Below are 57671 nucleotides of genomic sequence, written 5' to 3'. Positions count from 1 at the left end.
GACGTTCAAAAATTGACAAAGCCTTTCATGATGCTGAATTAGATGTCGATATTGTCATGTCAGCACTTGATGCCGATGTCATTAAAACTTATGTTGAACTTGGCATGGGCGTTGGTATTGTCAATGATGTGGCTTATGACTTAGAACGTGACCACCGTCTTAAACAAATTGATACTGATATTTTTGGTGTTAACACCACTTGGATCGCAGTACGTAAAGGGCATCTGCTACGTGGCTATGGCTATGAGTTCATATCATTATGCTCACCTGAAGCAGATATCAAAGCCCTGAAAAAAATCGCTTATCCTGAGGACTAAATCTCCTAGATTAATCAATACAACTCAAAGAGAGTGATCATCACTCTCTTTATTATTTTAAAAATCATATAATTATTAACATTGATGATTGCACATTCTACAAAAGCCCCATAAAATTATTGAATAAAAATAAAGCAATATAACTTTTTATACTTGGTTGGGGTCACAGCATGAATACTGGTTTTTTGGGAACACTCGCCTTCGGGATGTCTCCCTGTCTATGTTTTGCAGCAGGATTAGAAAATTCTGAACAATCTATCTCTGCTTTTTTAGAAAAAGATAACTATTTAGAGTTGTCTATAGCACAGATACATCCACATGTTTCTGGACAAGTTACCAACCACGACCTATTAGAAAAAGTGGGTGTGAGTGACTTCTCGACAGGACAACTGATTCAAGACTACTCCATGTTCAATGCGGCAATTAAAATACAATACCATCCCCATTGGTCATTGGGTTTTATTTATGATCAGCCTTATAAAGCTGAACTTGACTATCAGTATGCACCTTCGTCCCTACTGCCCAATAAAACCATTGAAGCAGCAAAATTTAAAGTCAAAAGTCAAAGCCTGACTCATTTATGGGGTTACCAGCCAGACTTAAACTGGAAAGTATATGCAGGCTTTACGCTGCAAGAATTGCAAAGTAAGCTGAGTTTAGAAGGTTTATCGTATTCAATTATGAGTGGTTATCAAGCTGAATTTAAAGCAGATACTGCTGTAGGATGGTTAGCTGGAGTCCATTATCAAATCCCTGAATATGCACTCAGTACCTCAATAAGCTATCACTCCAAAATTAAGCACAATCACCATGTAAATGAAACGCTCGCAGGACAAAAAATACAATTTGTACCGAATAGCAGCACCAATATTCAAACCCCACAATCGGTAAATGTGGATTTCAAAACTGCTGTCAGTAACAAGCATTTAATCTATGGTTCTTTACGTTGGGTCAATTGGCAAGACTTTAACATGCAACCTACGCAGTTTAATGCCATTTTGGATGCAGCTGTTATGCAATACCCTGAACTCATTCAAAAATTTAATTTGATTGAATATAAAAAAGATCAATGGTCTAGTCAGTTAGGATTGGCTCATCGAGTCAATGATCAATGGATTATGCTCACAGATGTATCTTGGGATTCAGGTACAGGAAATCCTGCTGGGACACTCAATCCTTCCGATGGTTTTTATGCTTTGGGTCTCGGTGCAATGTATCAACTACAACCCAATCGTTTTATTACAGCGGGTTTAAAATATTTTAAATTACAAAAAGCTCAAACCGTACAAAACGATATTTTTATTGCAGGTAATCAAAGTGCAAACTTAAATGCAATAGATGATAATTATGCAATCGCTTATGGTATAAAAATTGGTTATTCATTTTAAACAATAAATGATATGCATAAAAAAACGAGCCGAAGCTCGTCTTTTCGATCATGATAAAATCAAGTCTTACCAGTTGTAGCTGATCCCCACTTTACCCACTGGCATCCACTCATATTTGTCATCGTTTGCGATTTTGTTTGCCTCAGCATTTACAGCTTGACCTAAAGTACGACCATCATCACCAATTAACCCAGGATGGCTAGCTGTTAATTGAACAGATGGATTTCCTGTATAATAAGCACCTACTTCACCGAATACACCAATGTTTTTAGTGATTTTAGGCGCAAAACCAAAACCTAGGTATGGTGCAATATCATTGTCATACTGTTGGCTACCTTTAATTGAAACATTATCATTTAAACCTGCATTAAAGCGTGTTCCATCAACTTTAAATGATGCATTTGTGCCTACATTTCTTTTTAGGTCATAATCATTATCAACATAGCCTACACCTGCTGCAACATATAAACCTTGTGCCCAGATATTTTGGCTTGCACCCCAAGGACGAATTTCAGCATTTAAATATGCAAGGCTGTTATCCATATCCATATCATATGTTGAGCCATTTACTTTAACATCATCCGACCAAGAAATGTCACCACCATTATAACCTAGAGCCAAACCAACATATGGGTTCGCTGTCCAAAGTAAAGCACCACCGTAACCTGTTGTACCTACTTCAGCACGTACACCTGTTGGGATTAATTGGTTTTTATCAAATGCATAACCACTATGTACCACTTGGTCATCAGCCATTGCAAAACACGATGCAGATAATGCTGTTGCTACTGCTAATACTTTTAACATTTTCATAGATGTCTCCTCAAAAAGCATTTCTTCTTTAATCATTCATATATTTTTGACGTGAGCCCATCATATTCAAAAACTTTATGTTAAAAAATATACATATTGATGAAGTTTTGTTAATTTTTGATACAATTCTACGTAATTATTTGTTTTTAGTTGCTTTACATCTATACAAAATGCGTATTTTTATGCTTATCCGATAAAACCTTTTTCAATATGATATTTTTCTAGAAAATGCGGTTTTTTTATCTCATTTCATCACTTTTGGTGTAGAATCTTCGGCAAACTTTTTTTGGAAAAAAGATCATGTCTCAGCTTTCAACTCTTATTGAGCAAGCATTTGAAGACCGTGCTAATTTCACTGCTGCAACATGCCCAGCAGAAATTCGCCAAGCCGTTGAGGAAGCAATTGCGGGTTTAGATAATGGCTCACTTCGTGTAGCAGAAAAAATTGACGGTGAATGGATTGTTCACCAATGGCTTAAAAAAGCTGTTTTATTGTCTTTCAAAATTAACGACAATAAGCCAATTGAATCTTGTGATCTTCGTTTTTACGACAAAGTTGATACGAAATTTAAAGGCTGGACTGAAACACAATTCCAAGAGGCGGGTGTGCGTGTTGTTCCTCCTGCTGTTGCACGTAAAGGCTCTTTCCAAGCAAAAAATGTTGTGTTGATGCCTTCTTATGTCAACATCGGTGCTTATGTGGATGAAGGCACAATGGTTGACACATGGGCAACTGTGGGTTCATGTGCTCAAATTGGTAAAAATGTTCACCTTTCAGGTGGTGTAGGTATTGGTGGTGTATTAGAGCCACTTCAAGCGAATCCTACAATTATTGAAGACAACTGTTTTATTGGCGCACGCTCTGAAATCGTTGAAGGCGTGATCGTTGAAGAAGGCTCGGTTATTTCAATGGGTGTTTTCATTGGTCAATCTACCAAGATCTATGACCGTGAAACCGGTGAAATCCATTATGGTCGTGTACCAGCAGGCTCAGTTGTTGTATCGGGTAGCCTTCCATCAAAATGCGGTAAATACAGTTTATATGCTGCGGTTATCGTGAAAAAAGTAGATGCGAAAACACGTGCAAAAACCAGTTTGAATGACTTATTACGCGAAGACTAATCGTTCATTTTAAGGAGCTACGTGTTCCTTGGCGCTTTCTTCGTTCCTCCATCTCCACGCTCAGATGTGAGCGTGGAGATTTTTCATTTTGTAACCTGTGGTAAATCTCATGAATGCTCTGCGAACTTCGACTATTCCTGTCTCCGATCCGTCTGCGGGACTACGTATTACGGAGATTTTCTATTCTTTGCAAGGTGAAGCCAATGCAGCAGGCTTACCCACGGTATTTATTCGGTTAACAGGATGTCCTCTACGTTGTACCTATTGTGATACCACGTATTCTTTTGAAGGTGGTGAACGCCAATCTTTAGAGCAAATTATTCAAACAACGCTCGATTTTAAAACCCCTTATATTTGTGTAACAGGTGGTGAACCCTTAGCTCAGCCCAATGCCTTACCACTCATGACACGTCTTGCTGACTTAGGTTGTGATGTTTCATTAGAAACCAGTGGTGCATTGGATGTATCTAAAGTTGATCCACGTGTGTCTAAAGTTTTAGACTTAAAAACCCCAACGTCGGGTGAAATGCAACGCAATTTACTCAGTAATTTTGAACATTTAACACCACATGATCAGATCAAGTTTGTGATTTGTAATCGTGAAGACTATGATTGGGCAAAGCAACAACTCGCTGATTTTCAGTTAAATGAAAAAGTGAGTACTGTTTGGTTCTCCCCTGCCTTTGCAGTCGAAAAAGGTGCGGTACGTTTGCCACAATTGGCACGTGACCTTGCACAATGGATTTTAGATGACCATCTCCCTGTTCGTTTCCAATTACAATTGCATAAATTGTTATGGAATGATGAAACTGGTCGTTAATAGATCGCATCGTTGTATTTTTATTTTACGTTTAGAAAATATAAAGCACGATAAGTTATCGAATTTTAGTAATTTTTGGAGACTTTGATTATGCGCCCTCGCGCCGTAGTTTTATTATCTGGTGGCTTAGACTCAACAACGTGTTTGGCTTGGGCACAAGCAAATTACGACTGTATTGCGCTAAGCTTTATGTATGGTCAACGCTCAACCACAGAACTTGATGCAGCACGCGCGATTACAAAAAATGCAGGTATAGAACATCGTGTCATCAATATTGACTTAGGAAATTTGGGTGGTTCTGCACTGACTGACCATAATATTGATGTTCCTGATCATGAAACTGATGGTATTCCTGTAACTTATGTTCCAGCACGTAACACAATTTTCTTATCTTATGCGCTTGCTGCTGCTGAAGTTTTTGATGCACAAGCGATCGTGATTGGCATCAATGCTGTTGATTATTCAGGATATCCTGACTGCCGACCTGAATTTATCGAAGCTTTTGCTAATATGGCTCGCCTTGCAACCAAAGTGGGGATTGAAGGAAAACCACTTAAATTTGAAACACCTCTGTTACATTTATCCAAAGCGAATATAATACGCTTAGGCATTGAACATGGCGTAGACTATAGTCAAACAGTCTCCTGTTACCAAGCAGATGACCAAGGACGTGCTTGTGGAAAATGTGATAGCTGCCGCCTCAGAAAGCAAGGCTTCAATGATGCAGGTGTTGCTGACCCAACACGTTATATACAGCAATAACAAGGTACAGTTTATGAAAAACTTAAAATCGGGTCTTATTCTTTCAACTTTATTCTCTGCGGCGGCTTTATTTGGTACAGCAGCACAAGCAGACAATAATGCACTACAACAAGCATATAAAAGCAGCAACGTAAAGTCTGCATTGATTGGTGTATGTAAAACTGAAACAGCCAAAGGTGGCAAATTAACCTCTGCTGAAGTCAGCAAATACTGTTCTTGTGCAATTGAATCAGACGGCAAACTGACCAATGATCAAAAATGGCAAATCCAAAGTGCCATTAACCAAAAGAAAAATCCTTCTTCTTTAGCGTTTGTACAAAAACAAAACCAAGACCTTCAAGCATGTTTTGGTCCTCAGTTAACAGGTAAATTAAAAACCTTAACTGAAGCTGCAATGAAAGCGGCTCAAGCGAAAAAATAAGTTGTCATTATTTGAAAATAAGCCACATTTTTGTGGCTTATTTTTTATAGCTTGCATAATGGAATAAAATTGGAGTAACACATGTCTGAGAATATTCAATTACCCAACCAGTGCTTTGCGAGTACGCAAGGTGAAATCAATCTCACCGAAATAACAACGGATTGGCTCATTCTTTATTTTTATCCAAAAGATAATACCCCAGGTTGTACGACACAAGCCGTTGGATTTTCTTGTTTAAAAGATCAATTTGATGCTTTAAACACCACGATTATTGGTGTTTCTCGTGACTCCGTGAAAACGCATCAGAACTTTACTGAAAAACAGGCTTTAACAATTGACTTGATGAGTGACAAAGATGAAGTGCTCTGTCAGCATTTCGATGTCATTAAAGAAAAAAATATGTATGGTAAAAAAGTTATGGGCATCGAACGCTCTACTTTTATTTTCCATAAAGGCGAATTGGTTAAAGAATATCGCAAAGTCAAAGCAGCAGGACATGCTGAAATTGTTTTAGAAGATTTAAAAGCTTTACAGAAGTAGTTTTTAAAAGGGCTTAAAATAAAATTTTTAAGCCCTAATACCCTTAAATAATTATTTTGCAGGCATTTTTTCTTTAATAAATTTTACAAGTTCAGGATTCATTTTTACAATCGCTTCTGTGTGGCTTGCACCTTCTACAGGCAAGAAAGTAACATCTGTCCCTAATGCTTTTAGATTTTTTTGCAATTGATCTGTAACTGCATAAGGTACCGCCATATCCTGTGTTCCTTGGATAATCATAACAGGCGTATTAATTTTTTTGGTAGCGGGTTGGTTATCTGCTAAAAACTGTTTAACTGTAGCATTATTTTGAAAATCTTTTACTAAACTTGGATAATCAAGCACAGTTTTTGTCGGATTACTTGATAAATAAGTTTTAATATCATCTGCAAATTTATTATGTAAATCTGTCAAACATAAACCATTTTCACCAGTTGTTCCTTCTGCAAATTCTGCTACTGTACGTGAACGTTCTTGGAATAATTCACGATAATTAAACTTAGGCTCATATGCAGTAATACCTACCGTTGTATACGCTGCATATGCTAATAACTCTGCTTGGATGTCAATCGCTGTGCCTTTAGGAACTACACCTACAGCTTCACCTAGTAATACTTGTTGAATTGCTTTTGGTGCAACTTCCGAAATAATATAGCCAAGACTTGAAGCTGGTGCACCTGCAACTGCACCTTTATAATTAATATCATCAGCAGCGATTTCAGCTGTACCTAAAGAAGCATGCCCACCTTGCGACTGACCTACTGACATCCATTGACCATTAATCTGCTGATCATATTTTTCTTTATACGCTTTTACAGCATAAATAGCAGAATTTGCAGCACTTTTTAAATTTAAATATGGATGAATACCTGCCGTACCTAAACCTTCATAATCCGGTGCAACAATCACATAACCTTCTTTTAATAAGCTTTCTGCCATTGTTTTAAAACGTGGATTAAAAATATTATTACTTGGTGCACAACTGTCTCCAATACCTACTGTACCATGCTCCCAAACGACGACACGCCAACCATCTTTTGGTCGTGCTATATTGGGTAAAAGTACGAGCGCTGTTGCTTCTTTGGTTTTACCTGCGATAGTCGGCATTTTATACGACATAATCTTTACAGAAGCTGCATTTGAAATTGTATCTAAGTTATATGTCTTTTCAGAAACATATGTTTTATTACTTGACCATAAATAATCATCGTCATCATCGTCATTACACCCCGCAAAAAAGAGAACCGAAGTACAGCTCAACGCAATCAGTGATTTTTTAAGTACGTGTTGCATAAATATATCCTCATTGTTGTTTTTTTGCTCTTCATGAGCACTTCACTAATAAAGCATAAAAAAAAGTACCTTACTAGGGTACTTTTCATGAAAATACGATGTTTTCATCGTTTATCTTTAAATTTTTAATTTTTAAAATATAAAGCAATAAATATACCTACAAAGATAATCAGCCCAACCCAACGATTATGTCGGAATGCCCAAAAACAACGTTGCGGATCACGATCATTGGTCTTTGTCCATTGATAAATAAAGTCTGCAACCACCACCAACAAGGCAATTAAACCATAAGGAAATAATAGATTTTCCAAATATAAACTTGCACCAATCAAAATCACCGCTGTTGCTTGTAATAAGGAAATAATTTCAATGTCATATTTGCCAAATAAAATGGCTGTCGACTTCACACCAATTTTCAAATCATATTCACGGTCAGTGATGGCATATTGTGTATCATAAGCCACTGTCCAAGCCAAATTACCAAAATAAAGCAACCAACATGTCCAATCCAAAGGCTTACCCATCGCGGTAAAAGACATTGGAATGCCCCATGAAAATGCCATGCCTAAAACTACTTGTGGTAAATGGGTATAGCGTTTCATAAATGGGTAAATAAATGCCAAGACCAAAGCTGCCAATGCGCAATAGAAAGTCGCAATCGGTAAGAAAAACAATGTACACGCACTTGCAGCCACCAAGGCAATAAAAACCCAAATCGCTTCTTTGGCTGAAATCACCCCTGTGGCTAAGGGTCTGTTTTTGGTACGTTCTACATGCGCATCCACCTTACGATCTGCAAAATCATTAATTGCACAACCTGCTGCACGCATAAAAATCGTACCTAACACCATAGCAGTTAATGTGACAAGATCAGGAATGCCTCCTGCTGCAATCCATAACGCCCACATGGTCGGCCAAAACACCAATTCGGTACCAATTGGTTTGTCAAACCGACACAAATAATAATAAGCTTCTAAGCGATCACGCCATGTGGTCTGTTGCAGAGTTGTCATGAAAATCCAACACCTTATTTCAACGATTTACTTTCAAGGAATTGCTCAAAAGCAGGTAAAAAAGTTTCTTGCACAATAAATTTGCAGCCATGCCAAGTATAACAACTTTGACGTGTCCAACCATCGTCTAAAAGCAATACACGACGCTCACAAGCAGGATGTGTACGCTGAAATAAAAATCGACCTATAGGTTGTCGCCCAATATGCTGAAATAAACGAGCACGTTTTTGCAAGCTTAAAATCGGGAAAATACTTTTAGCTTTGACCCATGCATCTGCATCACAGCCATATAAAAGGCTTTCACGTACCCATGCTGTATGTTGATACGGCATCTGCATCCATTGACTATCAATCCATGTTAAACGTTGGAAATGTTCATGTGTCGGTTCAACTTTAAATACACCACTCGCGATGTCAGTCAGTTGTTGTGTGAGTGAACCTTCGGCATACAGCCATGTGGTTAAATGCTCAGGAGTATTGAAAACCTGTTTGCGGCAGGAAGCAATCACTGTCATTTCCTTGAAATATTAAATAAAGAAAAGCATCATTGAGAATCATCAAAAATAATGTCAATTCTTATCAAGTATATCAAGATGATGACTCGCTGTGTTGCGATTGTCGCGATCTTCATCTACAAAAATTTTCATCTACAAAATTTAGTGCTGTCCCTCAACAGCCATTGCATGATTTTCATTATTTTATCAATTAGGTTTAGCTCAGCCCTTAAAAAAGCCCCGAAATCACTTCAGGGCTTTTCACAGTATTAAAATCTGCTTTGCTAACAATAACGTTTAATCAACTTTGAAAATAACGTAAATCCAAACGACCTTCATAAACATTTGCCGTTGGACCTGTCATCCACACCACATCGCCTTCTTTCCATTCAATGTGCAATGTACCGCCTGCAAGCTCAATTTCCACTTGATTAGACAATAAACCACGACGTATGCCCGAAACTGCCGCAGCACAAGCACCTGTGCCACATGCCATGGTTTCACCTACACCACGCTCAAAGACACGTAAACGTGCATGTTTTTCATCAATGATTTGCATAAAGCCTGCATTTACACGTTGAGGGAAACGCGTATGTGACTCAACTTGACGACCAATATTTTCAACATCAGCTGTTAAAACATCTGAAACCACGGTGACTGCGTGAGGATTTCCCATGTTGACAACATCAATCGTCAACTTTTGCTCATTAGCTAAGTCGATGTCATATAAAGCATCTGCTTCTTCAGCAACAAATGGGATTTCAACAGGTAAAAACTTCGGATAGCCCATATTGACACGTACCCAACCATTTGCACCAATTTCAGGTTCTACAATTCCTGCGCAGGTTTGTACCTTAAATTTAGTTTTATTGGTTAATTGACGTTCATGTACAAAACGCGCAAAACAACGTACACCATTACCACACTGTTCGACTTCAGAACCATCCGCATTGAAAATACGATATTTAAAATCGACATTTGGAAAATCAGGAGGTTCAACGATCAGTAATTGATCAAAGCCCACACCAAAATGACGGTCAGCCAAACGACGAATTGTCGCGGTATCAAAAAAAGCACGTTGGCTGATCAGGTCAACCACCATAAAGTCATTGCCCAAGCCATGCATTTTAGTAAATTCTAATAACATCTTCATTTACTCCTTAAGGCAATAACTGTTCATTTTCCCAAAGTGATTCAATCGTTTCACGCTGACGAATCACATGTGCTTGCTCACCATCAACCATGATTTCCGCAGCACGTCCACGGCTATTATAGTTTGAGCTCATGACAAAGCCGTAAGCCCCTGCACCCATCACTGCCAAAATATCATTTTCTTGTAATGCTAAATCGCGCTCTTTTCCTAAGAAGTCACCCGTTTCACAAATCGCACCCACAAGATCCCATGTTTTTGTTTCAACATCGGCACGAGGTGTAACCGCTTGAATGTCCATCCATGCTTGATATAAAGATGGGCGAATCAAGTCATTCATTGCTGCATCAATAATTGCAAAATTACGATGATTGGTTGGTTTGAGTAAATCAACTTTGGTTAATAGTACACCCGCATTGGCAGAGATACTACGACCCGGTTCCATATAGACTTTTAAGCCAAGTTTCTCTAAAGCAGGACGCATTGCATTGGCATATTCAGTCACTGTAGGCGGTGTTTCATCTTTATAGGTCACACCTAAACCACCACCAATGTCGATGTGTTTTAGATTGATGCCAAGTGCTTTCAACTGTTCAATCATGGCAATAACACGATCAAGTGCATCAACAAAAGGTTGTGTTTCAGTCAACTGCGAACCAATATGACAGTCGATGCCCACAACATCAAGATTTGGTAAAGAAGCTGCATATTGGTACGTTTCAAAAACGACATCTGAAGGAATACCAAATTTATTTTCTTTTAACCCTGTTGAAATATACGGATGTGTTTTCGCATCCACATCTGGGTTTACACGTAAAGAAATTGGCGCTTTTTTGCCAAGTTGAGCAGCAACTTTTTGAATTCGATCAAGTTCAGCATAAGATTCAACATTAAAACAAGCAATGCCCACTTCTAAGGCTTTTTGAATATCTGCTTCTTGTTTACCTAAACCAGAGAATACAATTTTTGAAGCATCGCCACCTGCGGCTAACACACGTGCAAGCTCGCCACCTGTCACAATATCAAAACCTGAACCGAGTTTTGCCAGTACATTCAATACCGCAAGATTTGAGTTTGACTTCACCGCAAAACAAATTTGATGATCGATAAATTCAAAAGCTTTATCCATATCTAAATAATGTTTTTCAAAAGTTGCTTTAGAGTAAACATAAAGCGGTGTGCCAAATTGCTGTGCAAGCTGATCTAAAGAACATTGCTCTGCATGCAATACCCCATTAATGCGGGAAAAACTCATGAATGTATCCTTTCAATGAACGCTAAAAATTTAGTTGGTTGTCACTTGTGATGCGGCAGGTGCATCGAGAGTTGCGACTACTTTTTTGTCAGCAGAAGTGGCTTGACTGTCTGTATTTGGGTAAAGCAAATATTGCGCACGTTTGTCATAATTTGGGTCATTTGGTAATTGTAATTCACCTGATTGACCACATGCTGTTAACAATAGAAAAATTGACAGCAAAGCGATTTTATTTGAAATAGCATACATCAGTGTACCCAATACAATGTTTTATGGCAGTATAGCGTGATCACCCTGATGATAAAAGCAAAAGCCTATGATTTACTCATCGGCTTTTAACATAAGTGAAATTAATAAATTTGCTAGATTAGTCTGTATGTTCTCCAACACTGTCCAATGCTTTTTGAATCGCATTTTTAGCAATGTCATAAGATAAATGTTCGTATAAATCATGCAACGCTTGTCTACCACTTTCACCCTGCTGCAATAAGACATAGATGGCTGCATTTGCTAAATTGGTGCTATTTGCACCGATCCCGGCAATTTTACGATAACCAATCTGCACAACACGACTTAATAATACAATCACCTCTTGCTGTACAGGCAATAACAATAAAAACCACAACACGCCTTTCAACGTATTTTCATTTTTACTGTCAAATACACGCATATTTCGCGGTGAATTTTGCTCAATTAACGTCATCCATCCTGACACACGCTGTACATAAGCCTCCTGAATGGATGACTGTAAAATTTCTTCAGCTTTTTTTAACCATTTTTGACTGGGCTTTTTCGCACTCACATTGTCTACATGCTGCCAAAATATCTGCCAATCTGCTTTTTTCGGTCTATCAAAAGCTGTAAATTCTTGTTGTAAAATATCTACCCAAACCAAAGGCATCGCACTATAAAATGTCCTACTTGGCGTCACCGCAGACAACGGTAACTGATATTCGATATCTGCATATTGAGCAGAACTGAGTGTGTTTTGTTGCGTAAATGCTGTTGCCAAGTCACTGACTTTGTGTTGAATTTGTTCCAAACGGCGCATGGCTATAGATTGGGTACTGTGTTTGGTAAACTGAATCTGCACCATCGCGTCTACAATGGCATGATTGAGTTGTTGCGCTTTGGCGATTTTTTCGATTGAAAAGGCCAAATGCAGAATAAATGGTTTGGCATAAATCATTTTTTTAATAATTAGATCAAATTCTTGTACTAATTTTTCTAAAATTTCAGGTCGATTTAAACGCTTATCTTTTTGTTCCATCAAAATAAAAAACAATTTTTTACTGACCCAATAATGAAAATATTCTTCTTTTTTAAGCGCAAATAAAAATAAATTTAAAATATCTTCAGGATATTGTTGCACAATCTCTAACTGTAAATCTTGAATTAAAGGTTCACGCTCATCATAATTCAACCCCTGATAAGGGTCTAACAACGCAATATAGCGGTCTAACAGCGGTAGTAATCCTGCTGAAAATTTAAACTCTCCATTGTGATACAGTTGCTGTAAATCCCACAATGCCTGTGTCCGCTCTAAAATTTCTTTAAGCTCAAACATGCCTTTAGCCACATAATCTTTAAACAGACGTGGTTGTGCAAAATAAGCCTCACCTAATAGCAACAACTCATTCAACACAGTTAGAATACGTGTGCGTTGCTCCACATGATCTCGATAAAAATTGGCAATGTTTTGCGCATGTTCTACATAGTGAATTTTTGTTTCAGAAATGGGTAAAGCGGACTGTAAACTTTCAACATAAACCATGCATAATGCTAATAATTGACAAGGTTCTTGTTGATATTTGTCTTGAATCAGCTGTTGCCATGCGGCATGACCATTTCTGATCTCATGATTATGTGAAAGTCCATGCACCCGAAATATTTCTTGTAAATGTCGTTGTAAATACTGTTCGTCATGCCCCATCCCTGTCCCCATTTTTATAATAAAAATAATATCTTAATACAGCCTAAATTTTGCTTCTAGCATTTTTTATGATCAAATCAACTATAACGTCAAACTTTGTCGCATAAAAAAACTGCCTCATGTTTCCATCAGACAGTTTTTAAAAGAACATTCAATAGGATTATTTTTTCTTATAAAATACAAAATAACCAATTGCTAAAATGATTAACCAAATTGGACTTACTTTTAAAGCCTCTAATGTCGTTTCATCTAAAGCAAGGAAATACACGGTTGCTAAGAAAAATAAAATCACAACCACGCATGTAAACACACCACCAGGCAGCTTAAATGTAGATTGTGCATGTAGTTCAGGTTTATTTCTGCGGTAGTTAATATAACTCCACATGATTATAATCCATACACAGATGAATAGGATCGTTGATAAAGTTGTCGCTAAGGTAAACGCCGTAACTTCATCATTAGTTCCTGTTTGAACCTTATACACATATTGAACAAATGCACCTAAAAAGATACAGATCGATGAAAAAATCAATGCTTTTGCAGGCACAGAAGATTTCGACAATTTACCAAATAATTTTGGTGCTTGTTGATCTGTCGATAAACCAAATAGCATACGACTGGTTGAGAATACGCCACTGTTCATGGATGACATCACCGATGACAATACTACCAAGTTCATGATAATCGCAGCAGATGCAATACCCGCTTGTGAGAAAATATTTACAAATGGACTCACTTTCGGATTAATTTGATCCCAAGGTGTTACACACATCACGACAAACAAAGCTAAAACATAGAAAATGATGATACGGATTGGAATCGAATTAATTGCTTTAGGTAAATTACGTTTAGGATCTTGTGTTTCAGCAGCCGTTGTACCGACCAATTCGACACCTACAAAGGCAAAAATTGCGATTTGAAAACCTGCCAAAAATCCATCTAAACCTTTCGGGAAAATCCCCCCATGTGACCAAAGATTGGAGATACTTGCCACGGCACCTGATTCGCTCGTAAACCCAGTAAAGACCATCCATAAACCGACAGCAATCAACACAATGATGGCTGTAATTTTAACCATGGCAAACCAAAACTCCATTTCACCAAACAGTCGTACAGTGAGCAAGTTCAGACCAAGTACAAACAGTATGGCAACCGTACTAATTAAAAGCCCTCCTAATGGCGTAAAGGATGCCCCATTATTAAAAAACTCTAAATAGTAAATAATGGCAGATAAATCTGCGATTCCAATCGTGACCCAACATAGCCAATAGGTCCATCCAACAAAATAGCCTGCCCAAGGACCAATTAAATCGGTGGATAAATCAATAAATGACTTATATTTTAAGTTTGACAATAATAATTCACCAAGCGCACGCATGACGAAGAACACCATCAAACCAATCAACATATAAATAATTAATATCGAGGGTCCAGCTTTACTAATCGTAGAGCCTGACCCCATGAACAGTCCTGTTCCAATCGCACCACCAATCGCAATTAACTGTAGATGTCGATTCGATAAACTTCTTGCCAATTCTCCTGAATCTACAGAAGACTTTTGATTTTCATTAGACATTTTTAATTCAACATTCGTGTTAATTTGCACAAATTAGCTTAATTTTGCTAAAAAATAAAAAAAAATTATCAAGTTTGTTCATTCATTGCGCAGCAGCTTTTTATTTCAAAGATCAATAGTTACACACTAATAATCACATGATTTTATTTAATTTTATTAATATTTATAAAAATCAATAATTAAAATCAACTATTTTTATTGATTGTTAAACATAGAAAATGACTTGTAAGTTAAATAAATCTATGTCAAAAAAGAAATCATTGGAAAAAACAATATGGATTTGTTTACCCATTTTGATAATTAGACCAATTTTCAATTGAATTAATAAACAATCCAAAAACACATAAATACAGGGATGGCATAGCATTTGCTTAATTGCTATGTAAATAACAGATCAGGAAAAAGAAGAAGCGAATATGCAAAACTTACAATCAGCGATGGAAACACTTAGCGGTTGGGTCTGGGGACCCTACATGCTTGTTTTGTTGGTCGGTACGGGGATTTTTCTCACTCTGCGCTTAATGTTTTTACAATTTAGACTCCTTCCGTTCGCCTTCAAACAAGTGTTTGGACGACATGATAAAGCCAAAAGTAGCGATGGCGATATTTCCCAGTTTGGTGCTTTAATGACAGCTCTTTCTGCCACTATTGGCACAGGAAATATCGCTGGAGTCGCCACAGCATGTGTGCTCGGTGGACCAGGTGCCGTCTTTTGGATGTGGATGACTGCCTTAGTAGGAATGGCTACCAAATATGGTGAAGGTGTCTTGGCAGTTAAATATCGAGTCACCAACGAGAATGGGCAAAAATCAGGTGGCCCAATGTACTATATTGAACGTGGACTAAAATGGAAATGGCTTGCTGTTTTATTTGCTTTATTTGGTACAATCGCATCCTTTGGTATTGGTAGTTCAGTACAGTCAAACACCGTTGCACTTGCAGTCGAAAATAGCATGGGAGTTCAAACCTGGGTTACAGGAATTATCATTACTGTCTTTTCAGCCTTGGTGATTTTAGGCGGAATTAAGTCGATTGCTAAAGCAGCATCCTTTATTGTCCCAATTATGGCAATTGGTTACGTACTCGGTGGCTTAGCAATTATCTTCAGTAATCTAGATTTAGTCACACCTGCTTTAAAATTAATTTTCACAGATGCATTTACAGGTGAAGCAGTTGCAGGTGGCGCCATTGGTGCTGTGATCCGTTATGGTGTAGCACGTGGTGTATTCTCCAATGAAGCAGGTATGGGTTCTGCACCAATTGCAGCTGCCGCAGCGAAAACGGATCACCCTGTTCGTCAAGGCCTAGTATCCATGACGGGTACATTTATCGACACTATTATTGTATGTAGTATCACAGGTATTGTTTTAGTCATGGGTTATCTGGTTGCTGGAAATACTTTTGGTACAGAAACAGGTGCAGTGTTAACTACACATATTTTTGATCGTTTACTACCAGGGGTTGGCGGTTGGGTGGTAACGTTCGGGATTATTTTCTTTGCCTACTCTACCATTTTAGGCTGGTGTTATTATGGTGAAAAGTGTGCGACCTATTTATTAGGTGAAAAATTTGTCCTCATTTACCGTTTAATATATATCGCAACAGTCTTTATTGGAACGGTAGCAACGCTTGACTTAGTCTGGCTCTTTGCAGATACCTTTAACGGTCTAATGGCAATTCCAAACTTAATTGCCTTATTATTACTTTCAAGCGTAATTGTGAAAGAAACTAAGGATTTCCTTGATAAACGTAAATCAGGTGAATTGTATTAACATAAATGAAGATCTATGGATTTAATTCAAATTTGAGATCAGAGCGACTTAAACAGTCGCTCTTTTTAATATCTATCTGCTGATATGAACAAATTTATTGTATAGTCCAAACAAAATTGAAATTATATAAACAATTATGGCAAAAGCAAAAACACTCTATCGTTGCGAACAATGTGGCACAGATCATCCTAAATGGTCAGGACAATGTTCTGACTGTGGTGAATGGAATAGCTTGACTGAAGTGCGTATAGAACCTGTGGTATCACACCGTGCCAAACCTATGGGGGGTGGCTATGCAGGTCAAGCAGCGAATGTGACGACCTTAAATAAAGTTGCAGTGTCGACTGAAACTCGTCTCGCAACAGGAATTGGTGAATTTGATCGTGTCCTTGGCGGTGGCTTGGTGACAGGCTCTGTGGTCTTGATTGGCGGCGATCCTGGCATTGGTAAATCCACTATTTTGCTACAAACTGCAACCTATATGGCAGCAGCCAACAGCTCAGCACTGTATGTCACAGGTGAAGAATCTTTGTCACAAGTGGCATTACGTGCCAACCGTTTAGATCTACCTACTGATAAACTGCAAGTCATGGCGGAAACCTGTGTAGAGCGTATTTGTGAAACCTTGGCGCAACTGCGTCCATCCGTTGCAATTTTAGACTCGATCCAAACCTTATATACTGAAACTTTACAATCTGCACCTGGCGGCGTTTCCCAGATCCGTGAGTCGGCTGCGCTTTTAACCCGTTTTGCCAAAAACAGTGGTACTGCATTATTTATTGTCGGTCATGTCACCAAAGAAGGTTCGCTTGCAGGGCCTCGTGTTTTAGAACACATGGTCGACTGTGTTTTGTATTTTGAAGGACAATCTGACTCACGCTACCGTATGATTCGTGCCGTAAAAAACCGTTTTGGTGCGGTCAATGAACTGGGCGTATTTGGCATGACGGATAAAGGCTTAAAAGAAGTGGCTAATCCCTCAGCCATTTTTTTGAGCCGTTATGATGAAGCTATTCCCGGTTCAGTGGTGATGATCAGCCGTGAAGGTACACGTCCTCTTTTGGTTGAGGTACAAGCTTTGGTCGATGATGCACATGGACAACCTCGCCGTGTTGCTTTAGGTTTGGAACAAAACCGTTTAAATATGTTGTTGGCCGTGATGCATCGTCATGGTGGGGTACAAACATCAGGACAAGATGTTTATGTCAATGTGGTCGGCGGCTTAAAGATTACGGAAACAGGGTCAGATTTAGCCGTGCTTTTAGCCTGTGCGTCGAGTTTACGCTCTAAAGCACTCCCCCAACAGCTTGCTGTCTTTGGTGAGGTCGGGTTATCGGGTGAGATACGTCCTGTACCCAATGGTCAGGAACGCTTAAAAGAAGCCATTAAACATGGTTTTAAATACATCATTGTGCCACGTGGCAATGCACCACAAAAACCGATCGCTGGGGTACAAATCATTGCTGTTGCTCGCTTACATGAAGCTTTAAGTGAAGCCATTCAACTGTGTGATGAGCATAATTAAAGAAATCGTTGTCTTTATGTGAATGACTGTGCAAAAAAATGGCAATCATTCTTGAAATTTCACTGAAAAAGCTGCATATATAGAAGTTCAATCAACATATTATTTCTAGTAGGAAAATTCAATGGAAGTTCGACAGCGTGGTTTAATGGCGGGTGTACTGATGGCAGCATTGGTGGTTGCACCTTTAGCGGAAGCTAAACGTGCAGGCGGTGGTAAAAGTCATGGTATGAGCCGCTCTGCTACTCCAAGTCAGTCTTACTCACAACCTCGACAAGCTACGCCTGTACAACAACCAATGCCTGCTCAAAATACCCAACAGAAATCTGGTTCTGGTGTAGGTAAAATGGTTGCTGCTGGTGTAGCAGGTGCTGCGATTGGAGCTGTTGCTGCAAACGCAATGGCAGACGACAACAATGCCAATACTCAAGCACAGACCAATGACGCAGAATTAGCGAAACAGCAAGCAGCGGCTCAGCAAGAAGAGGAAAAAGGCGGCATCCCAAGTTGGATCTGGCTCATCCTGATTGCGGGTGGTGCTTTCTTCTTGTTCCGTAAATTTGGTGCAAAAAAAAAATTAGCAGCCTCTAATCCTTATGCACCTAATAATGCAGGCCCAAGTTCAACTCCTTTTGGTCGCTCATCTACAGCACAAAATGGTGATAACACCAATATCTTTGGTCAATCTGTAGGTGGTTCTACTGCAACACAAGCGCCTTTTGGTGCAGCATCAACACAAAGCGGCAACCAACTTCCAGATGGCACTGAACCTGCTGCCTTTTTACGTATTGCACGTCAACGTTTTAACCATATTCAGTCGATGAATACTGCAAGCAATATTAACGAAATTCAGCGTTATTTAACGCCTGATCTTTATCAGTCTATGTATAGCGATATCATGGCAAACCAAGATCAAGATGTTGCTGAGTTTTCTAATTTAAATGCAATGGTCACTGATTCAGCGACAGAAAATGGTCAATATGTCGTGAGTGTACGCTTTACAGGTACAGTAAGCGAAGATTTGAACAGTCAACCTGTTCCATTCACAGAAATCTGGCATTTTGTAAAACCTGCGGGTTCTACACAAGATTGGCTCGTTGCGGGTATTCAACAAGCATAATTTCATTCAATAACATGAATGTATCAAAACCAGTGATTCGTCACTGGTTTTTTATTTTCGATCAATTTTGAATCTAGGAATTAAAAGATTACAATGACAAAGCAAAATCAACCAAAGCATTGACATGGATTTGTGTGGTGTCAAATACAGGAATGTTTAGATCTTGCTGTTGAATCAATAAACCAATTTCAGTACAGCCTAAAATCACACCTTCTATACCTTGTTCGATCATGGCTTGAATAATATTTAAATATTGTTGTTTAGAAGATTCAAGGACATGACCACGGCATAATTCATGATAAATCACGTCATGAATGATGATTTGATCATGAGCACTTGGCGTCTGCACATCAATGCCTTGTGCCAACAATCGACCTTTATAAAAATCTTGTTGCATGGTAAATGCTGTACCTAGCAAGCCAACCCGTTGTATTTTCTGTTGCTGAATCGCTTGAATGGTGGCATCCGCAATATGCAAAAACGGGCGATATATTGCACTTTCTATCTCGGCTGCAACTTTATGCATGGTGTTGGTACATAAGGCGATGATATCAGCACCTGCAGCTTCTAACTGCACAGCAATTTTTGCCAAATATTGCCCTGCTTCATCCCAACGATTTTCTCGTTGCAAAACTTCAATATCATGAAAATTAACACTATTTAAAATCACTTGAGCAGAATGCAAACCACCATAACGTTGCTGTATCTGACGATTCAATTGTTGATAATAAAGCGCTGAAGATTCCCAACTCATGCCTCCAATAAGACCGATCGTTTTCATTTTAATGTCATCATATATTTATGTTTAGAGCTCTTATTGTTCACACATCAGCTTAAAAATGCAAAAATATCATCGTTGATTTCGATATGATAAAAAGCATTGATATCAATTTAATAAACACATTCTATTCTTTTGAACTTTACTTAATATCAATAAAAAAATGCCCATATTCATGAGCATTTATAATGTAATTGCGTCTAGTCTGTTAAGGTTTGAAAACCTTGCTGACGCCATGCTTCATATAAAATTACCGCAGTCGCATTGGATAAATTCAAACTGCGCGAATTTGGTGCCATCGGTAAACGAATCCAATGCGCTTTGGGAAACATCATACGAACGTCTTCAGGCAAACCACGCGTTTCTGGTCCCATCAGTAAAGCCACTGGACGGTTTAAATCAGAAGTATGTGGCGTTTCAAAACCTTTCGTGGTTAATGGGTAAATGGCATCACGCTCAATACCTTGTTCAGCCAAATGCGCAAGACATTGCTCAAAATTTTCCCATACTTTCATATGTGCCCATTCATGATAATCCAATCCCGCACGGCGCAATTTTTTATCATCTAATTGAAATCCCAGAGGCTTAACCAAATGTAATTGTGCACCTGTATTGGCACATAAACGGATAATATTCCCAGTATTTGCAGGAATTTCAGGTTCGTATAAAACAACATGTATCACGGGAGATTGACCTATTTTGAATAAAAGTTACAGTGTTATCGCCACTGCAACTGTTCACGTAAACTCACCACTTCACCAATAATGGTTAAGGTTGGTGCTTGAATTTGATATTCTTCTACTTTGAACGCAATGTCTGCTAAAGTTCCAATCACGACTTTTTGCTCAGGGGTAGTCCCTTTAGAAATTAAAGCCACAGGCATATCAGCACGCTGACCATGTGCGATGAGTTTTTCACAAATTTTCTCTAAACCGACCAAGCCCATATACAAGACTAAGGTTTGATTTTCATAAACCAACTCTTGCCATGGCAACTCAGGTGAGCCCTCTTTGAGATGTCCTGTTAGAAAACGAACACTTTGTGCATAGTCACGATGGGTCAATGGAATACCTGCATAAGCCGAACAGCCCGATGCTGCGGTAATGCCTGGCACAACTTGGAAAGCGATGCCCGCCGCAAATAGTTCTTGAATTTCTTCACCACCACGTCCAAAAATAAATGGGTCACCGCCTTTTAAACGACAAACACGTTTACCTTGTGAAGCATACGCGACCAACAAAGCATTGATCCCATCTTGGGGTACAGAATGATTTGAACGAGCTTTACCGACATAGATTTTTTCTGCATCACGGCGACACAGTTCCATAATGGCAGGTGAAACCAAGCGATCATAAATCACCACATCAGCTTGTTGCATTAAACGCAATGCTTTTAAAGTCAATAATTCGGGATCACCTGGTCCAGCACCCACGAGATACACTTCACCTTTTGGTTTTTGCCATTCAGTTAATGCTTGCTCAATTAAATGATCCGCCTCATTCAGATTGTCATTAAAAACTTGCTCTTTCAGAGGACTTGCATATAAATCTTCCCAAAAAATACGACGTTCATCAGGATTGGTAATTTTTTCTTTCACTGCTTTACGCCATTTTCCTGAAAAATCAGCAAGTTTTCCCATACCATGTGGAATTAAAGTTTCTAGTTTGGTACGAATCTGACGGGATAACACAGGCGAAGCACCATTGGTCGCAATCGACACCACCAACGGTGAACGATCGATCATTGCAGGCACCATAAAACGGCAATGCGGTGGATCATCCACACTATTGACCAAAACATTAAGGTCTTCACATGCCTCAAACACCGCTTTATTGACTGCTTTATCGTTGGTTGCAGCAATCACCAAACGATAAGTGCTTAGACTCACCTGCGCATTAAACTTTTCCGCATGATATTGCCCCTGAGTTGCATGCACAATTTGCAATAAATCTTGCTCAATTTCAGGTGCGATCACATGGATGATTGCCCCAGATTTTGCCAAAAGTACTGCTTTTCGATAGGCAATATGACCACCGCCCACCAACAAACAGGGCTGTTGCTGTAATTTTAATGAAATTGGAAAAATATCCACACTATGCACCTTTACAATTCGGTTTCAATTTTAGCACCATCTTTACGACCAATAACATCAAAAAAAGCCAATGTACGATTTCGATTAAACTGATTGATCTGTTTTAACTTATCTTGCCAATGCTGATTATTTGCCAGTTCAGGTACTTCGGGTTCATCCATATAAAAATCAACCCGTTGCACATTCATACTCTGATAAATCGGCTGCCACTCCCCATTGACTTTGATGACCAATTCAGGATTCAGCAAATATTGCCCACGTCCCGTTCGTATAAATAAGTGCTTGTTATATTTGTCACTGCCTGTTGTTTCATTTTTAGACAAAAGTGAACTGATATAACTTCGCTTTAATTTCTTTTTAGCAAATAACGTACCAGATATTTTTTCTAGATTTTCCAACAATACAGCACTATCAAAACCTTTTTCATCATGTGCATAACGCTGATAACCCTGAATCATACTCATAACGTACATCAGTTGAAAAATCATATATTCAGCATCATGCGATTCTAGTTTAAATAAGCGTTGGCTGATTTGTAAAACAATGCTGTCTTGCGGTAAATATGCTGCAATGTCAGTCAAGTTGGCTGCATACTTAGGCTGAATAGTGACACGTTGTAGTGCAATTTGTAAGACATTTAACCCATGTCCATCTAATAATCCAACATCAGCACCATCTTGTAAAAGCTGCTGATAAAATGCACCGTTACCAACCCAAACAGCAGCCATTAATGGCGTTTGATTAAATTCATTGCGATGATTAATGCCAAATTTTTCAATCTTTTTCAGCAATGCTGTCGGATGTTTCACCTGATAATTCATATAATATTTAGACAAAATACCCTGCTCAGCTTTATGTGCCACCACTTCATGACGCATATTAAAGACACTGATTGCAGGCTTAAATCCAATTTTTGCCAATTGAATTAAATACGCCTGATGCTGATAAACCACGGCATATTCAAATAAAGCCAATTGAGATTTTTTATCTTTGTCTTGCAATGCCCGATGTTCTAAATGTCGCAGTTCACTGTCTTTTAATACTACCCAATTCGGTGATTCTTCTTTTAAAATCTCACGTCGAATCCGCTCTGCCTGTTCTTTTTTACCTTGCAGTTCGAGCTTCTGCGCTTCTTTTTGCCACTCTTTTAAGCTTGACTGTTGATCTTGTAAATCAAGTACTTCCGCAGCCTGATCCATACCCAGCAAATGAAAAATCTGATGTTGATCTTGCTGTTCCACCCAATAAATATTGGACATTGCACGTGTTAATCCAACATATAGAGCATTGATATAAAATTTATAGATTTCAAGTGATTTATCCGCTTTGTCTTTATTACGTGCATAGACAAAATCACTTTGCAGATCCTGCAATGAAATCTCACCGCATATTTCATTAAAATGTGCGGCAGACTGACTGACAAAATTATATAAAATAATGTTTTGGTACTCTAAGCCTTTGGCTTCCTGAATCGAAAAGACCAAGGGCGTTTTAAAAACCCGCTGTGCGGTTTTCTTTTGTTCTTCATGCATCACGATGACCGCAAACTGTGTGGATACCGCAGTTTTTTGATCTAGCTCATGTAAAATTTCAGGTCGATTTTTTAAAAAATAAACACCGCCCTGTATATCTGCATTACTTCGCACTAAATAATGACTTTCTTTATCAATCGAGCCAAATCGAGCATTTTTTAACAATAATACCCGATTGGAAATTTCGGTAATTCGCTGCGCATTACGATAATTGTGTTGCAATATATGGGTGATTTCCATGCCATGATGCAGTTCTTCATGACGATGAAACAAACTTTTTACCTTTGCCCAAGAGAAAAAATTTGGATGCACAATTTGATTGGCATCTCCACACATTAAAAATAATCCTTTATCACTCAGACTATTTAAAATCAAATAGAGTTGGATCGCAGTAATATCCTGTACTTCGTCAATCACCACATAATCATAAGCGGGTTTGACTTTTTGCAGATATTCAAAGCTTAAAATATTAATATCAGATAAATTATTTTTCTTAAGTTCAGTTAAATAGTGCTGAAAAATTCGATAAACTTCAGTTCTTTCCTCGACACTGAATATCGATTGCTTAATGCCTAGATTTAAATAATCCTGTTCAGACAAATAAGCCTGATCTGTCATTGCACCTGTCAATACACCTTTAAATTCTTCATAAATACTGTGTGCATTGAAGCTATTTTTATAATGTTTTTTATACCATGTTCTAAAAAATTCAATATCAGCAAAAGCATGTTCAGGAATTGCTATACTTTCAATAAAATCCTGATAGGAGTAAAAATCGACCAATTGTCGATCATTATAATATTGGTCAGAATAATATAACTCACGTGAGTTTTTCACCAAAAATGAAGATAAAGTGACATATAAAATCTGCCCTTCCAACTGCTTCATTTTTTCCAATAAAATCGCGGTTTTACCGCTACCTGCTGAACCAATAATCACCAAAGGCGGATATTGTTTATAAATATGCTGCTGCACATCATCAAATGAAATAAATTTGTTTAAATAGACAAAATTGGGGTTATTGGCATTGATATACACCAATTGTTCCTGTGCTTCCATTTCATCGATAGATTCAACATCAGGAATTTCAGCTTCATTGATTTGAACATCTTCATTTAAAAACCGCGAGCCTTGATAATCATGATTTTTTAAATATTCTAAGATTAAAATATAATTTTTTTGTTGATATTGATAAACAGAAAATAAAATACGATCGCTACGGTTCAGTTTGGCACGATATAAATTTGGTTGAATTTTTTTAACTTCTGCGGATTTAAAATTATCATCTTGCAAGTAGGCAATAAGTTTATCCAAACCCATAATTTTTTGATTTGCTAATTCATTATAAATTAAGACATCCATCTCAAATTCAAACTCAACTGATTTCAATATTTATACTAATGATAAAAAATAAGCCAAATATCAAATTTGGCTTATTTCATTTCAAACATGCTTGCTTACATGATCATTAATCAATAAAGCTAACCCCGCCCATATATGGACGTAAGACTTCAGGAATTTCGATTGAACCATCTGCACGTTGATAATTTTCCATCACTGCAAGTAAAGTACGACCTACAGCCAAACCAGAACCATTTAACGTATGCACAAATTCTGTTTTCTTTTGGTCTGTACGATAACGCGCTTTCATACGACGCGCTTGGAAGTCCCACATATTTGAACATGAAGAAATTTCACGATAAGTATTTTGGCTAGGTACCCAAACTTCTAAGTCATAAGTTTTACATGCGCCAAAGCCCATGTCACCACCACATAGTACGATTTTACGATACGGTAAACCTAAAGCTTGTAAAATGCCTTCTGCATGACCAGTTAAATCTTCTAAAGCCTGCATAGAATCTTCAGGTTTAACGATCTGAACCATTTCAACTTTATCGAATTGGTGCTGACGAATCAAACCACGGGTATCACGACCATAAGAACCCGCTTCACTACGGAAACATGGCGTATGCGCAGCATATTTTAAAGGTAAACGTTCAGGATCAATGATTTCATCACGCACAAAGTTAGTCACTGGTACTTCTGCTGTTGGGATCAGGTAGTATTCCTTTTCACCTTGTAATTTGAATAAATCTTCTTCAAATTTAGGCAGTTGACCTGTGCCACGTAAAGAATCAGCATTCACCAAATAAGGTACATAAGCTTCGGTATAGCCATTTTTCAGCGTATGCGTATCGAGCATAAATTGCGTCAATGCTCGTTGTAAACGCGCTAATGGACCTTTTAATACACTAAAACGTGTCCCTGTAAGCTTAGTTGCAGTTTCAAATTCCAAACCACCCATCATTTCACCCAGATCGGTATGGTCTTTGATCTCGAAGTCAAACTGACGCGGTGTGCCCCATTTTAAGATTTCCACATTGTCGCTTTCATCTTTACCTTCAGGCACGGATTCATGTGGCATGTTTGGAATAGACATCAATTTTGCATCAAGTTCAGCTTGTAACTCGTTCAGCTCAACTTCCGCAGCTTTGATTTCATCACCAATTGCAGACATACGTGCCATGATTTCAGAAGCATCGCCGCCCGCTTTTTTGATTTGACCAACTTGTTTTGCACCCGAATTACGCTCAGCTTGCAGATTTTCAGTTTTGGACTGAATTTCTTTACGGCGAGTTTCAAGTGATGCCCACTCCTCGACATTGAGTTGCACACCACGTTTTGCCAAGGCTAAATTTACAGCCTCAATATTATTTCTGATTAATTTCGGGTCGATCATAGTCAATCTAAATAAGAGAAAAAAACTGATTATAGTGTAAGCTCTTCACCATAAAAAATACAGTGACAGAGCAAATTCACAGGAGAGATTTTAAATATTGTGTTGAAAAATGAGCTTATTCTGCCTCAACAGGCTTTTCAGCGACAGCTTCAATCACAGGTAAACTTGGTAAATACTCAGCTTTGACCAAATCTCTTGCACTTAAATAAGGTAAAGTTAGTTCTGTCATCCCTTCTGCATAAGATGCTAATTCATATAAAGGATAAACAAAAACAATCCCTTTTGGGCCGTAATAATAGTTATCACTAAGCTGTAATTTTTCACGGGTAATGTCATGTTGCGTCAACCAGTTTGCATTGGCATCATACAATTGTTCAGCCACTTTAGCCTCGACATTCGGTTTTAAAATATCTGTTAATGCCAAACGCTTTTGGGTGGATAAATCAAAAGTGACATATTCATTATGATACATGCCATGCGCTGCACCTGCTGCATAGGTATAAGACTGGATCATAAAAGTTGCTAAATTATACTGCTGAGAAATAAAACGAACATAAATTGAACTTTGGCTTAATCCCTTTTGGCTTGCTGCCTCATTGCTTGTTGCTGTTGCCTCTTTGGTTGGTTTTTCAAAAGCACTCGGAACATCTTTTTTGATACGATTTAAAAAATAATCATCAATCCATGTGACTTGCGTTTTAACCGTTTGAAAATCATATTGAGTACAACCATCTTCATCACAAAATTGTTTTTCAGGCAGTTCTACACGCTCGATTTTTGCTTGAATCAAAGGAATTTCAATTTTTTTTGCTTGTTGTGCAGATGCTGCTTCTGCCTGTGAAGCAGGTTTTTCTTGGCAGCCTGAAACCACCAATAAAATAGATAGAAGTGCAGAAGCAACCAACGTTTTCTTTAAATGTACTTGCATGATGCGGTCTTTCAAACATGTATTGCGATATAAGTATCATAAAACCACAACATCCAAATTGAAATTGATTATTGTAATTATTGCCTACTTTGCTTTCTTAATTTCTTGTTTAAACGTTTATTTTCACGTTTGCGTGCGGCTGCTTCATCTTCATTTCGGTTTTTTAACACACCCCAAATACGTACATTAGATTTAACAATCGTGTCTCGTTTTAAATCATAAATTACATTTCCTTCCAAACCACCTAAAGTACCATTCATCCAATGATCAGGATCACTTGCAGGATAAATTGCCACAGCCATTAAAGGCTCATTGCCTAAAAATGCCATACTATAACTATGCCAACGCAAAGGTAAACCTGTTTTATTTTGATGCAAAAATGTTTGATAGCTTAAATATAAATTTTTTAACATGGTTGCAGGGATGATTAAATCAGAAAAGTGATCCGTAAAATGATAAAAATGCAAAGGCTCAGGTAAGGCTTGAAAGGACGGTTGAAAATGATCAATCTGTTTTTGATGGACAATATCATAATCAAAACGATAGGATTCTAAATAAGCACTCAGATTGGATTTTGGGGTGAATAGAGCAGTTAATACTCTTGTATTTTGATAAACTTGTAAATAAATTTCATAATAGTGTGTCAGTTCAAAGCCTGCCTGTTTTTTAGAAAAATCACGATAGAGCTGAAGCAAACAGAAGAACATCTCTGCTGAAAGATCATAAACTTGAGCCCCATCTTCATGTCTAAAGGGATTATGCATATGTCTAGTCATAAGGCTTTTCCTGTTATTTTACTTCCACCAAACATGTGTATTTATTTGATAAAAAAATTTTGAAGTTCTCATCTACCAACAAAAAAATAAATCCGCACTTAAATCAAAAGGATGTACTAACTTTTGTTCATGTAATGCATGTTTAAAATTTTTCATTATTTAATTTTTTTATCATAAAAGCACTCTATCATAACCATAAAAAAAGCAGCTCGAAAGCTGCTTTCTTGTTGCAAAGATCTATTCATCAGTTCTATTTTATTGGTCAATAATATCTGTACCTTTGGGTGGTGCAAAATTAAATGTTGATGCAGGTAATGATGGATTGAGCTTCACATTATTAAACTTCACATAAGTGGTTTGACCTAAAGAATCTTTTAAAATCATAAGACTAGGTGCTTTGTTTGCAGCAAAACTAATGGTTAAACTTTGGAATGCACCCTCTTTGTCTTTAGGGAACAACGTATAATAAGTTTTTGTACGGTCAGGTTGGGTAATACGATAAGCTTTTTGAATTTGCGCAGTATTCCCTGAAAGCAACAATGCTGGGGTATTTGCCACTTGCTCATCTAAGCTTTGACGCACAGCTTGCTGTAAGTCAGGGTCATAGATCCACACCATTTTACCCGTCGTTGCAATGGTTTGTTTTGCAGGTGACGTTGTTTCCCAATAGAACTTACCAGGACGTGCAACTTTCATTACCCCTTTAAAGGTTTGGTTCATGTGTTGTGCAGACAAACCTTTCTGTTGAGCGACTTTACTACCGCTTGTCGCTTTAGTGGTTTGCTCAAAGTTTGCTGATAAACTTTGGATACCGCTCAATTGTTTCACCAAGTTATTGGTTGCTTGTTGCTCCGTTGCGGCGGTTGCAGCAAAAACTGTTGTGCTCATCATTGCAGGTGCAAGTAGCGCTGCACTGATTGCGACTGCACTCATGGTTTTACGAAGCATATTCATATGTTCACCTTTTATATATTTGCACTATAGCAATTTGTTAGATGATTTATCATAAACCAAATTTTAGAGCTAATATTAGAGAAAATAAGAAGTTTTGTATTGTTATTAGCATAATTTGTAGAAATTCATTCATCATGATGAAGATTTTCTTTGCACTTTCACTATTTTAGAGCATAAAAAAACCCGCAATAAAGCGGGTCTTTTCTGTACAGTTAAAACTTACGCTTCAACAGATACATAGCGACGGCCAAACTGACCTTTCACTTCAAATTTGATAATGCCGTCAGCAGTAGCAAATAAAGTATGGTCACGGCCCATACCTACGTTTGTACCCGCGTGGAATTCAGTACCACGTTGACGAACAATAATGTTACCAGCAGTCACAGCTTGACCACCGTACATTTTAACACCTAACATTTTAGGGTTTGAATCACGACCATTTCGTGTCGAACCACCGGCTTTTTTAGTTGCCATGTCTACTTACTCCTAGTGATTAGCCTGCAATCGCAGTAATTTTCAACTCAGTGAACCATTGACGGTGACCTTGTTGTTTACGGTAATGTTTACGACGACGCATTTTAACAATACGGATTTTGTCGTGACGACCATGACCAACCACTTCTGCAGTTACTTTTGCGCCAGCAACAACTGGAGCACCGATTTGAATGCTTTCGCCATTCACAACCATTAATACATCGTCAAATGTAATCGTTGCGCCAGTTTCAGCTTTCAACAATTCAACTTTAAGGGTTTCACCCTCAACAACACGGTGCTGTTTACCACCGCTTTGGATTACTGCGTACATAATGTACTCCAACTTGCCCGTATCGTCGTGCCGAAAAAGGAATATTTCGATCTTATAACGAACGCTACTGGGGGTTATACAAGGGCAAAGATTTTAAGGGATAATAAAGCAAACAACAAGCCATTTCCGTTAAATATTCAAGTTGTATGTAAAATATTCAAATAAAAACTTAACTATTAAGGTTGAGGGATTGAATTTATATGGTTTATTTTCAAATTTACAAAAATTGAAATAGATTTTAAAACGAATTCCGTTAGTATGGAGCGCAAAAGAACGACTACACAAAGACTTAATCAACATCATATTTTGGACAAATTAAGAACATTTCATTAAGATTCAGTACAATGTCTGTTTTCTTAAGTAACATTGATCGTTATTAATTGTTTACACTAGTCACTTAAAAATGCATTTGTATGAGGTTTCCTTCACATGACCATCGACTTTAAGCAAGATATTCTCGCGCCTGTTGCTACTGACTTTGCAGCGATGGATACATTTATCAATGAAGGGATTACGTCAAAAGTTGCTTTGGTGATGGCGGTCAGTAAACATGTGGTTGAAGCAGGCGGTAAACGTATGCGTCCAATTATGTGTCTACTTGCTGCAAAAGCATGTGGCGTATTAGATGCTGAGATGGATCAATATCGTAAACTTGCTGCGATTATCGAAATGCTCCATACCGCAACTTTGGTACATGATGATGTTGTCGATGAATCTGGTCTAAGACGTGGTCGCCCAACGGCAAATGCAACGTGGAATAATCAAACTGCCGTTTTAGTTGGGGACTTTCTCATTTCTCGTGCGTTTGACTTATTGGTAGATTTAGACAATATGACTTTGTTGAAAGACTTTTCGACAGGTACATGTGAAATTGCTGAAGGTGAAGTATTACAACTGCAAGCACAACACCAACCAGAAACAAGCGAACAAACCTATCTTGATATTATTCATGGTAAAACTTCGCGCTTATTTGAACTAGCGACCGAAGGTGCAGCAATTTTAGCAGGCAAACCTGAGTACCGTGAACCATTACGTTTATTTGCTGGTCACTTTGGCAATGCTTTCCAAATTATTGACGATATTTTAGATTACACCTCTGACGCTGAAACATTAGGTAAAAATATTGGTGATGATTTAATGGAAGGTAAGCCCACTTTACCTTTAATCTCTGCTTTACAAAATACCACAGGTGAGCAGCATGAGATTGTGCGTAAGAGTATTGCCACGGGTGGAACAGAACATTTAACTGAAGTGATTCAAATTGTACAAAATTCTGGTGCGCTTGATTATTGTCGTCAACGCGCGACTGAAGAAACGCAAACCGCGATACGTGCTTTAGAACAGTTACCTGAGAGTGTTTATCGTCAAGCTTTATTTAATTTGGCACAATTGGCGTTGCATAGAATTCAATAAACTCAACTTACAATTTGCTTATGCATATAAAATTTAATGATATTTTCCTAAAAATGCAGGAACAGCTTGAATCCCCTCAAGCTATTCCTAGCGAATTTCTTCTGATTGAATTGATTAATCGTATTCGTCCTTCTGACAGTCACGATATCGAACAAACCCAACAAAATGTTCAAACATTGATTCAAGCTTTGCTGATTACCCCCACTGCAGCTTTGAATGTTCAAGGTTATTTACTCAAAATAATTAATCAACATAAACAAGCCAGCTTATATGCAGACAGCGGTATTTTATCGCTTGATGGTTTTTGGAATCAGCTTGCACAGCGTGTGGGTGCTTATTTTCTTCCTCTACTTCGTGATGAAACAGACTTACGAGATTTGGTGGGCAATGTTTTTCATCAGCGGACTGATCGTTATTGGCTCGAACATATTAAAGATGAGCAATGGAATCAGCTTTTTCTGATTTTAACTCAAGGACATTTTCCACAAGCAGAACTGAATGTAAAACGGGAAATGATCACAGCTATCACAGTACTGTCCTATCGGATTAGTGGTATTGGGTTATATCCTGAGTTTATTAATGCTTATCCTGAACTGAGTGAATATGAATCACCCTTTTTGGTACAAAATCGTGAAATTGTAGACTTTATTAATGCCTACAAAAAGCAATATCGTAATGCTGATGATATTGCTGTTACCCCACCACCAGATGCTGATCAAGCTTTGGTTATGATCGAACAATGTCGTGATGTGGTGTTAAAAATTCGCCGTGCCACTAAACGCATTGGGGTAAGTTTAAGCTTGACGTATTTATTGTCTTTACTTGAACAATGTCTAGATCGTGTGGAAATTTTACTCAACCTCATCGTTGAAGAAAACAAGGTACGTGCACTTTCGTGTGGCGAGTTGCTCATTGACCTCGTACATGCCAATTATAATGAAACCAGTGTACGTCATTTACTCAGAACCAACAGTGAACTGATCGCCCTACAAGTGACCGAAAATGCCAGCAAAACGGGCGAGCACTATGTAAGTACGGACAAAAAAGGCTTTTTAGCCATGTATAAAGCGGCTGCGGGTGCAGGCGTGATCATTGCCACAATGGCAACACTGAAGATTCTCAGCGCACGTTTGATCTTAGCGCCATTTTTACATGCCTTTATCTACAGTATGAATTATGCCTTAGGCTTTATGTTCATTCATGTCTTGCATTTCACAGTTGCGACCAAACAACCCGCTATGACTGCAGCAGCACTCGCATCTACCGTTCAGCATCGAAAAGGGTCAAAAACGGCGCAAATTGCCGAGCTTGCAGGATTGATTATTAATATTATCCGCACTCAGTTTATTGCCATTTTGGGGAATATCTCCATTGCTATTCCGACAGCCGCGCTAATCACATGGCTTTGGCAAGTCTCGATGCATGAACCTTTGCTCACACATGCTAAAGCTACAACGCTGTTACATAGCTTAAATCCTTTTACCTCCTTGGCAATACCTCATGCAGCCATTGCAGGAGTATGTTTATTTTTATCTGGGTTAATCGCTGGATATTTTGACAATATGGCAATTTATCGTAAGGTTGGTCCACGTTTAAAAGCACATCCAAAATTAAAAAATTGGTTAGGTCAAGCCAAACTCGATCAATTTGCAGACTATATTGAACGTAATCTCGGTGCTTTAGGTGGTAATTTTTTGTTTGGAATTATGCTCGGCAGCATGGGAACGATTGGTTTTATTTTAGGTTTACCGCTCGATATTCGTCATATTGCCTTTGCATCAGCCAATTTTATGCAAGGTTTAATGTGTATCAATGGCTCACCAGACATTGGGCTGATTATTATTTCTTTCTTGGGTGTATTACTGATCGGGATCACCAACTTATTCGTGAGTTTTAGCTTAACCATCATTGTGGCACTACGCGCACGACAAGTCCGTTTCGAACAGTGGAAACCTTTGGCAAAATTAGTCTTTACTCACTTTTTCACTCGCCCACTCGATTTCTTTTGGCCACCGAAACAACCTCTACAAGTAGAGGAGCACTCTTCTACAGGACATCAAAGTAATCATTAGTTAAATTGTTATCATTTTGTGCAAATGATTAAAACTTTAAAAAAAAGAAATTACTATAAATTACTCATTTATAGTGACTTGAAAAAAAGTGTACTGACTAGTACACTTTAGCACACTATTTAATCTCAACATGTGTGATTAATCTTAGCAAGGTCATCCAATATGCCTTATATCCTTCTATTCGTCCTTGGCTGTATTGGATATAGTATAAGTTATATTGGATTAAATATTTCTTATATACAACAACTTGATCAAAGCATACTACATTGGATAAGTTTGCATCGTACGGATTTTTTTGATCATGTTTCGATCACCTTATCTTATATAGGTGGTTTGCCTGTCATGTTATTACTATGCGGAATATGTTGCCTGCAGCAAGCATATTTAAAAAAATATGCAAATGTTACATTGATTAGTGTAAGCCTATTAGGGGCTTCGGGTATTGGTTGGATATTAAAAGCTTGTATCCATCGCCCTCGACCTGAAGCGGTTTACCAAATGGTGCAAACCTATGGTGCATCTTTTCCTAGTGCGCACAGCATCTATGCTGCTGTAATTGCTTGTTTAATTATTTTTATATTTTTTCGACACACACAAGCTAAATTATTGATGAGTTTCGCTTATTTATGGTGTCTGAGTATGGGAATTTCAAGAGTGTATGTGGGTGCTCATTTTTTAACTGATGTGCTTGCAGGTTGGAGTATCGGTTTATTATGGGTTTCTCTCATTTGGTACTTGTTTTCGAAATACATGTTGAATACGAACAAATTATTTTTAGATAAAAATCTAAACGAGGTGGAATGATGATGTCGGCAAAGCTTTGGGCTCCTGCCCTTACTGCTTGTGCTTTAGCAACAAGTCTTGCACTTGTGGGTTGTAGCAAAGATCCCAAAGATGCACAGCAAGGTGGCGCTGCTGCCCAAAAAATGCCGCCGACAGAAGTTGGTGTCATTGTTGCTCAACCACAAAGTGTAGAACAAACTGTTGAGTTATCAGGTCGTACATCTGCATACCAAGTATCAGAAGTTCGTCCGCAAACCAGTGGTGTAATTTTAAAACGCTTGTTTACTGAAGGTAGTTTTGTCCGTGAAGGTCAACCTTTGTATGAAATTGACTCGAGTAGCAACCGTGCAAATTTAGACAGTGCAAAAGCAGCTTTAGTACGTCAACAAGCCAACTTAAATGCGCTACAAGTAAAAGCCAATCGTTATCGTCAACTTGTTGGTATTAATGCCGTTTCTAAACAAGAATATGACGATTTATTAGCACAGATTAAACTCGCTGAAGCAGATATTGCTGCATCAAATGCTGCAGTAAAAAATGCACAAATTGACTTGGGTTATTCAACTGTTCGTTCACCAATCTCTGGTCAATCTGGACGCTCAAGTGTAACCGCAGGGGCTTTAGTGACTGCAAGCCAAGCCAATGCTTTGGTAACAATTCAACAACTTGACCCAATTTATGTCGACATTAATCAATCAAGTGCTGAATTATTACGTCTACGTCAACAATTGGCTCAAGGCAGTATTGATCGTAGCAATAACACCAAAGTACGTTTGAAGCTTGAAGATGGCAGCACTTATCCAATTGAAGGTAATCTTGCATTTTCTGACGCAAGTGTAAACCCTGATACAGGTTCGGTAACTTTACGTGCAGTATTCTCAAATCCAAATCATTTATTACTTCCAGGCATGTTTGCCAACGCGCAAATCGTACAAGGGGTGATTCCAAATGCGTATTTGATTCCGCAAGCAGCTATCACGCGCACACCAACAGGTCAAGCAATGGCGATGTTAGTGAATGCAAAAGGTGTTGTTGAAGCACGTCCGATCACGACTGCAGGTGTACAAGGTCAAAACTGGATCGTGACACAAGGTTTAAACACTGGTGATAAAGTCATTGTAGATGGAATAGCCAAAGTAAAAGCTGAACAACAAGTTGTTGCTAAACCTTATCAACCACAAGCTGCTGCACCTCAAGGTGCAACACCTGCGACTCAACAAAAAACAGGTGGAGCACAACCTGCTCAGCAAGATAAAGCAACTGAACACAAAGCTACTTCAAATGCATAAGGGGTAGACTGAATGGCTCAATTTTTTATTCATCGCCCAATCTTTGCATGGGTGATTGCATTAGTCATTATGCTGGCGGGGATTCTCACGCTAACCAAAATGCCTATTGCACAATATCCGACAATTGCACCTCCGACAGTTACAATTTCTGCAACTTATCCGGGTGCATCTGCTGCGACTGTTGAAAACACGGTTACACAGATTATTGAACAACAAATGAATGGTCTCGATGGCTTACGCTATATCTCCTCAAACAGTGCGGGGAATGGTCAAGCATCGATCCAATTAAACTTTGAACAAGGGATTGATCCTGATATTGCCCAAGTTCAAGTTCAAAATAAATTGCAATCAGCTACAGCTCTTTTACCTGAAGATGTTCAACGTCAAGGGGTAAAGGTTACAAAGTCTGGTGCAAGCTTCTTACAAGTATTGGCATTTTACTCGCCAGATAGCTCGCTCTCTGCAAATGACATTAAGGATTATGTTAATTCAAATATTTCTGAACCTTTAAGTCGTGTAGCTGGTGTAGGTGAAGTTCAAGTCTTTGGTGGTTCTTATGCCATGCGTATTTGGTTAGACCCTGCTAAATTGACTAGCTTCGGTATTACCCCATCTGATGTTGCAGCAGCAATTCGTACCCAAAACTCACAAGTGGCTGTAGGTCAGTTGGGTGGCGCACCATCGATTGAGGGTCAAGTGCTCAATGCAACTGTCAATGCACAGAGTATGTTGACTACCCCAGAACAATTTAAAAACATCTTCCTACGTAATACGAGTGATGGTGCTCAGGTACGTTTAGGTGATGTAGCACGGGTTGAATTGGGTGCTGATAATTATCAGTTTGACTCGAAATTCAATGGTAAACCTGCAGGTGGCGTAGCAATTAAACTCGCAACTGGTGCTAATGCTCTAGATACAGCAAAAGCTGTTGAAGCACGTATGGTTGAATTGCGTAAAAACTTTCCTGTTGGCATGAAGGATAAGTTGGCTTTTGATACAACACCATTTATTAAATTATCAATCGAAAGTGTTGTACATACTTTGATTGAAGCAGTTATCCTTGTATTCTTCGTCATGTTCTTATTCTTACAGAACTGGCGTGCAACGATCATTCCAACAATGGCTGTACCTGTGGTTGTACTCGGTACATTCGCAGTGATTAACGTCTTTGGCTTCTCAATCAATACCCTCACCATGTTTGCAATGGTACTTGCCATTGGTCTATTGGTCGATGATGCCATCGTTGTGGTTGAAAACGTCGAACGTGTTATGGTTGAGGATCATCTTGATCCTGTTGCAGCAACTGAAATTTCAATGAAACAGATTTCAGGAGCATTAATCGGGATCACCTCAGTATTAACTGCTGTATTCGTTCCAATGGCGTTCTTTGGAGGGACAACAGGGGTAATTTACCGTCAGTTCTCCATTACCCTTGTAACTGCAATGATTTTATCATTGATCGTTGCCTTAACCTTCACACCTGCATTGTGTGCGACGATTCTAAAACAGCATGATCCACATAAAAAGCCAAGCAATAATATTTTTGCTCGCTTCTTTAGATGGTTTAACGATGCCTTTGATCGTACTGCTGAAAAGTATAAAGGCGGTGTCAACTTCATGACACATCATAAATTGTTCTCAGGAATTGTTTATGCTGCTGTGATTGGGGTTTTAGTTGTATTATTTAAAATGTTGCCTTCGTCTTTCTTACCTGAAGAAGACCAAGGTGTTGTCATGACTTTAGTGCAATTACCACCAAATGCAACACTTGATCGTACTGACAAAGTCATCGACACAATGACACACTATTTCATGGAAAATGAAAAAAAATCTGTGGAATCGGTTTTTAGCGTTTCAGGTTTCTCATTTACAGGTGTCGGTCAAAATGCAGGTTTAGCATTTATTCAGCTGAAAGATTGGGCTGATCGTACAACACCTGAACAAAAAATCGGTGAAATCATCAAACGTGGTATGGCGCTAAATATGATTGCTAAAGATGCATCTTATGTGATGCCTCTACAATTACCAGCTATGCCTGAATTAGGTGTGACTGCAGGTTTTAATTTGCAGTTAAAAGCTTCTGCTGGCCAAACTCACGAACAACTACTTGCTGCACGTAATGCAATTTTAGGTATGGCAGCACAAGACAAACGCTTAATAGGCGTGCGTCCAAACGGCCAGGAAGATACTCCTCAGTACCAAATTAATATTGACCAAGCACAAGCTGGAGCAATGGGTGTAAGTATTGCAGATATTAACTCAACGATGAGTATGGCTTGGGGTGGTTCTTATATTAATGACTTCATTGACCGTGGTCGTGTGAAAAAAGTCTATGTTCAAGGTGAAGCCAATGCGCGTATGATGCCTGAGGACTTGAACAAATGGTATGTGCGCAATAATAAAGGTGAAATGATTCCATTCTCAAGTTTTGCAACTGGGGTTTGGACATATGGTTCACCACGCTTAGAACGCTACAATGGCATTTCATCAATGAATATCCAAGGTACACCTGCACCAGGTACAAGTTCTGGCGATGCGATGCAAGCCATGGAAGAGATTATTGCCAAATTACCATCAATGGGTCTACAAGGTTTTGACTATGAATGGACAGGGTTATCTTTAGAAGAACGTGAGTCTGGCGCACAAGCACCATTCTTATATGCCCTTTCATTACTCATCGTATTCTTATGTCTTGCAGCACTTTATGAAAGTTGGTCAATTCCATTCTCAGTATTACTGGTTGTACCACTCGGTGTTGTTGGTGCAATGGGCTTAACTTGGTTAGGTATGGTGCTCTCAGGTGATCCAAACCTTTCAAATAACATTTACTTCCAAGTGGCAATTATTGCAGTCATCGGTTTATCTGCAAAAAATGCGATCTTGATTGTAGAATTTGCCAAGGAATTGCAAGAAAAAGGCGAAGACCTATTTGATGCAACATTACATGCAGCAAAAATGCGTTTACGCCCAATTATCATGACGACATTGGCATTTGGTTTTGGTGTACTTCCACTTGCTTTAGCAAGCGGTGCTGGTGCAGGTAGCCAACATTCAGTCGGTTATGGTGTATTGGGGGGTGTAATTAGCTCAACCTTACTAGGGATCTTCTTTATTCCTGTATTCTTCGTCTGGATCCGTAGTATCTTTAAATACAAACCTAAGAATCAAAACCTTCAGGAGCAAAAATCGTGATGCAAAATCTATGGTCTATTTCAGGTCGTGGCATTGCGGTATCTGCACTTGCGCTTGCTTTGACTGCATGTCAAAGCATGCGTGGCCCAGAGCCCGTTGTACAAGCCAATATTCCGACCAATTATCTTGAAAGTGCATCAGGTACTTCTATTGCTGAACAAGGTTATAAAGACTTTTTTGCAGACCCACGTTTGCTGCAAGTGATTGATCTTGCTTTAACCAATAACCGCGATTTACGTACAGCGACATTGAACATTCAACGTGCACAACAACAATATCAAATCACTGAAAACAATCAGCTTCCAACGATTGGTGCCAGTGGTGGTATATTACGTCAGGACACATTGAACACTCAAAAACCAGTCACTTCATATAATGTTGGTCTGGGTGTTACTGCATATGAATTAGATTTCTGGGGACGTGTTCGTAGTTTAAAAGACAATGCTTTAGACAGTTATTTAGCGACAGCAAGTGCACGTGATGCAACGCAAATCTCTTTAATTGGTCAAGTCGCACAAGCTTGGCTGAATTATTCATTTGCCAATGCACAACTTAAACTTGCTGAACAAACCTTAAAAGCACAACTTGATTCATATAATCTCAACAAAAAACGTTTTGATGTTGGGATTGACAGTGAAGTGCCTGTACGTCAAGCACAAGTGTCGGTAGAAACTGCACGGAATGATGTTGCCAACTATAAAACACAGATTGCACAAGCACAAAACTTGCTCAATCTTTTGGTTGGTCAACAAGTACCGAGCAACTTATTGCCATCACAACGTGTAACGAAGATCACCAATAACACGGCTTTAGCTTCAGGCTTACCAAGTGACTTGCTACATAACCGCCCTGATGTTCGTGCGGCTGAATACAAACTCTCTGCGATGGGTGCAAATATTGGTGCAGCAAAAGCACGCTTATTCCCAACCATTAGTTTGACGGGTTCAGCAGGTTATGCTTCAACTGATTTAAGTGACTTATTTAAATCAGGCGCATTTGTTTGGTCTTTAGGTCCAAGCTTAGATATTCCACTTTGGGATTGGGGTACACGTAAAGCTAACATTAAAATTTCGGAAACAGATCAAGAAATTGCTTTATCTGATTACGAAAAATCAATTCAATCTGCTTTCCGTGAAGTCAATGATGCATTAGCGACTCGCCAAAATATTGGTGATCGTATTTCTGCACAGCGCCGTTTAGTCGATGCAACCAATACCACATATAAGCTTTCTAATGCACGTTTCCGTGCAGGTATTGATAGCTTCTTAACCGTATTAGATGCACAGCGTAGTTCTTATGCAGCTGAACAAGGTTTATTATTGTTAGAACAAGCAAACTTAAATAACCAAGTCGAGTTATATAAATCTCTCGGTGGTGGTGTCAAAGCCAATACATCTGATCAAATTGTTGTACAGCCTTCTACTGCTGAACTCAAGCAACAGCAAGCAACCAAATAATTTGATTGACTTACACATTTGATTCAATAAAGAAAGCTCACTACGGTGGGCTTTCTTTATAAAACTCAATCACTTTTCAACAAGCAAAATTAAAATGTCTCATCATAAAAAACAGCTTTTATCTGAAATATGCGCTTTTTTAGATCGCTTTGCTATTTCATATAAAAGCTTAGATATTGAAATCACAGAACATATTAACCAATATTTAACATCGTTTTGGCGAGGCTCGACCAGTCAAATTGATTGGGAGCTGATTCCTGTAGATATTCAAAAAGTAGACTTCCCTTATACCACTCCCATTGATGCCCAGCTCACGCACGACCTTCTACATCAAGCCAATTTTCGAGTATTACAGCATACAGATAGCATTTTATATTTTTCAGGAATGAGCCCATGCCTGTTACTCAAAAGTAATCAATTACAAAATATCATTTTCCATCTCATGGATGAATTTTGTTATTTAGAGACTTTTTTGATCTTTACTGCACAGCCGATTTTAGAGCAACAAAAAATTGCTGACTTCTTAGAAATTCAATTATTTCAATATTTCTGTGGACAAATATAAAATTTGAAAACTCAGCCTAGACTACATCACCCAAAGCAAAACGAGCGGTAAAGTAAATGCTGAACATAAGGTTTGCAAGCTGATTACCCCAGCCATCAATTGATGATCCCCACCCAAAACCTTAGTTAAAATATAAGATGCCGAGGCGGTCGGTAATGCAAAAAACAGGACTAAAACTTGGGTTTCAAGTTGGCTTAAATGTAAAAATCTACACACCATATAAGCGAGTGCTGGCATGATCAGCAATCGAGCAAAAGTATTTAAGAATAAAACCCAAAGCTCTTTTTTTAGCTCGGTAAATTGTAAAGCTGCACCGACACAGAGCAAACCCAAAGGTAAACTGCATATTGCCAACTGTCTAATTAAATCTGTAAAGCCTGCCCATAAACTCAGACCTGAAAAATTAAAGGCAATCCCCACCACACACGCCATAATTAAGGGGTTTTTCAACACAGAAAGTAAAATAGATTGAGCATCCATATTGTCCTGTCGAGTGAGCGCCAATACAGATAAGACATTTACAATCGGAATGCACATTGCCAAAGTAATGGCTAAAATGGTCATGCCCTGTTGACTAAATAATGCAGCAACAATAGCTAAACCCATATACGTATTAAAGCGTACCATGCTCTGCATATAGACACCAAAACGTGCAGCATCGGTTTTTTGCGTCGCACGAATGACATATAATACGATACAGGTAATCAGCAAAATAGAAATCAAAACCGTAAAAATGGTTTTGATCATGCCTAAATGAATCGTCGCTGTCGATAAATTAGCAAATAGCATTGCAGGAAATAGCAGATAATAATTGAGTTTTTCTGCACCACTCCAAAAACCATCCGTTAAAAATTTTGTTCTTTCTAGAATATTCCCCCCCAAAATTAAAGCCAATAAAGGAAATAATGAGAGGAAGATCTGAGTCATGCCGTATCCTAAAAATGCAATATTAAAATGCAAGAATTAGAACTTTACAGCATTGAGCAAAAAAAATTTATTTATGTTTTTATTTTTATATAGCCTTTTATTTTACACATGCCTTACACAAAAAATAATACCATATTTTTCAAAACTTAAAATAATACATATTTTTTTAAACGCACCGAAATAATGCAAAAAATCCAACTTAGTGCAGGGTTTTGCTTTATATCGAGTCTTGCAGCTTCTTCTCCATTTTTGATCAATTTTTCCCGTCTTTCCCCTCTTCACGCCCACAAATAGCTCGTTATACTTGAACCAAACTGTAACATTCAGCACCAAATCAGAGCCCTTATGCAAAATATTGATCTACTTTTCCTTCTACTCGGTGCGATCCTTGTACTTGCAATGCATGCAGGATTTGCATTTTTAGAACTTGGTACTGTACGCCACAAAAACCAAGTCAATGCACTGAGTAAAATTTTGACTGACTTTTCTATTTCAGCGATTGCTTATTTTTTTGTGGGCTATTACATCGCTTATGGTCAACACTTTTTCCATTCAGGCATACAACTTTCCGCTGAGCATGGTTACAACTTGATGCGCTGTTTCTTTTTACTGACTTTTGCAGCAGCTATTCCTGCCATTATTTCAGGGGGAATTGCTGAACGTGCCAAAATGCGTACTCAAGCGATTGCGACTTTGTTTTTAGTTGCCTTGGTTTATCCTTTTTTTGAAGGCATTGCATGGAATGGTAATTTTGGATTACAAGATTGGTTAAAAAATGCATTTGGTGCATCTTTTCATGACTTTGCAGGTTCAGTTGTTGTACATGCAATGGGCGGATGGATGGCACTTGCAGCCGTAATTTTACTAGGCGCTCGACATGGTCGTTATAAAAAAGATGGACGCATCAGTGCACATCCACCTTCATCTATTCCATTTTTAGCACTTGGTTCATGGATTTTGATTGTGGGTTGGTTTGGTTTCAATGTCATGAGCGCACAACGTTTAGATGCTATTTCAGGATTAGTCGCAATCAACTCACTGATGGCGATGGTCGGGGGAACAATTGCAGCCAATTTCTTCGGCAAAGAAGACCCTGGTTTTTTACATAATGGTCCATTGGCTGGTTTAGTTGCGATCTGTGCAGGCTCTGACATTGTTCATCCTATGAGTGCTTTATTCATCGGGATATTTGCAGGCTTCTTCTTCGTTAAGTTATTTACTTATACACAAAACCGCTTAAAAGTGGACGACGTACTCGGCGTATGGCCTTTACATGGGGTATGTGGTGCCTTTGGTGGTATTGCTGTGGGTCTATTCGGTCAAACTTGGTTGGGCGGTTTAGGCGGTGTTTCGATGTTATCGCAGATCTTCGGTACAATCTTTGCCATTATTATTGCGTTGCTTGGTGCTTTTGCAGTCTATGGTATTTTAAAAGTGACGATGGGTATTCGTTTAAGCCAAGAAGAAGAATTTCGTGGTGCTGATTTATCTATTCATAAAATTTCAGCAAATTCAGAGGATGCTATTTTTTAAGTACAAATTATGCTGCTCTTGTGTTTTGGCTCTAAATCACCACTACCTCCTGCTCTCAGGAGGTTTTTTATCTCAATCTTTAAGAGATAAATAATCTAAAACTTGCTTTAATTCATCAATCCGTTGTGGAATATGTGCAACATTTTCATGAAAGCCGTTCAGCAATAATGCATTGAGACCTGCACCTGTTGCACCTGCATAATCATTCACTGGATGATCACCAATATATAAAGCCTGTTGTGGCTGTATATGTAAACGCTGACAAGTGTCTAAAAATATTTCAGGTTTAGGCTTACTGATGCCCACCAATTCCGAACTGATAATCTGATCAAAATAATGAGCAAAGCCCAAACCCTGTAGAATTTTTAAACGGGTTGCATGTCCACCATTGGAAATCACCGCTAATTTATAATTTTCTTGCTTTAAATATTGTAATAAATCTGCTGCACCCTGCATTGCAACCGCAGCCATGCCAAATTGCTCAAACCAATATTGAGTAAGTTCATCGAGCTTGGGTAATGTATTCCAAGTCAAAGTATCTATTAAAGCCTGCCCCACTGAAGCAGCAATACTCGGATGTGTTAAACGTTCTTTTTTAGGATAACCACCATTGTCAATATAACGGATGATATGCACGGTTTTTTCTAGTTCAGATGTGGCTAAATGATGTGAAAAGTCATTTAAAAAGCGTTGTGCATACACCACCACGCTCTGATCTCGGTGGGTCAACGTATTGTCTAAATCAAAAAGTACTGCTTGAATTTTCATGGTATTTTTTCAGTTGCACAACAATAAGACCAAATTTCGATATGATGAAATTGTATAGATTAATACTCATTTAAGTTTTAATTGCTTAAATCATAAACTATATTTTCATTTCACATTTGCATTTTATCCGATATGGTTTTCTCAAATTTTCAAAAATTTATGCTGTCTTGTATGACAGTCAGTTTGATATCCGGTGTGATTCTGCTCTGTTATTTTCCTGTTGGTGGCACAATTGACCAAAATTTGATTCGACCTTGGATAGATCAATTTGGACATTTTACCTATCGTGATAACTATTATTTGGTACATTGGAATCATAAACACCTGAAAAATATTTTGATTTTAGTTTATCTGAGTTTTTTATTTTTATGGTTAGCTTCATTTAAGGTTGAAAAATTAAAACCATATCGTTGGCAATATGGCTATATGTTTTGGGTCAGTATATTGTGTACAGGTGTCGTTGGATTATTAAAATCTCAATCGCAGCATGCTTGTCCATGGAATATGACACAAGCAACCCCTACAGGATTTATTTGGGACTTGACTGCAACACATGGACACTGTTTTCCAGGTGGGCATGCCAGTACAGGCTTTGCACTGATGACTGGATTTTTTGTCTATCGTTTAAGTTCAAAAAAATGTGCCTATCTCTTCTTATTTTTCGGTCTAACTTTAGGCTTTATTATGGGTTGGGGGCAAATGATGCGAGGCGCACATTTTCTCAGTCACAATCTATGGACAGCTTGGATTATATTTAGTTTAAATGCTGTTTTGTATGCCATTTTCTATAAAAAATTTCAAAAACATGCACAATAATTGATGAGGTGAAACCGTATTTTCACCTCATTTCAACGATTTACTGATCACTCAATTGCATCGGTAATTTAACCAGAACCTCTAAACCACCGAGTTCTTCACTGCGCGATAAAGTCAGTAGTCCACCCAAATGTTGTACTGCTTTTTCTACAATCGACAATCCTAGACCACTGCCTACTTCTAAGTGATGATGGATTCGATAAAAGCGTTTCAGCACTTTTTCATATAACTCTGGTTCGATTCCCGGACCACTGTCCTCAATTTTAACAAATGCTGAACCATGCCCATCTTCAAATACAGAAATATTGATCACACCTGTATCAGGGGTATATTTAATGGCATTATCAATTAAATTAAAAATAATTGAATGCACACTTTGTTCAACACTAAACATCTGTACAGGATCATTGCGTAAAAATCCAAGATCTATGTCTTTTTGCATCGCAAGATTAAGCAATTGTTCAACACAATTAAATGCAACATCATTTAACTGAAAAGTAGTCGCGGGTCGCTCGTATTTCAACGAAGCATCTTGTTTGGCAAGTGCCAAGAGTTGGGTGACCAAATGCTGCATCCGTGCCAAACCTTTACTTAAATTCAATAAATTAGGGTCATCAGGCAATTGGCTAATCAAAATCTTGGTTTGTAAGTTGAGTGCTGTAATCGGTGTCCGTAACTCATGTGCAGCATCAGCGACAAATTGGCGTTGTTCTTGTTGAGCAATAGAAATACGTTCAAATAAATGATTCATTTCATTAATAGTAGGCACAAGCTCTTCGGGATAATGACTACTTTGAATCGAAGATAAACTATTTGAATCACGCAACGACAGTTCAGATTTAAACGCTTCTAAAGGCTTTAAGCTTCTACGAATAATGAATACCAATGCAAACAAGGCAAAAGGCATAATCAACAAATAAGGCAAAAACATTGTACCTGCTAACTCAAACGCCAGCTCTTTACGCACTTTGAGTTGTTGACTAATTTGAATTTGATATTGTGGCGTAGGTAAAACATAAGCAATCCAAGTACCATTTTCAGTTTCTTGGGTATAGAAGCCTGCTTTACTTTTCGGTTCAATCAAATAATGTTCATCATGACTGAGGTCTTTACGCTCATTGTACGCCCAAACATCGATAAACAAATCTTCTTCATGATAACGTTTTTGATGATTAAATTGACTTTCTAATGGACGTGGATTTTTGGCAACACGTTCCGCCAAATACACCATTTGTTCATCTAAAATTTCAGTGATTTCATGTAATGACGTTTTATAAGCAGTAAAAATGAGCAGGCAACCCATGAGCGCGCTAAAGAGCGAGACATATGTAATTAAGCGCCTTCTAAGAGAATAATGCTGTTTTTCTGTCATACTTTTATTTCAAATTTTTCCAAAATATTAGGCTTGACCAAAACGATAGCCCAAACCACGAATAGTACGAATAATGTTTTTACCTAATTTTGAACGAATATGATGCACATAGACTTCAATGGTATTGCTATTAATTTCACTGTCTAAAGCATATAACTTATCTTCTAAATTGGTTTTAGAAAATATTTTATTTGGGTGTGTCATCAGTGGAATTAAGATTGCCCATTCACGTTTAGACAATTCGACCAGTTCACCTTTAAAAGTTGCAAGATGCTGCTCTACATCGAGTACCAAATCTCCATTTTTTAGGATTTCAGCACCTGATTGTAGTGCTTGTGTTTGATTCGAACGACGTAATAATGCTTGGATACGTGCAATTAATTCTTCAAATTCATACGGTTTAATCAAATAATCATCTGCGCCTTGATTTAATCCATCTACACGATTTTGCAGTTGATCTCGTGCAGAAATGATCAATACAGGCGTTGCTACCCGTTGTCGAATTTGCTTCAATACTTGCATGCCATCCATCATTGGCAGACCTAAGTCTAATAAAATCAAATCAAATTGTTGATGGGTCAACTGTTTTAACCCATCCAAGCCATTATTGACCCATTCCACTTCATATTGATGAAAACGCAACAAGGTGAGCGTTGATTCAGCAATCATAAAGTCATCTTCAATCATTAAGATTTTAGTCATGTTTGGCATCCTGTATTAACTACGTACAGCACATTGGCTGAGCATATTATGATTTTGATTAATCACTTGGGTTTTAACACCCAACAGACTTAACAAACTTGGAAATAAATTATCCTGACTCAAGGTTTTTGCCTTTTGTTGCGCCAAACAATTGACTTGTTCAGCATGTGCTTGTTTCCAACTGTCAGAGAACCACATCATCATCGGTACGTGGGTTTGTTGACTCGGTGCAATTGAATACGGCGCGCCATGTAAATACATACCATGCTCACCTGTAGACTCACCATGATCAGACAAATACCAAAAACCTGTTCTATATTGCGTTTGTGTTTTTAAAACTTCAATCACTTGATTCAGCACATGGTCAGTATACACAATACTATTGTCATAACTGTTTAATAATTCCTCACGTGTACAGCCTTGAATCGCGTTGGTATCACAGGTTGGATGAAATACCTGAAACGCTTGAGGTGCACGTTTATAATAAGCAGGACCATGGCTACCCATCTGATGTAATACAATCAAATGCGGTGATACATCATTTTTCGGAATCGTTGAAATATATTGTTTTAAGCTGTCCACCAAAACACCATCTAGACACTCTCCTTCTTTACACCATTTTTGTTTTAGATTTTCAGGAATTTTATACTGTTCTACACGATTACATGTGCCTTTACAGCCAGAGTTATTATCAATCCACGTCACTTTATAACCTGCACGTTGTGCAATATCGAGTAGTCCTTCACGATGGCTTGCTAAGTGCTCATCATATTCAAGACGTGGCATTCCTGAGAACATACAAGGTACTGACACTGCTGTGGCTGTACCACATGAACTCACCTGACTATAATTAATCAGACCTGCCTGTTTAGACAATTCAGGATTGGTATTTTTATGATAACCATCTAAAGCAAAGCTTTCAGCACGTGCGGTTTCACCGACCACCAATACCATCAATTTCGGATGTTTTTGTGTTGAGGTGTCTTCAACCAAATGTGCATCTTCACCATAACGAATTAAAGGTAAATTTTCCTTTGGCGCTCTTTTATGGAAATAAGAACTGGTTGCAGCAAACACATTTTGTGGGGAAATCATGCCTTTTAAATCTCGATGCTCACGAAAAATTGCAGCAAAATCGACATAATAGACAAATAACAATGAACCGATTACTGCCAAAGAAGCAATACTACTGGCTAACTTTTTCAGCAAGGTTTTCGAAATCGACTCATCACGAATATTGACCCAAAAAATCAATGCGATGGGTAAAACCACAAAAGCAATCGACCATAAAATAAAACGGAGTGAAACCAGATCACGTACTTCTGCAGGGTCTGTCTGCATCATATTTTGAATTTGATCAGGAGAAATCACCACACCCAATGAATTCACAAAATAGGCACTGAATCCACCAATAAATACCAGTAAAACGGTAATTGCTTTGAGTGTCCACTTCCAACCCAAGATTTGTAAAATCAGATTATATAATGCGATTAAAATTAAGGCTGTAGCAGCTAGAAAAGCATAGGATTTAATACCTTGATATGGCGTTAAATTATGAATTTGACGATAAAAAGCAAAATTTAAACATACCCCTAACCAGACCGCCATAGCTAAAGTAAAAACAGTAAATGAAACCGTTATTTTTTGATTGAATCGTTTTTGTAAGAATCCCAACATCTCAGTCTGATCATGCATAAAAGATAATCAACTGTAAAAATTGAACCTTAAGAAAGACTTAATTTAAACTGAAATAGCCTTAAGAAATAGAGATAAATCACTGAAATACATAAATTTGCACAATTTGGCATTTTACCAATAGTTTAATTTTCATCTATTTTTAGATGCACTTGCTTCATCCATAGAAAAATGGGCAATAAACACAGGAGAGCAACACAACTCATCAAGATAAAATAATCAAAATATCCCATCACATCGCCCAAGATTCCACTGAGACTATACAGCATGCCACTTACTGCCGCCATCACAGAGACCTGAAAGGTAAAATCTGTTCCTGCATGCGTTTTACGGCTATATTGCATTATCAAAGTCAAAATCACCACCAAAAGCATGGCGGCAAACATATCATCGACAGCATTGATAAAATAAATAGTCAGATGCGAAACTGCAGTTTTTTGTTGGAATTGATATGCGAGCCATGCATAAGCAAGCAAACTCAATACTTTAAAAAAAGAGAATAAAATTAGTGCACGAACACGTGAAAAATACTGTAAATAAAGACTCGCTAAACCTGCACCACATAATGCAGCCCCTGCCCCTAACATGGTGATGTAAACACCAATTTGTGAATACGTTAAACCTAAATCCACCATGAGTGGCTTGCTAATTGGACCTGACAAACCATCCGCAATTTTGATCGTGCATAATACAATGAACCAATACAACATGACTTTAGTGTTTAAAAAATACTGTAAATATTCTGAGATTTGCTGCATGAAAGGTGCTTTGCTCTCAGCCTGTTCCCTTGGTTTAGATTGCTCTAAGTGTAAATGATGTTGTGGTTCTCGATAAAATAAAGCAGGCACAATATTTAAAAATACGATTGCAGCTAAAATTAAAAAAGTCGTTTGCCATGTCAAACTGTCCAATGCCCACAAAATCACCCCACCACCAACAATAAATCCTAAACGAGACCCCACCACTTGGAACATATTGCCCCAATGTTGTTGTTCTCCTTTGAGAATATTGACTGCCAAAGCATCTGTGGCAATATCTTGGGTGGCACCAATGCCATTCATCAACAATAAAGTAATAAAAAATCCCAATAAATATACAGGCTCATTTAAAGCTTGAATGGGCAAATAAGATAAAACAATTAAAATAGCAACGGTCAGTAACTGACAGGGAATAATCCAACTCCGATAATGCCCAAACCCCAATGCACCATAACGGTCAACCCAAGGTGCCCACAGGACTTTCATCGCCCAAGGTGCCATCAGCAAACCAAAACCACCAATATGGGTCAGTGACACCCCTTGTGCCCTTAAAATCACAGGCAAAGCATGTGTCATAAAACCAACAGGTAATCCTTGTGCCCAATATAAAGAAAACAACAGGACATACAAACGGGGGGCTTTGGGCATAACAATATTGACCTTTCAACCAATTGGCGATCTTTTAGAGTAGATAATGTTGTTGGATAATTACAATTTATCCATGTACTATTATCTATGAAAAATGCATATTTACAGTGATTTTTAGTGTTATGTAAACAACAATGGCAATAAATTTTCCACAATTACCCGATCAAGTTCCACATCGTGGAACACCAAAAAGCCGTGCTTTTTTTAAAAATTTATATCTCGCACAAGGATGGCGCTTTGAAGGACAATTTCCCAATATCCCTAAAGCTGTTGCTATTGTTTCGCCACATACATCCAATTTTGATGGATTGTATGCATTCTTAGCCATGCTCGGCATTGGCTTAAAAGTCACGATCTTTGGCAAAGACAGTTTATTTAAACCGCCATTGGATAAGCTATTTAAATGGATGGGGGTGATTCCTGTACAACGTGACTCCCCACATGGCTTGACCCAACAAATTGTCAATGCCATTCAATCTACGGATAAAATTTGGATTGCCCTCGCGCCTGAAGGGACACGCAAACAAGCTGAAAAAATCAAAAGTGGTTTTTATCATATTGCCATGGGTGCACATATTCCAATTGTCATGTTTGCTTTTGATTATGAGCAAAAAATGATTCGTTGCTTAGGTGTATTCACCCCTACAGGCGACTATGATGCAGACTTAGCGCAAATTTTCAGTCATTATCAGGGCAATTTTTCACCCAAAAATCCTGCCCGATTGGCTAAACCGTTACAAAAACTGTTTAAAAAGCGCTAGAAAATCATGACGTAATCTGTTGTGATGTTGCGCATATTTTGTTTAATTTATGAATAGATAACGCACATGCATATCAAACTCTTTGGACTCATCAGCTTACTTGGTCTGGCATTGGTAGGCTGTGATAAAACCACAAAAACACCACCCACAACCACAGCAATCAAAGCCCGTGAACCTGTGATTGCACTTGCTTTAGGCGGTGGTGGTGCCAAAGGCTTCGCCCATATTGGTGTAATCAAAGTACTTGAGTCACATGGTATTAAACCCAAAATTGTGACAGGAACAAGTGCAGGGAGTTTTGTCGGTAGTATTTATGCTAGTGGTAAAACACCTTATCAAATGCAGCAAATTGCCCTACAGCTCAAAGAGTCAGATCTGCGTGACTTAACCCTTAATCGTCAAGGGATTATTTTGGGTGAAAAGCTGCAAAATTATGTCAATAGTCATGTGGCCAATAAACCCATTGAAAAATTTCCAATTCGTTTTGCAGCCGTGGCAACCCGCTTAGACAATGGTAAAAAAGCAGAATTCATCAAAGGAAATGCAGGTCAAGCTGTCCGTGCTTCATGTAGTATTCCTAATGTCTTTGTACCCGCAACTATTGGCAAGACTAAATATGTCGATGGTGGCTTAGTCAGTCCAATTCCAGTACAAACTGCGAAAAATATGGGTGCTGATATTGTGATTGCAGTCGATATTTCTGCACGTCCTTCAGGCAGCCAACCCATGAATATGTGGGGCTTACTCGATCAGACCATTAACATTATGGGACAACAAAGTATTCAGTCAGAACTTGCTCAAGCCAATATCGTGATCCAACCCAAAGTGGGACATTTAGGGACTTTGGACTTAACAGCGAGTAATCAAGCGATTTTGGAAGGGGAAAAAGCTGCACAGTTGAAAATTACTGCAATTCAAACGGCTATTAACAATTTTAAAAAATCCCCGGCTGCACTACAACCCGCACTTAAAGCAAGAATCTAATTTTTTCATCACTGTAACCAACTTTTCATCAGAGAAGTTGGTCATTTTTTAATATTCATTCTGACCGCGATCTGTTACATTGATTGAGATGATTCGTCATCTATCTCCATGATTACAATTAGAGTAGACGTATGAATTTTATAATAGAACCTTGGCATTGGTTAGTTTTAGGTGTGTTGTTAATCCTCTTTGAACTGATTCTGCCTTCTTTTGCTGCACTGTGGTTTGGGGTTGCAGCGATATTGGTTGCCATTCTTTTTTGGCTTTTCCCTAGTCTATCTTTAACTACCCAAATTATTTTTTGGATCATCCTTTCGATCAGTTGTACTCTTTTTTGGTTTAAATTTATTAAACCCTTATCTATAGATAAAACTAAAGCAGGTCTTGCCCGTGAGTCCACCATCGGTCAAGTGGGTATGGTCATTCAAACAGATTTAACACATGATCATGTCAAAGTCCGCTTTCCCATGCCTATTTTAGGTGCTGATGAATGGAATTGTCGAACTCTCTCCCCTGTTGCAGTGGGTGATCGTGTCCGCGTTGTTGATATTTCAGGAAATGATCTGGTCATTCAACCCCATCAAAGCACTCAAACACCATTATAATTTTTTAGAAAAGAGGAATAAACATGTCAATTGGTTCAATTATTGCAGTTGCTCTTTCTGCATTGGTCATCGTCACCATATTCAAAGGTGTTCGTATTGTCCCACAAGGTTATAAGTGGATCGTACAGCGTTTAGGGAAATATGACAGTACCCTCAGTCCAGGGCTAAATTTTATTATTCCTTATGTAGATGACGTCGCTTATAAAATCACCACCAAAGATATTGTTTTGGATATTCCTTCTCAAGAAGTGATTACTCGTGATAATGCAGTATTACTGATGAATGCTGTGGCTTATATCAATATCACCACACCTGAAAAAGCGGTCTATGGGATTGAAAATTATACATGGGCAATTCAAAATCTAGTACAAACCTCATTACGTTCTATCGTTGGTGAAATGGATTTAGATGATGCCTTGTCATCACGTGACCATATCAAAGCCAAACTTAAAGCTGCAATTTCCGATGATATTTCAGACTGGGGAATTACTCTTAAAACTGTGGAAATTCAAGATATTCAACCCTCGACCACCATGCAATCGGCGATGGAAGCTCAGGCTGCAGCTGAACGTCAACGCCGCGCAACTGTAACCAAAGCGGATGGTGAAAAACAGGCTGCAATTTTAGAAGCAGATGGACGTTTAGAAGCCTCTCGCCGTGATGCTGAAGCACAAGTGGTATTAGCAGAAGCATCACAAAAAGCCATTTCAATGGTGACTTCTGCGGTAGGAGACAAAGAAATCCCTGTGGCATATTTGTTAGGTGAACAGTACGTAAAAGCCATGCAAGATATGGCAAAATCGAATAATGCGAAAACGGTTGTATTGCCCGCAGATGTGTTAAATACCATTCGTGGTGTAATGGGAAGAAATAACTAATTTATTATTTTTCAGTAAAATAGGTAGTTTTAAGACTGCCTATTTTTTCTTATGCACAATAATTAGTCAGCAAATATTGTTAATTTGTGCTTAAATTTCACGTTATTTTTTGAAATAAACTATTTCAAATTGTTGTCTTACATACACTTGGACTGCGTATGAGCTCCTTAAATCCCACCCTAATAACCTTTATGTTCTATATTGTCGCCATGATTGTGATTGGCTTATTGGCATATCGTGCAACCAAAGATTTTTCCGACTATATCTTAGGTGGACGCCGTTTAGGTAGCTTTGTCACTGCATTATCCGCAGGCGCATCTGATATGAGTGGTTGGTTACTCATGGGTTTACCTGGTGCCATTTATCTGTTCGGTTTATCTAAAATGTGGATCGCCATCGGTCTGATTATTGGTGCATGGCTGAATTGGTTTTTGGTTGCGGGACGTTTACGTGTCCATACTGAAGTACAAAATAATGCACTCACCTTACCCGATTATTTTTCAAATCGTTTTGATGACCGTAAAAAAGTATTACGTGTGATTTCTGCGGTGGTGATTTTAATCTTCTTTGCGGTGTATTGCGCATCGGGTATGGTCGCAGGTGCACGTTTGTTCGAAGGCATGTTTGATATGTCTTATAACACAGCACTTTGGATTAGTGCTATTGCCACCATCAGTTATGTATTTATTGGTGGATTCTTGGCTGTGAGTTGGACGGATACGATTCAAGCGACACTCATGATTTTTGCATTATTACTTACGCCAATTGTCACGATTTTAAGTATTGGTGATTTGTCACAGGTCACTGTTGCTTTAGAAGCTGCTCGTCCACATGCTTTAGATTTATTTACCAATTTAAGTACCGTTGCAGTGATTTCATCGCTTGCATGGGGTTTAGGCTATTTTGGTCAACCGCATATTTTAGTGCGCTTTATGGCCATTGATTCGATCAAATCTATTCCAAATGCACGCCGTATTGGCATGACATGGATGACCTTATGTCTCGGAGGCGCAGTTGCAGCAGGTTTCTTTGGTATTGCATTTTTCTATCTACATCCTGAGCTCGCAGGCAATGTCAGTGCCAATCATGAACTGATTTTTATTGAACTCACCAAAATTTTATTTAATCCATGGGTAGCGGGTATTGTATTGGCAGCGATTTTAGCCGCAGTAATGAGTACATTAAGCTGTCAGTTATTGGTCTGTTCAAGTACCTTGACCGAAGACTTTTATAAAGCATTTATCCGTAAATCTGCTTCACAAAAAGAATTGGTTTGGGTTGGACGTTTAATGGTCTTGCTGATTGCTATCTTAGCCATTGTTTTAGCGCATGATCCAGACTCTGAAGTCCTTGGCTTAGTGGCAAATGCATGGGCAGGTTTTGGTGCAGCATTTGGACCATTAATCATCTTCTCATTGTTCTGGAAACGCATGACTTTATCTGGTGCAATCGCAGGTATGGTGGTCGGTGCGATCGTGGTTATTCTGTGGGTGACGGTGCCTGCGCTCATCGCAACAGAACTTTACGCCATTATCCCGGGCTTTATTGCCTCAATGATTGCAATTGTTGTTGTAAGTTTAATCAGCAAAAAACCAAATGCAGCTATGATCCAGCGTTTTGATGAAGCAGATCAACTCTATAGAACATCAAAATAAGTCTAAAACCTAAACAAATATCACATTAATGGGGCTAAATTAGCCCCATTATGCATTTTATTCATATTCAAAATAAATCTAGTGTTATATTATAACAATCATAGTTTATAAAAATATTGATGACGCTGTCATCCCAATAAATTTTCGGAACAATGCTTTGAAAAAATTAAAACGTCTTTATCTACGTCCTCACGATACACCTTTTATCTGGCTTGCATCTTTTGTCTGTGCGGCTGAAAAAGAAAAATGGGCAAAAGAGGAAATTCGTACCATTGTGCAAACAGTACGCCCTTTAGATCGTGATGCAGCTTATGAATTTTTAATGCAATTCATCGAATAATACATGGCTCAGCGATCTGCCATACTTAGGGGTTTAATCATTCAATTTTCAAAAAAATCGCAAGTCAATCGATTGACTTGCGACCTTCATACATCACAAAAAAGTTAACTTTTCCGTCCTAATAAAAACTGCGAAATTTGATTGAGTTCCGCAGCATTTTCAGCAAAATACGCTAAAGCTTCAAAGGCTTGATCATGCAATTGTTGTGCATAAAGCTTGGCATTTTCTAAACCCATCAATGCAGGATAGGTCGACTTATCCACTTGCTCATCTTTACCCGCGGTTTTGCCTAAAGATACTGTGTCAGAGATCACATCTAAAATATCATCTTGAACTTGGAATGCTAAACCAATGGCTTGTCCAAACTGGCGTAATTGTGGAATCGCAGGATCAGCACCTTTAAAAATGGTCACCGCTGCCATCATGATGGCAGCTTGAATCAATGCACCTGTTTTATTACGGTGAATATTTTCTAAATGTGCTTGATCAACATGTTTGCCTTCAGCTTGCAAATCTAACACCTGCCCACAGACCATTTTTGAGGTTGCTGTCGCCAAGATTTGCATTTGTTTCAATACAATTGAATTGTCAACCGCTTGCATTTGATCAAACAAACGACTGCCTAAAACTTCAAATGCCATCGACTGTAAAATATCACCTGCCAACAGTGCTGTATCTTCACCAAAAGCTGCATGACATGTCGGTTGTCCTCGACGTAATAAATCATTATCCATACAAGGTAAATCATCATGTGCCAATGAATAACAATGTATTAACTCTATGGCAACAGCCGCACGGCGTACAGCCGCAAAATTTTGATTATTTTCTTGTAAAGCGGACGTTGCATAACATAATGCTGGTCGGACACGTTTTCCACCTAACATCACAGCATGATGTACGGCAGATTTCAAAGGTTCAGGAAGAGAAAAAGCCTCTAATGCTGTTTGTAAATCCTGCTGAATACGCTGTTGCGCTTGCTTTAATACATCTGCATTCACATTAGAAATTGCGGTCACTTTTGCCTCGAAATTCAAATGATGAGTCACTTTAACTCAATATTTTAAGCCTATGACATTCTACATCGAAATATATAGAGAGGCATCTATTTCAGGCTTTATTTCAGTCATGAAGCAGAAAAAGGTAGATAATATTTGAAAATGTACACTGACCATTAAATACCACTCAACAGCTTCATCATCAATGTACTTTTTAACATAGAGATCAATAGCTTAATCATGCTGTATTTCCGCATAATGTCGCACTTGATTACGTCCTTTATGCTTTGCCAAATACAATGCCTGATCTGCTTGACGTAACACTACTTCTTTACTTTGATCTTGTTCAGATATGGCAACACCAAAACTGGCAGTGACATAGAGTTTTTTCTCGTGGTCTAGGATAATCTCTTCTTGTTCAATCAGTTTTCGACATTGTTCAGCAATAAAAATCGTTTGCTCAGTATTTTTATTGTTTAAAATTAATAAAAATTCCTCGCCACCAAAACGTCCAACCATATCATCGTGTCCTACATGCATATCGAGCAATTTAGCCACTTTCGTCAGCACCAAATCCCCAACATCATGTCCATAAGTATCATTGATCATCTTAAAGTGATCTAAATCAAGTAAAACCAATGCATACGCCGTTTGCTCAAGCTGCATTTGCATTAAGCGCTGTGCCAAACTACGGCGGTTAAAAATATTGGTCAATGGGTCTAATAAACTCATGTTCTGAATCTGTGCTTCACGATTACGCCATTGCGTAAGTAATATCTCAAAAAGAATGATCGAAAATAATAAAATCGGAAAAGACAAAATGAGCATGCTATTCACCCAAAATGGATTTTCCGACAAAATGGTGCCATTGAGTTCTTGGCTAAATAAAGGTGCATAGGGTATAAGTTGCAAGCTACTTAAAATAATTGCACTCAACATAAATATTGAGATCGGAATCGCAGCGCTATAAATTATTTTACGATCAAATAAAACTACACCAACAGACATAAGACTGATATAACTTCCTATCGTTGCAGGACTAATAATCCCAATATTAAAACCGCCATAAATTAATGTTGAACCAAAATATAAAATCGAAAAATAAGGAAAATAATCTTTCACCCATGTATTATTTTTAAACTTCCACCCCAACCATGCTAACAATAAATATGAAAAGAAAATAATAATAGAAAGTGTTAAATGTGAATAAAATAAATCCACATTCATCCAATATTTTAAAGTCGGGAAACTAAAAACAAATAAATACCATGAAATCCATAGAGCATAGACCAAGGCACCTAGTATCATCACTAGACAACATTTGGTGAGCGTATTCCAGTTGAGAATAATCTCTCCACCTATAAATGCACTGAATTTGCGCCACAATTTCATTTTCATCTGCCGTGTTGACATATTAAGTGTATGCTTCAGTCTATTTTTAAAGAGCAAAATATTATTTACATCACACATAGGCTTTGTTGCACAAACCTATCTGTAAAGGCTTTTTCAGCGATATAATTTTCAAATGAAGAAGCCTACACACAAAA

52 protein-coding genes (1 of these 52 running past the window's edge) are annotated in these 57671 nt (G+C 38.3%); 25 read left to right on the top strand and 27 right to left on the bottom strand.

The genetic code is table 11. The features are described from left to right. Both HX129_RS06050 and HX129_RS06045 read left to right on the top strand, forming a co-directional pair. Positions 1-317, top strand: the final stretch of a protein-coding gene (locus HX129_RS06050) for a CysB family HTH-type transcriptional regulator (protein WP_130072926.1). 613 nt of this gene lie to the left of the window's left edge; only the last 317 of its 930 coding nucleotides appear in the window; the start codon falls outside the window, past its left edge; the stop codon is at positions 315-317. A 170-nt stretch (positions 318-487) separates the two neighbouring features. Beyond that, on the top strand, positions 488-1705 hold the full coding sequence (locus tag HX129_RS06045) for an outer membrane protein transport protein (RefSeq protein WP_286436062.1): 1218 nt from the start codon (positions 488-490) through the stop codon (positions 1703-1705). A 66-nt stretch (positions 1706-1771) separates the two neighbouring features. Here the strand turns inward: HX129_RS06045 and carO are convergent, their stop codons facing one another. Continuing rightward, positions 1772-2518, bottom strand: coding sequence for an ornithine uptake porin CarO (carO, locus tag HX129_RS06040; protein WP_286433077.1), 747 nt, complete (start codon positions 2516-2518; stop codon positions 1772-1774). A gap of 300 nt (positions 2519-2818) precedes the next feature. Between carO and dapD the strand changes: the two genes are divergently transcribed. The 5 genes from dapD to HX129_RS06015 all read left to right on the top strand — a co-directional run bounded on the left by dapD (position 2819) and on the right by HX129_RS06015 (position 6183). Then, on the top strand, positions 2819-3640 hold the full coding sequence (gene dapD, locus HX129_RS06035) for a 2,3,4,5-tetrahydropyridine-2,6-dicarboxylate N-succinyltransferase (protein WP_130072929.1): 822 nt from the start codon (positions 2819-2821) through the stop codon (positions 3638-3640). A gap of 109 nt (positions 3641-3749) precedes the next feature. After that, entirely contained in the window at positions 3750-4460 is a 711-nt protein-coding gene (queE, locus tag HX129_RS06030) for a 7-carboxy-7-deazaguanine synthase QueE (protein WP_286436061.1), read from the top strand. A gap of 90 nt (positions 4461-4550) precedes the next feature. Further along, a complete protein-coding gene (gene queC / locus HX129_RS06025) occupies positions 4551-5222 on the top strand; it encodes a 7-cyano-7-deazaguanine synthase QueC (protein WP_286433080.1) in 672 nt (223 codons plus the stop codon). Positions 5223-5235: 13 nt separating this feature from the next. Further along, complete coding sequence (locus HX129_RS06020) at positions 5236-5643, top strand: hypothetical protein (RefSeq protein WP_130072932.1); 408 nt, start codon at positions 5236-5238, stop codon at positions 5641-5643. Between the two features lie 81 nt (positions 5644-5724). Continuing rightward, complete coding sequence (locus tag HX129_RS06015; protein ID WP_286436060.1) at positions 5725-6183, top strand: peroxiredoxin; 459 nt, start codon at positions 5725-5727, stop codon at positions 6181-6183. Positions 6184-6234: 51 nt separating this feature from the next. Here the strand turns inward: HX129_RS06015 and HX129_RS06010 are convergent, their stop codons facing one another. The 8 genes from HX129_RS06010 to HX129_RS05975 all read right to left on the bottom strand — a co-directional run bounded on the left by HX129_RS06010 (position 6235) and on the right by HX129_RS05975 (position 14897). Further along, on the bottom strand, positions 6235-7476 hold the full coding sequence (locus tag HX129_RS06010) for an alpha/beta hydrolase family protein (protein ID WP_286436059.1): 1242 nt from the start codon (positions 7474-7476) through the stop codon (positions 6235-6237). Between the two features lie 125 nt (positions 7477-7601). After that, positions 7602-8489 carry a 4-hydroxybenzoate octaprenyltransferase gene (ubiA, locus tag HX129_RS06005; protein WP_180044904.1) on the bottom strand — a complete coding sequence of 296 codons (888 nt, stop codon included), beginning with the start codon at positions 8487-8489 and terminating at the stop codon, positions 7602-7604. A gap of 14 nt (positions 8490-8503) precedes the next feature. After that, positions 8504-9004 carry a chorismate--pyruvate lyase family protein gene (locus HX129_RS06000; protein ID WP_174493074.1) on the bottom strand — a complete coding sequence of 167 codons (501 nt, stop codon included), beginning with the start codon at positions 9002-9004 and terminating at the stop codon, positions 8504-8506. A 280-nt stretch (positions 9005-9284) separates the two neighbouring features. After that, the gene (dapF, locus tag HX129_RS05995) at positions 9285-10130 is read right to left on the bottom strand and encodes a diaminopimelate epimerase (RefSeq protein ID WP_130072937.1); all 846 of its coding nucleotides are present in this window, start codon (positions 10128-10130) and stop codon (positions 9285-9287) included. A 13-nt stretch (positions 10131-10143) separates the two neighbouring features. After that, positions 10144-11388, bottom strand: a complete 1245-nt coding sequence (lysA, locus tag HX129_RS05990; RefSeq protein WP_130072938.1) for a diaminopimelate decarboxylase — start codon at positions 11386-11388, stop codon at positions 10144-10146. Between the two features lie 30 nt (positions 11389-11418). Then, on the bottom strand, positions 11419-11637 hold the full coding sequence (gene lptM / locus HX129_RS05985; protein ID WP_130072939.1) for an LPS translocon maturation chaperone LptM: 219 nt from the start codon (positions 11635-11637) through the stop codon (positions 11419-11421). Positions 11638-11755: 118 nt separating this feature from the next. Then, positions 11756-13321, bottom strand: a complete 1566-nt coding sequence (locus HX129_RS05980) for a hypothetical protein (RefSeq protein ID WP_286436058.1) — start codon at positions 13319-13321, stop codon at positions 11756-11758. A 160-nt stretch (positions 13322-13481) separates the two neighbouring features. Further along, a complete protein-coding gene (locus HX129_RS05975; protein ID WP_174493076.1) occupies positions 13482-14897 on the bottom strand; it encodes an amino acid permease in 1416 nt (471 codons plus the stop codon). A gap of 416 nt (positions 14898-15313) precedes the next feature. Here HX129_RS05975 and HX129_RS05970 point away from each other — a divergent pair, with 416 nt between their 5' ends. The 3 genes from HX129_RS05970 (at position 15314) to HX129_RS05960 (ending at position 19311) form a co-directional block, all read left to right on the top strand. After that, entirely contained in the window at positions 15314-16669 is a 1356-nt protein-coding gene (locus HX129_RS05970; protein ID WP_130072942.1) for an alanine/glycine:cation symporter family protein, read from the top strand. Positions 16670-16805: 136 nt separating this feature from the next. Next, positions 16806-18194: a DNA repair protein RadA gene (gene radA / locus HX129_RS05965; RefSeq protein WP_174493078.1), complete on the top strand. Its 1389-nt coding sequence runs from the start codon at positions 16806-16808 to the stop codon at positions 18192-18194. Positions 18195-18315: 121 nt separating this feature from the next. Continuing rightward, a complete protein-coding gene (locus HX129_RS05960; RefSeq protein ID WP_174493079.1) occupies positions 18316-19311 on the top strand; it encodes a Tim44 domain-containing protein in 996 nt (331 codons plus the stop codon). An 88-nt stretch (positions 19312-19399) separates the two neighbouring features. Here HX129_RS05960 and HX129_RS05955 read toward each other — a convergent pair whose 3' ends face one another. The 10 genes from HX129_RS05955 to rplU all read right to left on the bottom strand — a co-directional run bounded on the left by HX129_RS05955 (position 19400) and on the right by rplU (position 29916). Next, on the bottom strand, positions 19400-20092 hold the full coding sequence (locus HX129_RS05955) for an aspartate/glutamate racemase family protein (protein WP_286436057.1): 693 nt from the start codon (positions 20090-20092) through the stop codon (positions 19400-19402). A gap of 197 nt (positions 20093-20289) precedes the next feature. Beyond that, positions 20290-20772, bottom strand: coding sequence for a tRNA (cytidine(34)-2'-O)-methyltransferase (locus HX129_RS05950; protein ID WP_130072946.1), 483 nt, complete (start codon positions 20770-20772; stop codon positions 20290-20292). Between the two features lie 35 nt (positions 20773-20807). Continuing rightward, entirely contained in the window at positions 20808-22181 is a 1374-nt protein-coding gene (gene cysG / locus HX129_RS05945) for a siroheme synthase CysG (RefSeq protein ID WP_286436056.1), read from the bottom strand. An 11-nt stretch (positions 22182-22192) separates the two neighbouring features. Further along, positions 22193-25075, bottom strand: coding sequence for a UvrD-helicase domain-containing protein (locus tag HX129_RS05940; RefSeq protein WP_286436055.1), 2883 nt, complete (start codon positions 25073-25075; stop codon positions 22193-22195). 106 nt (positions 25076-25181) lie between these two features. Next, entirely contained in the window at positions 25182-26453 is a 1272-nt protein-coding gene (gene serS / locus HX129_RS05935) for a serine--tRNA ligase (protein WP_130072949.1), read from the bottom strand. Between the two features lie 115 nt (positions 26454-26568). Continuing rightward, positions 26569-27381: an RsiV family protein gene (locus tag HX129_RS05930; protein ID WP_180044912.1), complete on the bottom strand. Its 813-nt coding sequence runs from the start codon at positions 27379-27381 to the stop codon at positions 26569-26571. Between the two features lie 77 nt (positions 27382-27458). Continuing rightward, positions 27459-28157, bottom strand: a complete 699-nt coding sequence (locus HX129_RS05925; protein ID WP_286436054.1) for a hypothetical protein — start codon at positions 28155-28157, stop codon at positions 27459-27461. 255 nt (positions 28158-28412) lie between these two features. Next, entirely contained in the window at positions 28413-29111 is a 699-nt protein-coding gene (gene lolA / locus HX129_RS05920) for an outer membrane lipoprotein periplasmic chaperone LolA (protein ID WP_286436053.1), read from the bottom strand. Between the two features lie 219 nt (positions 29112-29330). Then, positions 29331-29585, bottom strand: coding sequence for a 50S ribosomal protein L27 (rpmA, locus tag HX129_RS05915; protein WP_130072953.1), 255 nt, complete (start codon positions 29583-29585; stop codon positions 29331-29333). Positions 29586-29604: 19 nt separating this feature from the next. Next, positions 29605-29916, bottom strand: coding sequence for a 50S ribosomal protein L21 (rplU, locus tag HX129_RS05910; RefSeq protein WP_010113102.1), 312 nt, complete (start codon positions 29914-29916; stop codon positions 29605-29607). Between the two features lie 429 nt (positions 29917-30345). Between rplU and sdsA the strand changes: the two genes are divergently transcribed. From sdsA to HX129_RS05875, 7 genes are all read left to right on the top strand, one after another. Next, on the top strand, positions 30346-31329 hold the full coding sequence (gene sdsA / locus HX129_RS05905; protein WP_286436052.1) for an All-trans-nonaprenyl-diphosphate synthase: 984 nt from the start codon (positions 30346-30348) through the stop codon (positions 31327-31329). 20 nt (positions 31330-31349) lie between these two features. After that, positions 31350-33401, top strand: a complete 2052-nt coding sequence (locus HX129_RS05900) for a site-specific recombinase (protein ID WP_180046234.1) — start codon at positions 31350-31352, stop codon at positions 33399-33401. 162 nt (positions 33402-33563) lie between these two features. Then, on the top strand, positions 33564-34205 hold the full coding sequence (locus HX129_RS05895; RefSeq protein ID WP_286436051.1) for a phosphatase PAP2 family protein: 642 nt from the start codon (positions 33564-33566) through the stop codon (positions 34203-34205). After that, positions 34205-35473 carry an efflux RND transporter periplasmic adaptor subunit gene (locus HX129_RS05890; protein ID WP_130072956.1) on the top strand — a complete coding sequence of 423 codons (1269 nt, stop codon included), beginning with the start codon at positions 34205-34207 and terminating at the stop codon, positions 35471-35473. Before HX129_RS05895 ends, HX129_RS05890 begins: the two co-directional genes overlap by 1 nt. Positions 35474-35485: 12 nt before the next feature. Then, the gene (gene adeJ, locus HX129_RS05885) at positions 35486-38665 is read left to right on the top strand and encodes a multidrug efflux RND transporter permease subunit AdeJ (RefSeq protein ID WP_286436050.1); all 3180 of its coding nucleotides are present in this window, start codon (positions 35486-35488) and stop codon (positions 38663-38665) included. Next, the gene (gene adeK, locus HX129_RS05880) at positions 38665-40122 is read left to right on the top strand and encodes a multidrug efflux RND transporter AdeIJK outer membrane channel subunit AdeK (RefSeq protein ID WP_130073049.1); all 1458 of its coding nucleotides are present in this window, start codon (positions 38665-38667) and stop codon (positions 40120-40122) included. The genes adeJ and adeK overlap by 1 nt, the downstream gene beginning before the upstream one ends. A gap of 94 nt (positions 40123-40216) precedes the next feature. Beyond that, on the top strand, positions 40217-40687 hold the full coding sequence (locus HX129_RS05875) for a hypothetical protein (protein ID WP_286436049.1): 471 nt from the start codon (positions 40217-40219) through the stop codon (positions 40685-40687). Between the two features lie 21 nt (positions 40688-40708). Here HX129_RS05875 and HX129_RS05870 read toward each other — a convergent pair whose 3' ends face one another. After that, a complete protein-coding gene (locus HX129_RS05870; RefSeq protein WP_286436048.1) occupies positions 40709-41614 on the bottom strand; it encodes an AEC family transporter in 906 nt (301 codons plus the stop codon). A gap of 345 nt (positions 41615-41959) precedes the next feature. Here HX129_RS05870 and HX129_RS05865 point away from each other — a divergent pair, with 345 nt between their 5' ends. Continuing rightward, positions 41960-43147 (top strand): ammonium transporter, encoded by a 1188-nt coding sequence (locus tag HX129_RS05865; protein ID WP_286436047.1) that lies wholly within the window; start codon positions 41960-41962, stop codon positions 43145-43147. A 72-nt stretch (positions 43148-43219) separates the two neighbouring features. On the opposite strand, the gene HX129_RS05860 is transcribed toward HX129_RS05865, so the two are convergent. Further along, a complete protein-coding gene (locus tag HX129_RS05860; protein ID WP_286436046.1) occupies positions 43220-43915 on the bottom strand; it encodes an HAD family hydrolase in 696 nt (231 codons plus the stop codon). A gap of 171 nt (positions 43916-44086) precedes the next feature. Between HX129_RS05860 and HX129_RS05855 the strand changes: the two genes are divergently transcribed. Then, positions 44087-44731 (top strand): phosphatase PAP2 family protein, encoded by a 645-nt coding sequence (locus HX129_RS05855; protein ID WP_502872670.1) that lies wholly within the window; start codon positions 44087-44089, stop codon positions 44729-44731. A gap of 40 nt (positions 44732-44771) precedes the next feature. On the opposite strand, the gene HX129_RS05850 is transcribed toward HX129_RS05855, so the two are convergent. From HX129_RS05850 to HX129_RS05835, 4 genes are all read right to left on the bottom strand, one after another. Further along, on the bottom strand, positions 44772-46103 hold the full coding sequence (locus HX129_RS05850; protein WP_180046243.1) for an ATP-binding protein: 1332 nt from the start codon (positions 46101-46103) through the stop codon (positions 44772-44774). Between the two features lie 27 nt (positions 46104-46130). Continuing rightward, positions 46131-46805 (bottom strand): response regulator transcription factor, encoded by a 675-nt coding sequence (locus tag HX129_RS05845; RefSeq protein ID WP_130072963.1) that lies wholly within the window; start codon positions 46803-46805, stop codon positions 46131-46133. Positions 46806-46820: 15 nt separating this feature from the next. Next, positions 46821-48482, bottom strand: a complete 1662-nt coding sequence (locus tag HX129_RS05840; protein WP_286436088.1) for a phosphoethanolamine transferase — start codon at positions 48480-48482, stop codon at positions 46821-46823. Positions 48483-48625: 143 nt separating this feature from the next. Beyond that, positions 48626-49906 carry an MFS transporter gene (locus tag HX129_RS05835; RefSeq protein ID WP_286436044.1) on the bottom strand — a complete coding sequence of 427 codons (1281 nt, stop codon included), beginning with the start codon at positions 49904-49906 and terminating at the stop codon, positions 48626-48628. 134 nt (positions 49907-50040) lie between these two features. Here HX129_RS05835 and HX129_RS05830 point away from each other — a divergent pair, with 134 nt between their 5' ends. The 6 genes from HX129_RS05830 (at position 50041) to HX129_RS05805 (ending at position 55129) form a co-directional block, all read left to right on the top strand. After that, on the top strand, positions 50041-50667 hold the full coding sequence (locus HX129_RS05830; protein ID WP_130072965.1) for a lysophospholipid acyltransferase family protein: 627 nt from the start codon (positions 50041-50043) through the stop codon (positions 50665-50667). Between the two features lie 66 nt (positions 50668-50733). Then, complete coding sequence (locus tag HX129_RS05825) at positions 50734-51651, top strand: patatin-like phospholipase family protein (protein ID WP_174493090.1); 918 nt, start codon at positions 50734-50736, stop codon at positions 51649-51651. A 131-nt stretch (positions 51652-51782) separates the two neighbouring features. Continuing rightward, positions 51783-52256: an NfeD family protein gene (locus HX129_RS05820; protein ID WP_130072967.1), complete on the top strand. Its 474-nt coding sequence runs from the start codon at positions 51783-51785 to the stop codon at positions 52254-52256. A gap of 23 nt (positions 52257-52279) precedes the next feature. After that, on the top strand, positions 52280-53134 hold the full coding sequence (locus tag HX129_RS05815) for an SPFH domain-containing protein (protein ID WP_130072968.1): 855 nt from the start codon (positions 52280-52282) through the stop codon (positions 53132-53134). Positions 53135-53292: 158 nt separating this feature from the next. Further along, positions 53293-54789, top strand: coding sequence for a sodium/proline symporter PutP (gene putP, locus HX129_RS05810; RefSeq protein WP_130072969.1), 1497 nt, complete (start codon positions 53293-53295; stop codon positions 54787-54789). Between the two features lie 157 nt (positions 54790-54946). Continuing rightward, positions 54947-55129 (top strand): hypothetical protein, encoded by a 183-nt coding sequence (locus tag HX129_RS05805; protein ID WP_130072970.1) that lies wholly within the window; start codon positions 54947-54949, stop codon positions 55127-55129. Positions 55130-55233: 104 nt separating this feature from the next. Here HX129_RS05805 and HX129_RS05800 read toward each other — a convergent pair whose 3' ends face one another. Together HX129_RS05800 and HX129_RS05795 are read right to left on the bottom strand one after the other, a co-directional pair. Beyond that, the gene (locus HX129_RS05800) at positions 55234-56145 is read right to left on the bottom strand and encodes a polyprenyl synthetase family protein (RefSeq protein ID WP_130072971.1); all 912 of its coding nucleotides are present in this window, start codon (positions 56143-56145) and stop codon (positions 55234-55236) included. Positions 56146-56358: 213 nt separating this feature from the next. Then, positions 56359-57516: a GGDEF domain-containing protein gene (locus tag HX129_RS05795; RefSeq protein WP_286436043.1), complete on the bottom strand. Its 1158-nt coding sequence runs from the start codon at positions 57514-57516 to the stop codon at positions 56359-56361. Between the last annotated feature and the right edge of the window lie 155 nt (positions 57517-57671).

Origin of the sequence: Acinetobacter sp. 251-1, assembly GCF_030329305.1 — a bacterium.
Classification (GTDB): Bacteria; Pseudomonadota; Gammaproteobacteria; order Pseudomonadales; family Moraxellaceae; genus Acinetobacter; species Acinetobacter piscicola_A.
Note: the sequence above shows the minus strand (reverse complement) of the source record. Positions and strands in the feature narration are given on the sequence as shown.

Excerpts from the sequence above, each read along its gene's own strand:
- adeJ (WP_286436050.1), top strand. The coding sequence starts at position 35,486 with ATGGCTCAATTTTTTATTCATCGCCCAATCTTTGCATGGGTGATTGCA.
- HX129_RS05835 (WP_286436044.1), bottom strand. The coding sequence starts at position 49,906 with ATGCCCAAAGCCCCCCGTTTGTATGTCCTGTTGTTTTCTTTATATTGG.
- HX129_RS05975 (WP_174493076.1), bottom strand. The coding sequence starts at position 14,897 with ATGTCTAATGAAAATCAAAAGTCTTCTGTAGATTCAGGAGAATTGGCA.
- carO (WP_286433077.1), bottom strand. The coding sequence starts at position 2,518 with ATGAAAATGTTAAAAGTATTAGCAGTAGCAACAGCATTATCTGCATCG.
- adeK (WP_130073049.1), top strand. The coding sequence starts at position 38,665 with ATGCAAAATCTATGGTCTATTTCAGGTCGTGGCATTGCGGTATCTGCA.
- HX129_RS05820 (WP_130072967.1), top strand. The coding sequence starts at position 51,783 with ATGAATTTTATAATAGAACCTTGGCATTGGTTAGTTTTAGGTGTGTTG.
- HX129_RS05850 (WP_180046243.1), bottom strand. The coding sequence starts at position 46,103 with ATGACAGAAAAACAGCATTATTCTCTTAGAAGGCGCTTAATTACATAT.
- HX129_RS06010 (WP_286436059.1), bottom strand. The coding sequence starts at position 7,476 with ATGCAACACGTACTTAAAAAATCACTGATTGCGTTGAGCTGTACTTCG.
- dapD (WP_130072929.1), top strand. The coding sequence starts at position 2,819 with ATGTCTCAGCTTTCAACTCTTATTGAGCAAGCATTTGAAGACCGTGCT.
- HX129_RS05980 (WP_286436058.1), bottom strand. The coding sequence starts at position 13,321 with ATGGGGCATGACGAACAGTATTTACAACGACATTTACAAGAAATATTT.
- HX129_RS05955 (WP_286436057.1), bottom strand. The coding sequence starts at position 20,092 with ATGAAAACGATCGGTCTTATTGGAGGCATGAGTTGGGAATCTTCAGCG.
- rplU (WP_010113102.1), bottom strand. The coding sequence starts at position 29,916 with ATGTACGCAGTAATCCAAAGCGGTGGTAAACAGCACCGTGTTGTTGAG.
- HX129_RS05830 (WP_130072965.1), top strand. The coding sequence starts at position 50,041 with ATGGCAATAAATTTTCCACAATTACCCGATCAAGTTCCACATCGTGGA.
- HX129_RS05900 (WP_180046234.1), top strand. The coding sequence starts at position 31,350 with ATGCATATAAAATTTAATGATATTTTCCTAAAAATGCAGGAACAGCTT.
- queC (WP_286433080.1), top strand. The coding sequence starts at position 4,551 with ATGCGCCCTCGCGCCGTAGTTTTATTATCTGGTGGCTTAGACTCAACA.
- HX129_RS05940 (WP_286436055.1), bottom strand. The coding sequence starts at position 25,075 with ATGGATGTCTTAATTTATAATGAATTAGCAAATCAAAAAATTATGGGT.
- putP (WP_130072969.1), top strand. The coding sequence starts at position 53,293 with ATGAGCTCCTTAAATCCCACCCTAATAACCTTTATGTTCTATATTGTC.
- HX129_RS05930 (WP_180044912.1), bottom strand. The coding sequence starts at position 27,381 with ATGCAAGTACATTTAAAGAAAACGTTGGTTGCTTCTGCACTTCTATCT.
- queE (WP_286436061.1), top strand. The coding sequence starts at position 3,750 with ATGAATGCTCTGCGAACTTCGACTATTCCTGTCTCCGATCCGTCTGCG.
- HX129_RS06020 (WP_130072932.1), top strand. The coding sequence starts at position 5,236 with ATGAAAAACTTAAAATCGGGTCTTATTCTTTCAACTTTATTCTCTGCG.
- HX129_RS06045 (WP_286436062.1), top strand. The coding sequence starts at position 488 with ATGAATACTGGTTTTTTGGGAACACTCGCCTTCGGGATGTCTCCCTGT.
- radA (WP_174493078.1), top strand. The coding sequence starts at position 16,806 with ATGGCAAAAGCAAAAACACTCTATCGTTGCGAACAATGTGGCACAGAT.
- lysA (WP_130072938.1), bottom strand. The coding sequence starts at position 11,388 with ATGAGTTTTTCCCGCATTAATGGGGTATTGCATGCAGAGCAATGTTCT.
- ubiA (WP_180044904.1), bottom strand. The coding sequence starts at position 8,489 with ATGACAACTCTGCAACAGACCACATGGCGTGATCGCTTAGAAGCTTAT.
- HX129_RS05925 (WP_286436054.1), bottom strand. The coding sequence starts at position 28,157 with ATGACTAGACATATGCATAATCCCTTTAGACATGAAGATGGGGCTCAA.
- HX129_RS05825 (WP_174493090.1), top strand. The coding sequence starts at position 50,734 with ATGCATATCAAACTCTTTGGACTCATCAGCTTACTTGGTCTGGCATTG.
- HX129_RS05815 (WP_130072968.1), top strand. The coding sequence starts at position 52,280 with ATGTCAATTGGTTCAATTATTGCAGTTGCTCTTTCTGCATTGGTCATC.
- sdsA (WP_286436052.1), top strand. The coding sequence starts at position 30,346 with ATGACCATCGACTTTAAGCAAGATATTCTCGCGCCTGTTGCTACTGAC.
- HX129_RS05855 (WP_502872670.1), top strand. The coding sequence starts at position 44,087 with ATGACAGTCAGTTTGATATCCGGTGTGATTCTGCTCTGTTATTTTCCT.
- HX129_RS05875 (WP_286436049.1), top strand. The coding sequence starts at position 40,217 with ATGTCTCATCATAAAAAACAGCTTTTATCTGAAATATGCGCTTTTTTA.
- lolA (WP_286436053.1), bottom strand. The coding sequence starts at position 29,111 with ATGAATATGCTTCGTAAAACCATGAGTGCAGTCGCAATCAGTGCAGCG.
- HX129_RS05795 (WP_286436043.1), bottom strand. The coding sequence starts at position 57,516 with ATGAAATTGTGGCGCAAATTCAGTGCATTTATAGGTGGAGAGATTATT.
- HX129_RS05865 (WP_286436047.1), top strand. The coding sequence starts at position 41,960 with ATGCAAAATATTGATCTACTTTTCCTTCTACTCGGTGCGATCCTTGTA.
- HX129_RS05870 (WP_286436048.1), bottom strand. The coding sequence starts at position 41,614 with ATGACTCAGATCTTCCTCTCATTATTTCCTTTATTGGCTTTAATTTTG.
- HX129_RS05890 (WP_130072956.1), top strand. The coding sequence starts at position 34,205 with ATGATGTCGGCAAAGCTTTGGGCTCCTGCCCTTACTGCTTGTGCTTTA.
- dapF (WP_130072937.1), bottom strand. The coding sequence starts at position 10,130 with ATGTTATTAGAATTTACTAAAATGCATGGCTTGGGCAATGACTTTATG.
- rpmA (WP_130072953.1), bottom strand. The coding sequence starts at position 29,585 with ATGGCAACTAAAAAAGCCGGTGGTTCGACACGAAATGGTCGTGATTCA.
- lptM (WP_130072939.1), bottom strand. The coding sequence starts at position 11,637 with ATGTATGCTATTTCAAATAAAATCGCTTTGCTGTCAATTTTTCTATTG.
- HX129_RS06015 (WP_286436060.1), top strand. The coding sequence starts at position 5,725 with ATGTCTGAGAATATTCAATTACCCAACCAGTGCTTTGCGAGTACGCAA.
- HX129_RS05970 (WP_130072942.1), top strand. The coding sequence starts at position 15,314 with ATGCAAAACTTACAATCAGCGATGGAAACACTTAGCGGTTGGGTCTGG.
- HX129_RS05860 (WP_286436046.1), bottom strand. The coding sequence starts at position 43,915 with ATGAAAATTCAAGCAGTACTTTTTGATTTAGACAATACGTTGACCCAC.
- serS (WP_130072949.1), bottom strand. The coding sequence starts at position 26,453 with ATGATCGACCCGAAATTAATCAGAAATAATATTGAGGCTGTAAATTTA.
- HX129_RS05840 (WP_286436088.1), bottom strand. The coding sequence starts at position 48,482 with ATGTTGGGATTCTTACAAAAACGATTCAATCAAAAAATAACGGTTTCA.
- HX129_RS05960 (WP_174493079.1), top strand. The coding sequence starts at position 18,316 with ATGGAAGTTCGACAGCGTGGTTTAATGGCGGGTGTACTGATGGCAGCA.
- HX129_RS06000 (WP_174493074.1), bottom strand. The coding sequence starts at position 9,004 with ATGACAGTGATTGCTTCCTGCCGCAAACAGGTTTTCAATACTCCTGAG.
- HX129_RS05845 (WP_130072963.1), bottom strand. The coding sequence starts at position 46,805 with ATGACTAAAATCTTAATGATTGAAGATGACTTTATGATTGCTGAATCA.
- HX129_RS05895 (WP_286436051.1), top strand. The coding sequence starts at position 33,564 with ATGCCTTATATCCTTCTATTCGTCCTTGGCTGTATTGGATATAGTATA.